Source organism: Spirosoma jeollabukense, assembly GCF_054777855.1.
This window is the reverse complement of the sequence record NZ_BAAHAD010000011.1, coordinates 1-57,671: the sequence shown is the minus strand read 5'-3', so window position 1 is coordinate 57,671 and position 57,671 is coordinate 1. Positions and strand designations below refer to the sequence as shown.

The 57,671-nt window shown below is 46.6% G+C and carries 56 protein-coding genes (1 of these 56 running past the window's edge); 19 read left to right on the top strand and 37 right to left on the bottom strand.

What is annotated here, in order from left to right; genetic code table 11:
- The 3 genes from atpC to atpD form a co-directional block, all read right to left on the bottom strand.
- On the bottom strand, positions 1 to 8 hold the start of the coding sequence (atpC, locus tag ACYVEA_RS27805) for an ATP synthase F1 subunit epsilon (protein ID WP_093825441.1). Its footprint begins 238 nt before the window's first position; the window shows 8 of its 246 coding nt (coding positions 1-8); it begins with the start codon at positions 6 to 8; its stop codon lies off the left edge, out of view.
- An 80-nt stretch (positions 9 to 88) separates the two neighbouring features.
- Entirely contained in the window at positions 89 to 775 is a 687-nt protein-coding gene (locus ACYVEA_RS27800; RefSeq protein ID WP_461116690.1) for a hypothetical protein, read from the bottom strand.
- Positions 776 to 897: 122 nt separating this feature from the next.
- Positions 898 to 2,424 (bottom strand): F0F1 ATP synthase subunit beta, encoded by a 1,527-nt coding sequence (gene atpD, locus ACYVEA_RS27795; protein ID WP_461116689.1) that lies wholly within the window; start codon positions 2,422 to 2,424, stop codon positions 898 to 900.
- Between the two features lie 307 nt (positions 2,425 to 2,731).
- Between atpD and malQ the strand changes: the two genes are divergently transcribed.
- Entirely contained in the window at positions 2,732 to 4,315 is a 1,584-nt protein-coding gene (gene malQ, locus ACYVEA_RS27790) for a 4-alpha-glucanotransferase (RefSeq protein ID WP_461116688.1), read from the top strand.
- 71 nt (positions 4,316 to 4,386) lie between these two features.
- On the opposite strand, the gene ACYVEA_RS27785 is transcribed toward malQ, so the two are convergent.
- Positions 4,387 to 5,379, bottom strand: coding sequence for an aldo/keto reductase (locus ACYVEA_RS27785; RefSeq protein ID WP_461116687.1), 993 nt, complete (start codon positions 5,377 to 5,379; stop codon positions 4,387 to 4,389).
- Positions 5,380 to 5,529: 150 nt separating this feature from the next.
- Between ACYVEA_RS27785 and ACYVEA_RS27780 the strand changes: the two genes are divergently transcribed.
- The 3 genes from ACYVEA_RS27780 to ACYVEA_RS27770 all read left to right on the top strand — a co-directional run bounded on the left by ACYVEA_RS27780 (position 5,530) and on the right by ACYVEA_RS27770 (position 9,877).
- Complete coding sequence (locus tag ACYVEA_RS27780) at positions 5,530 to 8,550, top strand: tetratricopeptide repeat protein (RefSeq protein ID WP_461116686.1); 3,021 nt, start codon at positions 5,530 to 5,532, stop codon at positions 8,548 to 8,550.
- 55 nt (positions 8,551 to 8,605) lie between these two features.
- Positions 8,606 to 9,331, top strand: coding sequence for an ABC transporter ATP-binding protein (locus tag ACYVEA_RS27775; RefSeq protein WP_093825452.1), 726 nt, complete (start codon positions 8,606 to 8,608; stop codon positions 9,329 to 9,331).
- A gap of 63 nt (positions 9,332 to 9,394) precedes the next feature.
- A complete protein-coding gene (locus ACYVEA_RS27770) occupies positions 9,395 to 9,877 on the top strand; it encodes a heme-binding domain-containing protein (RefSeq protein ID WP_461116685.1) in 483 nt (160 codons plus the stop codon).
- An 88-nt stretch (positions 9,878 to 9,965) separates the two neighbouring features.
- On the opposite strand, the gene ACYVEA_RS27765 is transcribed toward ACYVEA_RS27770, so the two are convergent.
- The 31 genes from ACYVEA_RS27765 to ACYVEA_RS27615 form a co-directional block, all read right to left on the bottom strand.
- Positions 9,966 to 10,991, bottom strand: a complete 1,026-nt coding sequence (locus ACYVEA_RS27765) for a hemin-degrading factor (protein ID WP_461116684.1) — start codon at positions 10,989 to 10,991, stop codon at positions 9,966 to 9,968.
- 12 nt (positions 10,992 to 11,003) lie between these two features.
- Positions 11,004 to 11,807, bottom strand: coding sequence for a heme ABC transporter ATP-binding protein (locus ACYVEA_RS27760; protein WP_461116683.1), 804 nt, complete (start codon positions 11,805 to 11,807; stop codon positions 11,004 to 11,006).
- 12 nt (positions 11,808 to 11,819) lie between these two features.
- Positions 11,820 to 12,926, bottom strand: a complete 1,107-nt coding sequence (locus tag ACYVEA_RS27755; protein WP_461116682.1) for a FecCD family ABC transporter permease — start codon at positions 12,924 to 12,926, stop codon at positions 11,820 to 11,822.
- A 5-nt stretch (positions 12,927 to 12,931) separates the two neighbouring features.
- Positions 12,932 to 13,807, bottom strand: coding sequence for a heme/hemin ABC transporter substrate-binding protein (locus tag ACYVEA_RS27750; RefSeq protein ID WP_461116681.1), 876 nt, complete (start codon positions 13,805 to 13,807; stop codon positions 12,932 to 12,934).
- Between the two features lie 113 nt (positions 13,808 to 13,920).
- Positions 13,921 to 15,312 carry an HmuY family protein gene (locus tag ACYVEA_RS27745; protein WP_461116680.1) on the bottom strand — a complete coding sequence of 464 codons (1,392 nt, stop codon included), beginning with the start codon at positions 15,310 to 15,312 and terminating at the stop codon, positions 13,921 to 13,923.
- A 49-nt stretch (positions 15,313 to 15,361) separates the two neighbouring features.
- Positions 15,362 to 17,659: a TonB-dependent receptor gene (locus ACYVEA_RS27740; RefSeq protein ID WP_461116679.1), complete on the bottom strand. Its 2,298-nt coding sequence runs from the start codon at positions 17,657 to 17,659 to the stop codon at positions 15,362 to 15,364.
- A 361-nt stretch (positions 17,660 to 18,020) separates the two neighbouring features.
- On the bottom strand, positions 18,021 to 19,199 hold the full coding sequence (locus ACYVEA_RS27735; protein ID WP_461116678.1) for a Gfo/Idh/MocA family protein: 1,179 nt from the start codon (positions 19,197 to 19,199) through the stop codon (positions 18,021 to 18,023).
- A gap of 133 nt (positions 19,200 to 19,332) precedes the next feature.
- A complete protein-coding gene (locus tag ACYVEA_RS27730; protein WP_461116677.1) occupies positions 19,333 to 19,818 on the bottom strand; it encodes a GyrI-like domain-containing protein in 486 nt (161 codons plus the stop codon).
- A gap of 158 nt (positions 19,819 to 19,976) precedes the next feature.
- A complete protein-coding gene (locus ACYVEA_RS27725; protein ID WP_461116676.1) occupies positions 19,977 to 21,776 on the bottom strand; it encodes an acyl-CoA dehydrogenase family protein in 1,800 nt (599 codons plus the stop codon).
- Positions 21,777 to 21,973: 197 nt separating this feature from the next.
- Complete coding sequence (locus ACYVEA_RS27720; RefSeq protein WP_461116675.1) at positions 21,974 to 23,152, bottom strand: acetyl-CoA C-acyltransferase; 1,179 nt, start codon at positions 23,150 to 23,152, stop codon at positions 21,974 to 21,976.
- Between the two features lie 231 nt (positions 23,153 to 23,383).
- Positions 23,384 to 23,941 (bottom strand): NADH-quinone oxidoreductase subunit J family protein, encoded by a 558-nt coding sequence (locus ACYVEA_RS27715; RefSeq protein ID WP_093825470.1) that lies wholly within the window; start codon positions 23,939 to 23,941, stop codon positions 23,384 to 23,386.
- 100 nt (positions 23,942 to 24,041) lie between these two features.
- A complete protein-coding gene (locus tag ACYVEA_RS27710; RefSeq protein WP_461116674.1) occupies positions 24,042 to 24,608 on the bottom strand; it encodes a NuoI/complex I 23 kDa subunit family protein in 567 nt (188 codons plus the stop codon).
- An 85-nt stretch (positions 24,609 to 24,693) separates the two neighbouring features.
- A complete protein-coding gene (gene nuoH, locus ACYVEA_RS27705; protein WP_461116673.1) occupies positions 24,694 to 25,863 on the bottom strand; it encodes an NADH-quinone oxidoreductase subunit NuoH in 1,170 nt (389 codons plus the stop codon).
- Between the two features lie 77 nt (positions 25,864 to 25,940).
- Complete coding sequence (locus ACYVEA_RS27700) at positions 25,941 to 27,026, bottom strand: NADH-quinone oxidoreductase subunit G (RefSeq protein ID WP_461116672.1); 1,086 nt, start codon at positions 27,024 to 27,026, stop codon at positions 25,941 to 25,943.
- A 69-nt stretch (positions 27,027 to 27,095) separates the two neighbouring features.
- Positions 27,096 to 28,436: an NADH-quinone oxidoreductase subunit NuoF gene (gene nuoF / locus ACYVEA_RS27695; RefSeq protein ID WP_461116671.1), complete on the bottom strand. Its 1,341-nt coding sequence runs from the start codon at positions 28,434 to 28,436 to the stop codon at positions 27,096 to 27,098.
- A gap of 4 nt (positions 28,437 to 28,440) precedes the next feature.
- The gene (locus ACYVEA_RS27690; protein WP_461116670.1) at positions 28,441 to 28,941 is read right to left on the bottom strand and encodes an NADH-quinone oxidoreductase subunit NuoE family protein; all 501 of its coding nucleotides are present in this window, start codon (positions 28,939 to 28,941) and stop codon (positions 28,441 to 28,443) included.
- Positions 28,942 to 28,956: 15 nt separating this feature from the next.
- Positions 28,957 to 30,189, bottom strand: coding sequence for an NADH dehydrogenase (quinone) subunit D (gene nuoD, locus ACYVEA_RS27685; RefSeq protein ID WP_461116669.1), 1,233 nt, complete (start codon positions 30,187 to 30,189; stop codon positions 28,957 to 28,959).
- Positions 30,190 to 30,263: 74 nt separating this feature from the next.
- Positions 30,264 to 30,764: an NADH-quinone oxidoreductase subunit C gene (locus ACYVEA_RS27680; protein ID WP_461116668.1), complete on the bottom strand. Its 501-nt coding sequence runs from the start codon at positions 30,762 to 30,764 to the stop codon at positions 30,264 to 30,266.
- A 53-nt stretch (positions 30,765 to 30,817) separates the two neighbouring features.
- Complete coding sequence (locus ACYVEA_RS27675; RefSeq protein WP_093825485.1) at positions 30,818 to 31,363, bottom strand: NADH-quinone oxidoreductase subunit B; 546 nt, start codon at positions 31,361 to 31,363, stop codon at positions 30,818 to 30,820.
- Between the two features lie 63 nt (positions 31,364 to 31,426).
- On the bottom strand, positions 31,427 to 31,798 hold the full coding sequence (locus tag ACYVEA_RS27670; RefSeq protein WP_405516118.1) for an NADH-quinone oxidoreductase subunit A: 372 nt from the start codon (positions 31,796 to 31,798) through the stop codon (positions 31,427 to 31,429).
- A gap of 207 nt (positions 31,799 to 32,005) precedes the next feature.
- A complete protein-coding gene (locus ACYVEA_RS27665) occupies positions 32,006 to 34,186 on the bottom strand; it encodes a T9SS type A sorting domain-containing protein (RefSeq protein WP_461116667.1) in 2,181 nt (726 codons plus the stop codon).
- Between the two features lie 187 nt (positions 34,187 to 34,373).
- Positions 34,374 to 37,346, bottom strand: a complete 2,973-nt coding sequence (locus ACYVEA_RS27660) for a T9SS type A sorting domain-containing protein (protein ID WP_461116666.1) — start codon at positions 37,344 to 37,346, stop codon at positions 34,374 to 34,376.
- Between the two features lie 57 nt (positions 37,347 to 37,403).
- Positions 37,404 to 38,408 (bottom strand): GTPase ObgE, encoded by a 1,005-nt coding sequence (obgE, locus tag ACYVEA_RS27655; RefSeq protein ID WP_461116665.1) that lies wholly within the window; start codon positions 38,406 to 38,408, stop codon positions 37,404 to 37,406.
- Positions 38,409 to 38,412: 4 nt separating this feature from the next.
- Positions 38,413 to 39,015, bottom strand: a complete 603-nt coding sequence (locus tag ACYVEA_RS27650) for an adenylate kinase (protein WP_461116664.1) — start codon at positions 39,013 to 39,015, stop codon at positions 38,413 to 38,415.
- A gap of 172 nt (positions 39,016 to 39,187) precedes the next feature.
- On the bottom strand, positions 39,188 to 40,960 hold the full coding sequence (locus tag ACYVEA_RS27645; RefSeq protein ID WP_461116663.1) for a tetratricopeptide repeat protein: 1,773 nt from the start codon (positions 40,958 to 40,960) through the stop codon (positions 39,188 to 39,190).
- Positions 40,961 to 41,049: 89 nt separating this feature from the next.
- Positions 41,050 to 41,982 carry a PstS family phosphate ABC transporter substrate-binding protein gene (locus ACYVEA_RS27640; protein ID WP_461116662.1) on the bottom strand — a complete coding sequence of 311 codons (933 nt, stop codon included), beginning with the start codon at positions 41,980 to 41,982 and terminating at the stop codon, positions 41,050 to 41,052.
- On the bottom strand, positions 41,975 to 42,196 hold the full coding sequence (locus ACYVEA_RS27635) for a hypothetical protein (protein ID WP_461116661.1): 222 nt from the start codon (positions 42,194 to 42,196) through the stop codon (positions 41,975 to 41,977). Before ACYVEA_RS27635 ends, ACYVEA_RS27640 begins: the two co-directional genes overlap by 8 nt.
- 5 nt (positions 42,197 to 42,201) lie before the next feature.
- Positions 42,202 to 43,026: an energy transducer TonB gene (locus ACYVEA_RS27630; RefSeq protein WP_461116660.1), complete on the bottom strand. Its 825-nt coding sequence runs from the start codon at positions 43,024 to 43,026 to the stop codon at positions 42,202 to 42,204.
- Between the two features lie 4 nt (positions 43,027 to 43,030).
- Entirely contained in the window at positions 43,031 to 43,567 is a 537-nt protein-coding gene (locus ACYVEA_RS27625) for an ExbD/TolR family protein (RefSeq protein WP_461116659.1), read from the bottom strand.
- A gap of 56 nt (positions 43,568 to 43,623) precedes the next feature.
- A complete protein-coding gene (locus tag ACYVEA_RS27620) occupies positions 43,624 to 44,250 on the bottom strand; it encodes an ExbD/TolR family protein (RefSeq protein WP_093825503.1) in 627 nt (208 codons plus the stop codon).
- Between the two features lie 15 nt (positions 44,251 to 44,265).
- Positions 44,266 to 45,102, bottom strand: coding sequence for a MotA/TolQ/ExbB proton channel family protein (locus ACYVEA_RS27615; RefSeq protein ID WP_093825505.1), 837 nt, complete (start codon positions 45,100 to 45,102; stop codon positions 44,266 to 44,268).
- Positions 45,103 to 46,228: 1,126 nt separating this feature from the next.
- Between ACYVEA_RS27615 and ACYVEA_RS27610 the strand changes: the two genes are divergently transcribed.
- The 14 genes from ACYVEA_RS27610 (at position 46,229) to ACYVEA_RS27545 (ending at position 51,927) form a co-directional block, all read left to right on the top strand.
- Positions 46,229 to 46,579 carry an Arm DNA-binding domain-containing protein gene (locus ACYVEA_RS27610; RefSeq protein ID WP_461116810.1) on the top strand — a complete coding sequence of 117 codons (351 nt, stop codon included), beginning with the start codon at positions 46,229 to 46,231 and terminating at the stop codon, positions 46,577 to 46,579.
- Between the two features lie 12 nt (positions 46,580 to 46,591).
- The gene (locus tag ACYVEA_RS27605; protein ID WP_461116658.1) at positions 46,592 to 46,933 is read left to right on the top strand and encodes a phage integrase SAM-like domain-containing protein; all 342 of its coding nucleotides are present in this window, start codon (positions 46,592 to 46,594) and stop codon (positions 46,931 to 46,933) included.
- A 123-nt stretch (positions 46,934 to 47,056) separates the two neighbouring features.
- On the top strand, positions 47,057 to 47,269 hold the full coding sequence (locus ACYVEA_RS27600; RefSeq protein WP_461116657.1) for a hypothetical protein: 213 nt from the start codon (positions 47,057 to 47,059) through the stop codon (positions 47,267 to 47,269).
- Complete coding sequence (locus ACYVEA_RS27595; RefSeq protein WP_461116656.1) at positions 47,253 to 47,678, top strand: PG0870-related protein; 426 nt, start codon at positions 47,253 to 47,255, stop codon at positions 47,676 to 47,678. The genes ACYVEA_RS27600 and ACYVEA_RS27595 overlap by 17 nt, the downstream gene beginning before the upstream one ends.
- A gap of 15 nt (positions 47,679 to 47,693) precedes the next feature.
- A complete protein-coding gene (locus ACYVEA_RS27590; protein ID WP_461116809.1) occupies positions 47,694 to 47,978 on the top strand; it encodes a DUF6371 domain-containing protein in 285 nt (94 codons plus the stop codon).
- On the top strand, positions 47,978 to 48,649 hold the full coding sequence (locus tag ACYVEA_RS27585) for a DUF6371 domain-containing protein (RefSeq protein ID WP_461116808.1): 672 nt from the start codon (positions 47,978 to 47,980) through the stop codon (positions 48,647 to 48,649). The genes ACYVEA_RS27590 and ACYVEA_RS27585 overlap by 1 nt, the downstream gene beginning before the upstream one ends.
- Positions 48,646 to 49,092 (top strand): hypothetical protein, encoded by a 447-nt coding sequence (locus ACYVEA_RS27580; RefSeq protein ID WP_461116655.1) that lies wholly within the window; start codon positions 48,646 to 48,648, stop codon positions 49,090 to 49,092. Before ACYVEA_RS27585 ends, ACYVEA_RS27580 begins: the two co-directional genes overlap by 4 nt.
- Before the next feature lie 47 nt (positions 49,093 to 49,139).
- Positions 49,140 to 49,433 (top strand): hypothetical protein, encoded by a 294-nt coding sequence (locus tag ACYVEA_RS27575; RefSeq protein ID WP_461116654.1) that lies wholly within the window; start codon positions 49,140 to 49,142, stop codon positions 49,431 to 49,433.
- Complete coding sequence (locus ACYVEA_RS27570; RefSeq protein WP_461116653.1) at positions 49,430 to 49,765, top strand: hypothetical protein; 336 nt, start codon at positions 49,430 to 49,432, stop codon at positions 49,763 to 49,765. The genes ACYVEA_RS27575 and ACYVEA_RS27570 overlap by 4 nt, the downstream gene beginning before the upstream one ends.
- Before the next feature lie 97 nt (positions 49,766 to 49,862).
- Complete coding sequence (locus ACYVEA_RS27565; protein WP_461116652.1) at positions 49,863 to 50,108, top strand: hypothetical protein; 246 nt, start codon at positions 49,863 to 49,865, stop codon at positions 50,106 to 50,108.
- A gap of 19 nt (positions 50,109 to 50,127) precedes the next feature.
- The gene (locus ACYVEA_RS27560; protein WP_461116651.1) at positions 50,128 to 50,433 is read left to right on the top strand and encodes a hypothetical protein; all 306 of its coding nucleotides are present in this window, start codon (positions 50,128 to 50,130) and stop codon (positions 50,431 to 50,433) included.
- A gap of 93 nt (positions 50,434 to 50,526) precedes the next feature.
- Positions 50,527 to 50,742 (top strand): hypothetical protein, encoded by a 216-nt coding sequence (locus ACYVEA_RS27555; RefSeq protein WP_461116650.1) that lies wholly within the window; start codon positions 50,527 to 50,529, stop codon positions 50,740 to 50,742.
- Positions 50,743 to 50,766: 24 nt separating this feature from the next.
- Positions 50,767 to 51,162, top strand: a complete 396-nt coding sequence (locus ACYVEA_RS27550; protein ID WP_461116649.1) for a hypothetical protein — start codon at positions 50,767 to 50,769, stop codon at positions 51,160 to 51,162.
- Positions 51,163 to 51,252: 90 nt separating this feature from the next.
- Positions 51,253 to 51,927: a hypothetical protein gene (locus tag ACYVEA_RS27545; RefSeq protein WP_461116648.1), complete on the top strand. Its 675-nt coding sequence runs from the start codon at positions 51,253 to 51,255 to the stop codon at positions 51,925 to 51,927.
- Positions 51,928 to 51,996: 69 nt separating this feature from the next.
- Here ACYVEA_RS27545 and ACYVEA_RS27540 read toward each other — a convergent pair whose 3' ends face one another.
- Both ACYVEA_RS27540 and ACYVEA_RS27535 read right to left on the bottom strand, forming a co-directional pair.
- Positions 51,997 to 52,539, bottom strand: coding sequence for a T9SS type A sorting domain-containing protein (locus ACYVEA_RS27540; RefSeq protein WP_461116647.1), 543 nt, complete (start codon positions 52,537 to 52,539; stop codon positions 51,997 to 51,999).
- A 1-nt stretch (position 52,540) separates the two neighbouring features.
- On the bottom strand, positions 52,541 to 53,971 hold the full coding sequence (locus tag ACYVEA_RS27535) for a bZIP transcription factor (RefSeq protein ID WP_461116646.1): 1,431 nt from the start codon (positions 53,969 to 53,971) through the stop codon (positions 52,541 to 52,543).
- A 924-nt stretch (positions 53,972 to 54,895) separates the two neighbouring features.
- Here ACYVEA_RS27535 and ACYVEA_RS27530 point away from each other — a divergent pair.
- Positions 54,896 to 57,496: an esterase/lipase family protein gene (locus tag ACYVEA_RS27530; RefSeq protein WP_461116645.1), complete on the top strand. Its 2,601-nt coding sequence runs from the start codon at positions 54,896 to 54,898 to the stop codon at positions 57,494 to 57,496.
- Positions 57,497 to 57,671 lie beyond the last annotated feature (175 nt).

Sequence of the window (57,671 nt, the reverse complement as noted above, 5' to 3'; positions counted from 1 at the left end):
ACGGTCATGTTATCTAATGATGAATGATGAGTGATAAATTATGAATGCCTGCTGTAAAAATCATTCATAATTTATCACTCATCATTTTTTACAAGGCTCCTTTAACTAAATTAAGTAGGCTACTAATTTCAGTTTTTGCTACTGGTTCAGCGGCTTTAGCTACTAACCCACCCTGATCTAATTTACTTACGCTTGCCAGCGCCTTCGAAATCAAAGATTTGCCCGTTGATTGCGTGCCGCCACCAAGGCTGGACAAAGCACTGCCAATCCCTGACAAACCGCTAGTTAGCTGACTGCCTTTACCCAACAATGAGCCTGCTGTTAGGAGGCCTTCAAGCTGATTGCCACCCGAAGCGAGTTTTGCCAGGCTAACGGCTTTCCCTAAAACACCACTCCCTAAAGCCCCCGTTGGAATGAGGGGAAGCAGCGCCTTAAGTTTGCTAGCCTGCGCCAGCAATTTGTCTTTAAACGACGTAGGTTTCTGCTGGGCAGCAGCTTCCAGCCCAGCAATACCTGTTTGTAATTCTTGCGTTGTAGTGGCCTTGTCTCCTTTGTTGAGCGCAGCCACCGCATTGTCTAAGTGAGCATCCGGCGAATCCGCGGCTTGCGTCGTTGCCGATACGCCCGGTGTGATAGCAGAGTCCTTAATCGCACCAATCACCGTTGGCTTGGCTACCGAAGTAGTTGCCGTTTGTGATGACGCATCTGTTGCCGTTGCCATCAAAAAACTAATTGACAAACAGGCCATTCCTACACTAAATCGGATCATTTTCATAAAAACGTAGTGTTATGTTCATGATGTAGCAGACTTGGGCGAGGAAGGTCCGTTTGTACCATAAACTATGGTTCACGGTATTTGTAGCGTTAACAGATAACCGTGAACCATAGCTAAAAATCTTATTGACCGGACTCTTTCAGCAACCGTTCGCCTTTGGCAACCGCATCTTCAATCGTACCGACAAGGTTGAATGCCGCTTCGGGTAGGTGATCGTACTTACCATCAATGATTTGGTTGAATCCTTTGATCGTATCTTCGATGGGAACCAGAACGCCTTTCAACCCGGTGAACTGTTCGGCCACAAAGAACGGCTGCGACAGGAAGCGTTGTACCCGACGGGCACGGCTTACGATCAGTTTGTCTTCTTCTGATAATTCTTCCAGGCCCAGGATGGCAATAATATCCTGCAATTCTTTGTAGCGCTGAAGAATTTCCTTCACGCGTTGAGCCGTGTTGTAGTGCTCGTCGCCCAGTACTTCGGCCGTTAGAATCCGCGAGGTAGAATCGAGTGGGTCAACCGCAGGGTAGATACCAAGCTCAGAGATTTTGCGGCTCAATACGGTCGTGGCATCTAAGTGAGCGAAAGTCGTAGCCGGAGCTGGGTCGGTCAAGTCATCGGCAGGTACATAAACGGCCTGTACCGACGTAATGGAACCCCGTTTGGTCGATGTAATACGTTCCTGCATGACACCCATTTCAGTAGCCAGCGTAGGCTGGTAACCTACCGCTGATGGCATACGGCCTAAAAGCGCCGATACCTCAGAACCTGCCTGCGTGAAACGGAAAATGTTGTCAACGAAGAACAGAATATCACGACCAGCCCCTTCGCCATCGCCATCGCGGAAATGTTCAGCAATGGTCAGACCCGACAGAGCTACCCGAGCGCGGGCTCCCGGTGGCTCGTTCATCTGACCGAATACGAACGTTGCCTGGCTTTGGGTCATTTCCGCCATATCTACTTTGGTTAGATCCCAGCCGCCTTCTTCCATTGAATGCTTGAACGCATCGCCATAACGGATAATACCCGCTTCGATCATTTCACGTAGCAGGTCATTTCCTTCACGGGTACGTTCCCCTACGCCAGCAAATACGGACAGACCCGCATAGGCTTTCGCAATGTTGTTGATTAATTCCTGAATCAATACGGTTTTACCTACACCAGCACCACCGAAGAGACCGATTTTACCGCCTTTCGCATAAGGCTCCAGCAGGTCAATAACTTTAATACCGGTAAACAGTACTTCCGTCGACGTAGCGAGATCTTCAAATTTAGGCGCAGCGCGGTGAATTGGTAAGCCAACACCCGTAGTCTTAGGCTGAGGGATACCGTCGATAGCGTCGCCGACGACGTTGAAAAGCCGGCCCCGGATGCCTTCGCCGGTGGGCATCGTGATCTGGTGGCCCAGGTCAACAACGTCTATACCCCGGTACAGTCCATCGGTAGAATCCATTGCGATAGTCCGAACGCGGTCTTCGCCAAGGTGTTGCTGAACTTCCAGAATCACCTGTTGCCCATTGGCTTTGGTTACTTTGAGAGCGTCCAGAATAGCGGGAATCCGCATATTTTCACCCTCGAAACTCACGTCCACAACTGGCCCGATTATTTGAGTAATCTTACCGGTATTGACTGCCTTTGCCGTAATCATTTGTATGTGGTGTTGCTTTATTGAAATGTTGCCCATTGTTTGGGACTGCAAAAGTAGGAGAAAAACAGCGTAAGGTCAAGGAACAGCTCAGTCATTTTGCGCCTGATTAGTAATGGAATGCGTTTGGCAATAAGCTTTTTACGATAAAAGGTAAACAAAAGAGGGTCCGGGCGGATTTGTACAAAACGTAGTCGGTCGGTTAACAGGACCTTTAATAGACCGGTGGGTAAAAACAACAAAATTAGTAGCAAGCTTTCTCACCAAATAGGTATTAACTTATCGACTCATTCACGTAACGATAGAATAAATGCTACAACAACGTTCAAGTGGTATATTACTTCACATCACATCCCTCCCTTCTGCGCATGGTGTTGGCGATTTAGGTCCCGAAGCGTATCGATTTGCTGATTTCCTGGAAGCCGCCAAACAAACGTACTGGCAAATTCTTCCCCTTACCCCCGTCGACCCCGGTGCCGGTTTTTCACCTTACAGTAGCCCATCCGCTTTTGCCGGCAACATACTGATGATCAGCCTGGAAAAACTGGTGGATGATAATTTTTTAAGCCCTGATTTTCTGGATGTTTTCAATGAACAGCCCGTTCAGGACGTAACTATAAGCGAAGCGCCGACCGTATCGGGGGATACTGTAAGCCCCATATTGGCGGGGCCGCTGGTGTTGGCTCCCTCTACGCTGCATGCCGCCTGGATAAAAAAGCGCCCTTTATTGCAATTAGCCGCTGAAAACTTCCTGGCCAACGCGACAATAGCCCAACGTAGTGATTATGAACGGTTTTGTACCTGGCAGGCCGATTGGCTCGACGATTACGCCCTATTCACTACGTTGCAGGAAGAAACGGGTGAACCCTTCTGGCTACGCTGGCCTGCCGAGATCGTTCGGCGCGATCCAATCGCCCTGGCTGAGCAGACAGAAAAGCTAAGGCACCATATTGAGATCGTAAAGGTGACTCAGTATTTCTTTATGAAGCAGTGGAATGAATTGACCGCCTACTGCTACGAACGGAAGATTCACCTCATGGGCGATATTCCGATTTACGTCCAGTTCAATAGCGCCGATGTTTGGGCCAATCCAACCCTGTTTAAACTTGACGAAAACTTTCAACCCTTGTTTGTTGCCGGAGCTCCCCCCGATTATTTCAGCGAGTATGGTCAGCGGTGGGGAAATCCAATTTACGATTGGGATGAGCACGAACGAACCGGCTTTGCCTGGTGGATGCGTCGGTTACGGCACCAGATGTCGTTGTACAGCCTGACTCGGTTAGACCACTTCCTGGGATTCGCTGTCTTTTGGGAAATCCCCGCCAGCGAGCCCACCGCAAAAGTTGGTGAGTGGGTAAAAGCGCCGATTGAAGCGTTCATGCATGCCATGCACCGCCAGTTTGTCCAATTGCCTATTATTGCGGAAGATCTGGGAGCAAAAGCAGCTGATATTCAGCCTTTTCTACGGCATTATGGTATACCCGGAATGCGGGTAATACAATTTGGCTTTGGAAAAGACCTGCCCACATCGACCTACGCTCCGCATAACCACGCCGAAAATTTCGTGGTTTATTCCGGAACGCATGATAACAACACGACTCTGGGCTGGTTCCGCGAGTCGGATGAAGAGCATCGCCAGCGAATGAGCGACTACCTCGGCATCGAGATTACGGAAGAGAACGTAGTGGATCAGATTTGCCGGTTGACCATGCAATCTGTAGCCAGATTGTCTATTTTGCCCATGCAGGACGTACTGAATCTCGACGAAACAGGCCGCATGAATACACCGGGTTTAGGTGGCCGGAGCTGGCAGTGGCGCTTACAGCCCGATCAACTGACGGAAGAAGTGTCCCAAAAACTATTGAAATTGACCCGAATGACGGGACGAGGATAAACATAACGTAGTCTGGTTATTGGTTCAGCAATCGCTTATTATTATTACTAAGCCAATAACCAGATTGTTCCTTAGACCAGCTCCAGAACCTGCAGGTTCTGATTAATAAATGCTACTTCATCTCCGGCAAGGGTAATGTTAATTGCCTTCGCATTTTGAATGGCTTGTTCTGCATTGCGGGCACCCACCAAAGCTGCCGTGATGCCAGACTGTTCAATCGTCCAGCGAATTACCAGTTGACTAAGGCTGGCTTTTTTCTCATCGGCCAACGGCTTCAGTTTTTCCAGAAAATCGTCGGTCTGTACGATATTTTGCTCTTTAAAGAAACGATACCCAGCCCGATGATCGCCTTCGGCAAACTGATGACCGGGTTTTATTTTGCCAGTAAGCAGGCCCCTTTCCATTGGGCTGTAGGCCAGAATACCCTTTTTATGAGCGAGGCAGTAGGGCACCAACGTTTCATTAATGCTTTGATTGAGCATACTAAATGGAACCTGATTGGCGGCCAGTGACAAGACCGTTTCGGCTTGTTGCATCTGTTCTACTGTGTAATTACTAACCCCCGCCTGCCGTACTTTCCCCTGTTCAATCAGCCGGAGTACAGCCTCCATACTTTCTTCAATAGGGGTAGTTTTATCAGGCCAGTGCATCTGGTACAGATCGATGTAGTCGGTGCCGAGCCGTTTCAGGCTGTTTTCGCATTCTTTAATAATGCTTTCTTTGCCGGAGTATTTGTAAACATCAATCGGATGACCGGCGTTGTCCTGACTCTTGAAGCCAAAATCGCCTTTCGCTACGTCCCAGCGCATCCCGTATTTCGTCAAAATCTGTACTTTATCGCGGGGAATATCTTTGATCGCTTCGCCGACAATTTCTTCACTGGTGCCCTGGCCGTAAATAGGAGCCGTGTCGATAGACGTTACGCCCAAATTGTAGGAAGCCTTGATGGCATTGACAGCGTCTTTCCGCTCGGTGCCGCCCCACATCCACCCCCCGGCCGCCCACGCACCAAATGTGATGACAGAAATATGTAAATCAGAATCGCCTACTTGCCTATAGTCCATGTGTTTCCGGTTAAAAGATGAAATCCATTATAAAAAGTGGAACGAACGTTTTTTGTTCGTTGAAACGTACCACCGGTATCTTCTTCAGTGGTTCATAAACGACGGTTACTGTAGAAGGCACTAACCGGCTATTCGCTACGTTTCTTTTTCATGTCATCTTTGTTTTTCTGGTCAACATGGAGTCGACCGTATCGGCTTACCTATTTAGTTAGCGTTAGTGCCCTCATCATCAGCCTGATCCTCTTCATTGTTGCCTGGGCTAAGGGGCTGGATAACGTGGTCCATTGGGACATATTAAGTGAATTGAACGAACTGCCCGTTACATTCCATACCTTCTCCGACGGCCTGCTCGATTATGCCGTGAATGGCAAGGCATACGCCGTTTCTGAACAATTCGTCGCTGGCGCGATGCAGGTGAAACCTGGCCTGGCGACTGCCTTTTTGCTTGGTATCGGCATTGCATTTGTGTTGCTGATGAGTGCCATTACGCGCGCGAGTCGGCTTCGTTATTTAATCAGCATGGGCTTTCTGATTCTGGGGATGGCTTTTTTTCGGTGGGAAATGCTCGAAATTTCCGGCTTTGGCGGTAACTATCTTTTCCTGGTGCTCGCGTTCGTATTCGGTTCCGTCAGTTATTATTTCCACGCCTTTCGATCCGACTATCCAATTGCGGTCCGACTAGGCGTCTTTTCTCTGCTGACAATTGCCGTTTCTGCCGTTCTCGGAGCCTTGTCACCCGTGACGTTTCCGGCCCTTACGCTTGTGGGTTATGGAATGCCCGTTCTGATCGTCATTAGTATTGGCTTTATTTTCTTTATCGCTACCGAAATTATAGCGAGCCTGGTTTGGCTTACATCGGTTGGAAGAGGAGAAGAGAATAACACCCAGGTAAGTCAACGGCGTACATTAGGGATTAATAATTTTCTGTTCGTCAGCTTTCTGTATTTGATTAACCTGGCCCTCATCTGGCTTAAAAACACCAAATATATTGACTGGGATGTGCTGGCAATCAGTCCGTTTATTCTGTACCTGACATCGGTTCTTTTGGGTATTTGGGGCTTCCGACGATTGATTCAGCAACAGGACGTTTTTTCGTTCCGCGACTCGGGTGCCTATTTATATGCAGGGCTGGCGCTACTTACGACGCTCACAATCGCCTATGCGTTTGCTACGGCCAATGACCCGCTGGTAGAAATGTTCGAGGATGTAATCGTATATACGCATCTGGCGATGGGCTTGGTTTTTGTAGCCTACGTAGTGATTAATTTTTACCCCATTTATCAGCAGAATTTGCCCGTTTACCGAATTCTCTATAAACCGAAGCGGCTCGAATTAAGCCTGTTCCGGATTGTAGGTGTCGTGGGTGTCGCTGTTCTGCTGGCGTCGGGAGGACTCATTACGTTCCGGCAGGGGATGGCGGGTTATTTCAACGGGCTGGGCGATTTATACACAGCCAGCAACGAACCGGCATCCGCGAATGCCTTTTACCAACTGGCGCTGGAACAGGAGTTTCAGAATCATAAATCCAATTATTCACTGGCCTCGCTGGCGCTGGCACAAAACAATCAGACGGCAGCCGCTTTTTATTTTAAGCAAGCCTTATTGAAACAGCCTAATCCGCAGGATTATGCTGGATTGAGCCAGACGTATCTACAAACGGATTTGTTTTTTGAAGCCGTCAAAGCGCTACAACGTGGCATTCGGGAGTTTCCGAAAAGTGGTGAGTTACAGAATAATCTGGGCTATCTGTATGCCCGAACAAGCGTGGCCGATTCGGCTTATTATTTTCTGAAATCTGCTACGTCCTATGCCGATCAGACTGATGTTCCCGAATCGAATTTGCTGGCGTTTTATGCACGTAATCCCAATCTGCTGGCGGCCGATTCGACGCTGGCGAAAAATGCCATTGAGTCATCGTACGAATCGTATCAGGCAAATGTCCTGGCACTGCGTTTGGTTGCTCAATCGGACACAAGTCAACCAAATCGACCTGTCTGGCTGACAGGTGAATCGGCAAATGAGGGCTTAAGCGTCGGTCGATTTGCGAGTCTGTACAATTATACATTAGCCAATCAACGGGCTGATACTACGTTGTCTGGAACACTAAAACGACTTTCCGAAAAGCCCGTTAATCAGGACTTTACGGATGATTTGCTGCTGGCCCGTGCCGTTGCAGAATACAATCGGCACCGTCTTTCTGATGCTTTCGGGCTAATGAGTCAGCTCGCCGAGGGCGATCAGCAAAACGGCTCGACTTATCGATCTATTACTGGTTTGTGGTTACTGGAACAGGGTCTGTATCGCCGGGCAGCCGAAACGTTTAGCTATAATTCAGACACTACCTCGATCTATTACCGAGCAGTAGCCTTGACAAAAGCCAATGATCCGGTGGTGGCGCAATCACTTTGGGAGACCGCGTCCAAAAATGATCCGGCGGTGACGGCTTTGAAACAGGTGTATTACCAGGAACGCCAACCGCAGACGGATCTTGAAAAGGCATTTTATGCTACGTATCGTGTAGATGACCCTAACCGGGGAGCTTACTGGGAAACCATCCAGGACCCTAGTTTGAAAACAGTTTCGGGGGCTGCGCTGGCCAATGATTACCTCGATCAATTGCAGTGGCGAAACGCGCAGTTAATTCTGTCGGGACTGCCTGATTCCAACCAACTAAGTCCGGTAGCGACGTCAGCAAGGAACGTAGCAGCCATTCGTTTGTCGGCCTTCCGGCGGAGTGTTGGCTCGGCGGAAACAATGGCTAAAACGTCTATTTTGCCACAGTATCAGGCTGAGCGGGATTACTGGTTGGGACAGGCTTACGAACGAACGCGCTGGATAGGTCAGGCTCAACAAGCCTACAGGCGCGCCCTGCAACGGGCTCCCTTAAATGCCAGGATCGCATCGGCAGCGGCCCAGCTTGAGCGGCAGCGGAAACAAACGAAAACAGCCTATGATCTGGTGTTAACAGCTTTGCCTTTCAATGAAGACAACGCCGAATTGCTCAAAACCTACGTCATGCTGTGTTTGGACTTAAGCCTGCCCGATTACGCCGAAAATGGGTTAGCTAAGTTACAGGCAGCTACGACACCTGCCGATTATCAGGCATTTAGGCTTGCTTATCAGGAAAAATTGGCGTCAATCGAAAACAGCCGACAAAAATTCCTGCAATAAAGTATTTTTGTTCGTAAGCCCGATTTCGCCTTACAGCCACCTAATTTCATCCAGCATGAATATTATTGAAACCCGCAATATTGCCAAGCGCTACGTAATGGGCACCGAAGTCGTTGAAGCGCTCAAGTCCATTACGATCAGTATTCAAAAGGGCGAATACGTTGCGTTTATGGGGCCGTCGGGCTCGGGAAAATCTACGCTGATGAATATTGTCGGTTGTCTAGATTCGCCAACGTCGGGGCAGTATATTCTCAATAGCCAGGACGTGAGCGGAATGGGTGAAAACGCGTTGGCTGAAGTGCGCAACAAGGAAATTGGGTTTGTCTTTCAGACATTTAACCTATTGCCCCGCCAAACCTCTCTGGAAAACGTAGCACTACCACTCATTTATGCCGGTTACAACAAAGCCGACCGTACCGAAAAAGCGATGATGGCCCTCAAAAATGTTGGGCTGGAGAATCGAGCCGGTCACCGGCCCAACGAGCTGTCGGGCGGTCAGCGTCAACGGGTCGCTGTAGCGCGGGCTTTGGTCAACGACCCCAGCATCCTGCTGGCTGATGAACCAACAGGGAACCTTGACACCAAGACGTCCTATGAAATCATGGACCTCTTCGACCAGATTCATAGCAAAGGCAACACCGTGATTATGGTAACGCACGAAGAAGATATTGCCGAATATGCGCACCGCATTGTCCGTCTGCGCGATGGGCTGGTTGAAACCGACCGTGTTAATGAACATATTCGTAAGGCAAACGTACTAATGCAGTCGTTGGGCGCATAGTTTTTTTACATTGGTGTAGGTTTGCTCCAGGTTAAATAAAACTTCTTAAACTTATCCTAGCCTATGCTCCGTAAACTTCTTTTAGCCCTTCTGGTATTATTGGTGATTATCCAGTTTTTTCATTCCGAAAAAAACCAGTCGACAAACGTGTCAGCCAATGATATAACGACGAAATACGCGGTGCCCGACGGTGTTCACAACGTATTAAAACGGTCATGTTTCGATTGTCATTCCAACAACACAACGTACCCGTGGTACGACAATATCCAGCCTGTTTCGTGGTGGCTTAATAACCACATCAAAGAGGGTAAAGACGAGCTCAACTTCTCGGAATTCACTACGTATTCACCCAAAAAAGCGAGGCATAAACTCGAGGAAGTAGGGGAGGCCGTTACTGATGGCTGGATGCCTCTGGGGTCATATCTCTGGATTCACCACGATGCCAAACTCAAGCCTGAGGAAGCAAAACTGGTTGCCAATTGGGCAACACAACTTCGGAATCAAATTCCAGCGCCCGCCGACGAAAAAGAAGAGCATCATCATTAACCATTAGTGCCCTGATACCCAAAAAGGCGTCCGTCTAAACAGAGGACGCCTTTTTGATAAAGGTTAATTGGGAATAGTCGAGGTGGGTTTAAGCAGCGGTTACTTCATTGACGACCTCCTGCCATGCTTTCAGTTCTGGAACGCCCGGCTTACGTTTTCCGAAGATCAGCGCAATGCTATTGCCTTCTTTATCAAATAGATCGAGCCCTGTTACCACGCCGTCTTTGGTGGGTTTGCGCGTTACCCAAATCGTATTGATCTGGTCTTCGCGCAAATGCATATTGAACTCAGGGTCCAGTACGTTATACCACGGTCCCATTTCAACTAGCTTTTTTACGGGGCCGGAATGAATTTGAATGCAGCCCGCATTCGAGGCAAAAACCATGATAGGGATTTCCCGCTCGGCCGCCGTGGCGAATATTTTTTTGAATTGCTCAACTGAAATGAGTTGCGCATGTCCTTCGGGAGCAAAACGCAGGCCTTGTTCACGGCCCAATTTATATTTGCGGAGAAGACCAAAAAACTCATGCGTGTCCTCCATCGCTAGCCAGGCATCTTTAAAGCCCTGCGCATCGATTTCCTCGTCGGGCGTATCGGGCGTTTTCTCAGGATAAGGCACCGTTATAAGCGTAGTAATCTGATCAACAGCCTGGTATTTTTCAACCATTGCTTCGTAGGCGCGTTCGTCAGATTTGTCGGTCAAGTAAATCTTGTGTACTGCCGATCCATCCAAATCAAAAAACTGGAGGCTTTTGCGACCGTTTTCATCGGCAGCAAAGCCAAAATGCCAGCGCGACATGAACAAACGCAGGTCAATATCAGGTCCAACGACAAGGCCTACATGCCCGTTGAACGATACGTTCTCATAAACCCCTTTCCGTTCATGAACAATGTTGTCGTTCCGGGTTAAGGCCATAACGTAGCCCAGTGTCGGTACGTCTTTAAGAATCTCCTGAAAATCGCCTTCCAGCTTTACGACTGTTTCGCCAATTTGGGTAGCCAGCAAGTCGGCTTCGCTCACGCCCAGTTGCTTAGCTGCATCCCGGATTCTTGCTTTTGGGTTTTCTTCTTTGAACGCAGCCCAACGTTCTCTGAGGCTATCGGTTGTGATCATGGGATTGATGTTTTAGTTAATTTCCTGATTAGTAGTGATTTGACCATATTGAGGTATGACCAACGGACAGTCCATTTCGGGATGCTCAATGAGCCAGACGTTTAAATTAAAGACGCGAAGAATAGTGTCTGCCGTGATGACGTCCCGAGGTTTGCCCATTGCTTCGATCCTTCCCGAACGTAGCATAACGATTTGATCGGCGTACTGAGCGGCCAGGTTCAGGTCATGCAGAATGACGACAACGCAAAAGCCCCTGTTCGTAAACTCGCGGGCCAATTCGAGCATCTGGTGTTGATGCAAAAGGTCGAGACCTGTGGTTGGTTCGTCTAAAAAGAGGATGCCTTGCGGTATATCCCAGATTTGCGCCAATACGCGGGCGAGTTGCACCCGCTGTTGCTCACCCCCGGATAGAGTAGTGAAAACTCGGGCGGCAAAATCCCACATGCCTACTTTTCTGAGCGCCATTTCGGCCACAAAGTAGTCGTGTTCAGACGCTTGAAAGTCAAAATGAGGATATCGGCCCATCAAGACCAGCTCACTGACTAAGAAAGGAAAAACGACTGAGTTCTGCTGAGGTAATACCGCTCGAAATAGTGATAACTGCTGATTGGAGTACGTATCAATACGTTGATTACGAAGCAGAATCTGTCCTTCCGACGAGGTTATTTCACGGGTACATAACTTGAGTAAGGTTGACTTCCCCGCCCCGTTGGCCCCGACAATAGCCAATAGTTCACCCGGTTTTGCCTGAAACGAAACGTTGTCGAGTAATTGGCGATTGCGAATTCTATACGATAGATTCTTGACTTCCAGCATTGTAGTTCATTTTTAACTGATCGACTGACGTCGCTGTTTGAACAAAATCCACAGAAAAACGGGTGTGCCTAACAAAGCAGTCAGGATGCCAATAGGTAGTTCAGCCGGAGAAACCAGCGTTCGTGCCAGTGAATCGGCCAGCGTAAGCACGATGGCGCCACCCAGGGCTGAACCAACCAATACGCGTCGGTGGTCGGAACCCACTCCCATACGTATCAGATGCGGAATGACCAGCCCGACAAAACCAATGATTCCGGCAACCGCAACCGACGTACCAACAGCCATCGTTGAAAAGATAATGACTTGCCGTTTAATGCTTTTTAAATTGATACCCAGCATGGTTGCCTGGCTTTCGCCGAGTGCAAGCAGGTTCAATGATTTAGCTAAGCGGGGAATGCCAAACAAGGCGATAACTGTGAAGGGTAGAATGCCCAAAACTGATGTCCAACTGGCTCCGCCTAAACTACCAAGGCTCCAGAACGTAATGCTGCGAAGTTGCTCATCCGTAGCGAGATACGTCATAATACCGGTAAGCGCACCCGATAACGCATTGATGGCAATGCCAGTCAGAAGCATGGTCGTAACGAGTGACTTGCCAGCCATCCGCGAAATCCGATAGACCAGAAAAGCCGTGAGACTGGCACCAACGAACGAAACGACCGATAGCGCATACATACCCAGAATGCCCGTAAGCGTTGTGAAGAAACTGACCTCCAGCACGATCATCGTTACAGCCGCCAGCGAAGCGCCCGCCGAAATGCCAATCAGGCCCGGATCAGCGAGTGGATTTCGAAAAAGTCCCTGAATAGCCGCTCCCGAAATCGCTAAGCCTGATCCAACCAACACCGCCAGGCAAACTCTTGGCAACCGAATCGCCAGAAGAATCGCCATCTTTGAGTCGTCAATGGTTGCGGAGTAGCCCATTGATTTGCAGATAATTAACCAGATTTCGTAGGGTGTGATACGTACCGCGCCAATCCCAACCGACAGAACAACCGTTGCCAAAAGCCCAATGACCAATGAAGGCATCAGCCACGGATTAATGGTAGTTCTGAGGACTGACTCTTTCGTCGATGACTTTTGCGTAAGCAGGCTGATTGTTGCGGTGGTCGAATCCATACATACTACGCTTTAGGTTTCTGACTGATTTTTTGAGATAACTCATGTAACGCTTTTCCCAGACGAGGGGAGAAGCCACTTAACAGATGTCCATCCATCACAATAACCCGGTTATTTTTACCGGCATTGGTTTGCGCAACGCCCTGCACGGCCAATAGACCAGCCGTGCCGCCCAGACTTTCGAGTCCGCTGTCGAACAGTAGAATGACGTCGGGATTGGCCGTCACGAGAGCTTCGGCAGTGATGGGTTTGTAGTTTTCGAAATCAGGCGTAGCATTGACGCCACCAGCCAGTTCGATCATTTTTTCGATGGGCGTTCCCCGGCCCGATACCATCATGGTGCCTGTTCCGCGCGCATAAATGAACAGCACTTTAGGGCTGTTGGTCGCTCTCTTCACCTGCGCTAAATCAGACTCCAGCTTTTTGATAATCGGCTTGGCTCGTGAGCCAACCTGGCAGGTTGTGGCGATATCCTGAATGAGTTTTTTCGTCCCGGCCACGCTAAAATCCTGCTGAAACGTAATGACTTTAATCCCTGCCGACTTGATCTGTTCGATAACTTCCGACTTCGTTCCTGCATTGGTTGAGGTCAGAACCAGCGTTGGCTTCAGCGAAATAACACCTTCGGCCGAGATGCTGCGATTGTGTCCAACTTTCGGGAGTTTTTTCAGAGCTTCAGGATACGTACTGGTCACGTCGACGCCGACAATGAGTGGCTGTAATCCTAAATCGCAAAGAATCTCGCTGACGGTTCCGTCTAGGGAAACTATACGTACAGGCTCGTCCTGGCCAGGTCTGTTAGCCAATGAATAGCTATTCCCCAGGAACAATAGGGCCAGGAGGCTAGCGAGCCATTTGACTGGAAGTGGATACTTGGTCATACTGATTTTAGTTTTATTTTATGACGCTGGTCGTTTTTGTAGGAAAAGTGTCTTGCCATAAAGCGCTGCTCAAGGCAAGACACTCTTGTCGTTAAGAGGAAGGGTGAAAATGACTAGATGGCCGCCTTTTTAACCAGCTTGAATTCGATCTTCGGTTTGCCGCGTTCTCCACCATCCTGCGTCGTGAAGCTGACGAACTTGAGCTTATAGACGTTTCCGGCAGCATCTTTCACGACGTAGAAGCGGTCGGTTTTCACGCCGATGGTGCCCGTCGTTGCCCGCCAGTTAGAGCCAATAACCATCCTGTCACTTTTAAAGGTGGTGGTGGCGATGTTGCTTTCGGTATAAGCGTCATACGTAACGGCGCTCGTGAGTATTTCGGCCGCTGTTACGCCACCCAGCGTATTGATAAATACTTGATCGGCAAAGTAATACGGAATGTCGTTGGTGCCGTCGCTGGTTTTATTCATGCCGCCTGTCCACTCAATATCCCAGCGCGCTTTGGCTGGTTCTACCTCAACCGTAGCACCCGTATCGAACGAGACAAATTTGAAATTGTAGGCAGCGTCTTTGGCGATTGAAACGGTTTTGAATGTCGTTTCTTTGATATCGGCGTATTGGAGTGTGTAGCCCGTCGTTCCATTACGTAACACCCTGACTTTCATCCACGCCCGTGGGGCAACACCGCCACCGGTACCCCGGTTAATAATGAACACTTTATTGTCAGCATCCGTAGCAGAAATACCTGGAATGACCGTTTTCGTAAGATCACCTGAGACGTCGTCCATCAATTTTAAACCGGCAGGATCAGTATTGCTTACGCTAAGGACGAGACCGACTGTATCGGCCGCGGTTACCTGTGTTAAGTCGTTCTTGGCCAGCGCAATGGCGGCTGCTCCGGTCGTATTGTTTAAAATCACACGGAAGTCGGCGCCCGAATAAAAACCCAGGTCCCAGGAAGCCCGCTTTATGGCTGTAGCCTCATTGTTACTTAAGTCAGCAAAAACAGAGTTTACCGCACTGGAACCACCCGTACCGCCATCGAGCGTCAGCGCCGTTCCATCCGAGACAATGGACGTGAACTTAACTGTAATCTGCTTGGTCGTCCCAACCAATACCGGACTCGCAGCCGACGTAATGGTGAAGCCAATGGTTTCGGTGCCGTTTAGGAATAGATTGTCAGCTTTAGTCAGTTTGAACGAGACTTCGCTGCTTGCTGCCGGGATCGTCAAGTTTAGAAGATTGCCCGTGGCTGCGGGCGTGGTCGTGAATTGAGTTCCGTAGGTAATGCCGGTTGGCGTTATCTGAACTACTATGGGTACGGCTACATCGGTGGCCCGCGTCAACTTTAGCTTGATCGTAACTTCTTTTGTAGCCGCATCAGCACCTTGTTCGGCACTTTCAAACTGTACTAAATTGTCAGGTAGCGGAGGATCGCTTTCCTTACAGGCACTAAACACGCTAACGAACGCCAGAACGAAGAATAATGAGAAAATACGTTTCATGATTTGTGGAGTTTTATAGACTTAAGTGATGGTAGTTGAGTAAGTATTGTCAGTTTTTGTACCACTGGAAACTAAGCCCCAGAAAATAGGAACGACCATAGCTAACAGGTGCTGGACCGCTCGAACTATGCGCCCCACCCGTATCTGTCGACGTATTGGACAGGCGAGTAATGTTGAATACATTTTTAATACCAGTGGTAAGTGTCAGATACTTAGCAATCGGTTTGGTGAGTGTTAAGTCGGCCCAATGAAAGGCAGCTATTTCGGTCAGCGTAGCCGATACTTTGCCGTCGGCGGTTGCCGTCGCCAGATAGCTTGGGCGTTTGCCAGAATATTTGTAGAAAAAACTGACCTTGGTATCAATCTTTTTCAGCGCGTAAGTCAGGTTTGTGTTTACCTCTGGCGACCACATGAAGGAAGGGGGCGTACCAACTACGTAGCGGGTAGTGTCGGTTTGAGTCAGCAGATTGTTGTAGCGGCCGATGTATGAAAAGCCTACTGTAGCTTGTAAATCATTCCAGGAAAAGACGTTTTCCAACGTAATACCCGTTGTTTTGAATTTGTCGATGTTGATATTCATCGACACTCTGGGGTCGCTGGGGTCAATGCCGTAGCTGATCAGGTTATTGAAAACGTTGTAGAAGGCCCCGAGCGTCGATTTGACTTTAGAACTTGCCTGCCACGCCAGCGACCCATTAAAACTATTGGAGTTTTCGGCTTTCAGGTTAGGATTGCCGCGAATGGAATGGCTGGCGTCGAAAAAGTTGAAATACAGTTCACGTAGGGCGGGCGACCGAAAACCGCGAGCGTAGGCTAAGCGCAAGTCCAGATTATTGGCGAGCGCGAACTTGGTGTTAAGAGAGGGGATAACCGGTGGTGCGTCATAGACCGAATTCTTGATGAAGCGCAAACCCGGACGAATGCTGATGCGGGAAGTTGGATTCAGGGTCGATGAAACGAAAAAGGCGTAATCGTTGATCGTAGGCGAACCCAGAATGCGCGCACCGGAGGAGGCATCCAGATTAATATCGACACCCGGTTGTAAAGAAACGGCCGGTGATATTTTATAAGAGACCGTTGCCCGGTACGTCTGGCTGGTGAATTTTGATATATCCTGCTCGCCCAGTCCCAGCGAAAGGGTACGTAAGCCAGTGGTTAAATCCAGAATTGTCGTTTGTGTCCGACGCTGATAATCGGTCAATGACGCTTGCGCATTGAGTTGAAGACGATCACTCAGTTTCCAATCCCCCTGCAGTTGATGCACGTACCGATACGTAATGTATTTTTGATCGCTGGCTTGGTGCGTATTAACATTTTCGGCTCCCTGACTCAATAGGGCTTCTTTTAGTGCGTCCAGCCGGTAATAAACAGTTGCGTTTTCTGTCCGGTAACTAACTTTGCCATGCCCAAATAGCTGATCTTTCGGTAGCCAGTCTTTCGCACGACCTTCAGATAATCCCTGCCAGCCACCGAACGTATTGTTGGTTGCGCCTGCCGATACGCTCCAGCCTTTCTTTTGCCACGTAACCCCCACATTCTGAAGATGTACGCCTTGATTGGTCAGCAGGTTATAGTCTTTTTTTGCGGTTTCTTCCTGAATCCGGGCGGTGATGCCGAGACGCTCGTTGCCAGGTCTCCAGGTAATGATATTGATAACGCCCGCCAGTGCATCCGAACCATATGAAACCGACATAGGGCCTTCCACAATCTCGATACGTTCAATGCTGTTAACGTCTATCTGGTTCAGGCTTTCCCGCGTATCCCCCCGATCAACCATTGGTAACCCGTCCAGCAGAATTTTCACGTTGCGCCCTGACATACCCATGAGTTGAACATCGGTCGTGCCAAGTGTATTGTCATTTGAGAAACGGAATCCTAGTTCATTATTCAATACACCTACTACGTTGACGGCCGCGCGTAGACGTATACGTTCACTGTCGATAACGCGCACATTGTACACCGATTTCTTAAGTGATTGCGGCTCGTACTGACCTGTCACCACTACTTCATTTAATTGGTTTTTAGATGCGTTTAATCGGGTTGTAAAAGTGGTTTCTTTATCGTTTTCGATCAGAATGGGTTGATTAATAGGTTCATAGCCAAGCATTGAGATCTGTAATGCGTGCCTTCCCAACGCCAGATTATTGATCTGAAAGCTCCCAGCCTCATTGGTTGTCGTTCCTACTTTCGTTCCCTTTATCCGTACTGTTGCAAATTGTGCGGGCGAACCATCGGTTAAAAGAATCGTCCCCTGAACACTACCGGTTAGTTGCTGTGCCAATAGATTGCGTATGGGTAGGAATAAGAATAAGCTAAGCAGCAGTAAGTGAGTAATTCTATGTTTCATAGGGATCAACGTCACTGATTTTTGATTTTCTCAGAGAAGAATATTCTCCTTCAGTAATTAGCCTTTATTATTATTAAGACTAATTTTAAATAGTGCACAAAAGTAAAGCAGGTTTTGGCAAAGTCAAGCCTTGCTTAGATTATTTCTAAATAAAAATGATTGGATATGTAAAGAGAAGTGACGTATTACATAAAATAACTATAATTCTTGGCCCAGTAACGCCCTACGAAAGCCAACTTCTACGTATCAGGTCATTAAGCTTTTTATTATTTTATGAAGTAGTATTGAGTATATACCATAAAAAATTGGCAGCCGATCAGAAATGTTTCTGATCGGCTGCCAATTTTGTTTAAGCTAACTTCTAGGCTTTCAAATTAATTTTCTTTCCCGTTTCTGCAGCTTGATAAATGGCCTGTAATAGCCGTGTGTCACGCAAACCTTCTGCGCCTGTTATGTGGTCAGGCAAATTTTTACCGTCAAGTAGGTCTTTGCATACGCCATCCATATGGGCTGCCTGGTGGTTCACGACCGGCATATCGATGGGCCCTTTACTGGTACGACCTTTCAGTGGGCCATACCCAAAGGCGGGAGATAGTTCAAACCAGCCTTTTTCGCAGGAAGCATAGAGTCGTTCCACACCCGATATATAACTAGTCGTCGAATTGGAAACCGCACCGCTCGGGAATTCAAACTGCCAGAACATCGTCTCTTCAACATCCTTAAATTTTACGGGATCCGTTTTAGGGCCGAACTGTGCAGTCACTGAGATGGGCTCCTCGCCCGTTACGTAGCGAGCGCCCTGCACAGCGTATATGCCTACGTCCATGAGCGGGCCACCACCGGCCATACTTTTCTTCAAACGCCATTGATTTGGATCACCGCTCCGAAAACCATCACTACTTTCGACAAACTTAACTGCACCGAACACTTTTTCCCGGCCCAGTCGCATCACTTCCTGTGTGAATGGCTCATAATGAAGTCGATAGCCGATAGCCAATTGCTTGTTTGCCTTTTTGCAGGCGTCAATCATGTTCTGACAAGCTTTAGGAGTAATCGCCATTGGTTTCTCGCAAATGACGTGTTTCCCTGCCTTAGCCGCCCGAACAACGTATTCCTCATGCATCGAATTAGGCAACACAACATATACTACGTCAATGTCTTTATTATCGGCAATGCGGTCGAAGGTTTTATAATCATAAACGTTTTCCTTCGGGATGTTGTATTTCTTCATCCATTCGTCTGCCTTCGATGGTGTACCTGTCACAATTCCGGCCAATCGGCAATTTTGCGTTTGTTGCAGAGCAGGGGCGAGGAGATTCGTGCTGTAATACCCCAATCCTACCAACGCAATTCCTAATTTTTTACCAGGTTGGAACAAATTTGAGCCATCAGGCTTGGTAAATAAAGACTGAATACGTTCGTACTCGCTCTGGTACGAAAGATTTTCGGCATGACCGAGAAGCGGCAGAGACAAGGCTGATGCGCCCATGCCAAGGCTTCGCAAAAAAGTACGTCGGGAATTGAAATCGTGGTTTTTCATGAATAGCCGGTTGTTGACACTCGGTATAGCTCGCCTGAATTGCGACACGCACCGTAGCCCATAAAAAAGTACCGAAGCGGGTTTTTCTACCACTCTTCGGTACTGTCTATTATTGACTATTCAGGAGATAAGCTTAAACAAGAGCTATCTGAATTTCGGTTACACAATTCGCCGGATTGTCAAAATCAACTTTACTATAAACCTCACGAACGCGGCCATCATTCTGATAACCTTCCCGATAAAGTTGAGAAAAAAGCACCTTGTATAGTTCGCCCATACCGCTACAAGTTCCTGTATACCAATAAGATGCGCATCGAAACGTCGGAAATGCCTGATACGTAAATTGGTCAGATGGGTTACCCGGTTGGCTAATAGGCAGGACAATCTCCAATTGAAATTCATTTGTTTCGTCGCCATTGACACCTGTATAAACCCACTGTATAGGTCCCGTTACGTCCAGATTTAGCCGGGATGCTTCATGATGAAGATTCTCCGCTACGCCACCAATATGCTGTGAGAGTGTCAGTAACGTAGCACGCGTAGTGAAGGTGAGCGCCGTAAAGGCTGGTATCTCTAGTAGTTGTAAAGCATTCTCAGGAATTGACAGGTGCGTTGTCATGGCTTGTATTGGGTTTTGTGAATGACCATAACAAAGTTCGTTTGGCGTGGTGACAGCGGTATGTCAGTAGGGATTAATGAAAACTAAAAAGCCGATTCCTATTAAAGGAATCGGCTTTTTGTAAGCTTTGACAAAGTTCAAAACTTTGTCAAAGTCAATTAGAAAATATACTTGTTCTCGGCAATCATAGCGTCTGCAATCTGACGGCGGGCATCTTTGAGGTTCATAGGCTCAATTTTGGTAAACCGTTTCATTCCCATCAGCATACCTCGCAGTTCATCGCCTTCGGCGAAGGACATAACCGCTGCCCGGCCCGCACTATTGACTTTCTCAACGGCTTCGTGTAAGTAAACCAGCGCCATTTGCTTTTGCAGCGCAACGGCTTCTTCACCTTTTAGCCCAATCAGTTTTTCAACACGTAGCAACACCGATTCTGCTACGTAAATTTCAATAGCCATATCAGCTACGTTCATCAGAATTTCCTGCTCATTCGAGAGCGTCAGCATGAATTTCTGAACGGCGGCACCTGCCACCATAAGCGCGGCTTTCTTTAGATTCCGAAGTACTTTTTTCTCAGCAACGAATGTTCCTTCTTCCTCCTCCGAATTGAAGTCGGGAATCGACATAATTTCTTTGGCAACGGCCATCGCTGGTCCCATCAGATCAAGTTCGCCTTTCATGGCCCGCTTCAGCAGCATATCCACGACCAGCATTCGATTGATTTCGTTGGTCCCCTCAAAAATCCGGTTGATTCGGGCATCACGATAAGCACGGTCCATAGGTGCATCGGCTGAGTAGCCCATACCGCCATAGATCTGAACACCTTCATCAACTACATAATCCAACGCTTCAGAACCATGAACCTTCATGATGGCGCACTCAATTGAAAACTGCTCAAGCGCCTTTAATTTGGCTTTTGCATCGTCCATTCCCTGGCTTTTGAGGTCTTCAATCAGGTCGTCAATATTCTGGCCAGCGCGATAAGAAGCTGTTTCAGATGCATAAACTTTCAGCGCCATTTCGGCAAGTTTATGCTTGATGACACCAAACTGAGATATCGCTGTTTTGAATTGCTTCCGTTCGTTCGCGTAACGTATCGCGTTGTTAATGACTTCTTTGGAGCCACCAACTGCAGCAATACCCAGTTTGATACGTCCAATATTCAGAATATTAACGGCGATCTTAAAACCATTTTCGCGCTCAGACAGCAGATTCTCAACGGGGACCTTTGTGTCATTGAAGAAAATCTGGCGGGTATCGGAGCCTTTAATACCCATCTTATGCTCAGGCTCATTCATGGTTATACCTTCATAACCACGCTCAACAATGAATGCCGACAGGTTTTTGTCGCTATCAATTTTGGCAAATACAATATAGACATCCGCGAATCCACCGTTGGTGATCCACATTTTTTGTCCATTCAGAACGTAGTGTTTACCATCTTCGGTCAGCGTAGCTTTAGTCTTACCCGAATTAGCATCCGAACCTGAATCGGGCTCTGTGAGACAATAAGCAGCTTTCCACTCGCCAGAAGCCAGTTTTGGCAGGTACTTCGATTTCTGATCCTCATTCCCATAATAGACAATTGGCAAGGTGCCAATGCCCGTGTGTGCTGATAACGCCACCGAAAATGAGTGGCCCGCGCCCGTTACTTCAGCAACCAGCATGGACGTATTAAAATTGGTGCCAAAACCGCCATATTCTTCTGGAACAGAGGTGCCGAGAATCCCCAATTCACCGGCTTTGTCCATTAAGGATGAAATCAGTTCTGGAGACTTGGCGTTATCAATCTCGTTTAGACGTGGCCATATTTCGCGCTCCAGAAACTCTCGACACGTGGCCGCGATCATTTGCTGCTCTTCCGTGAATTCTTCGGGAATAAAGACCTGCGATGCTTCAGTTTCTTTAATTAGAAATTCGCCACCTTTAATGGAAGCTTTTGGTTCTGCCGCGATCATATTCAAAGGGGTTTTATTATGCTTGCATACTAATTCGTTAACAAATAAAATCAATTCAAAATTAGTATGCAAGCATACTAATGAGATTTTTAAGGACGGGCCTAAATGGCACCAAACAAAATTTCCCGAAAGCTCTGAGCTTTCGGGAAATTGGGCTACGACACGACTAAAGTGCTGTTTGGTTGAGATAGACCGCTCTAATTCAAGCGTTCAAAAATTCCGGCAACGCCCTGGCCACCACCTACACAGGCTGAAACCATACCATATTTCTGATCACGGCGACGCATTTCGTTCAACAATTGAACCGACAAACGTGCGCCCGTTGACCCAAGCGCATGACCGAGGGCAATGGCTCCACCGTTCGGATTTATTTTGCTACGATCAAGATCTAGTTCCTGAATAACGGCCAGCGATTGAGCAGCAAAGGCCTCATTCAATTCGATTAAATCGATGTCATCCTGTTTCAGGCCCGCTTTTTTAAGCGCGATGGGGATAGCGGCTACAGGTCCGATACCCATAATACGGGGTTCAACACCTGCTGTAGCGTAAGATACCATTCGGGCAATTGGTTGTAAGTGTAGCTCATTTACTAACCGTTCCGACATGACGACTACAAAAGCTGCTCCGTCTGAAGTCTGTGAAGAGTTGCCAGCTGTTACTGAGCCACCCGCTGCAAAAACCGGTTTGAGCTTGGCTAAGCCCTCAGCGCTCGTATCTTTTCGTGGACCTTCGTCCTGAGCAACAGTCCACTCGCGCGTTTTTTTCTTATTGCTCTCCGTATCGAAATACGTTTCACTCACTTTAATCGGGACGATTTCGTCGGTGAATTTACCCTCTTTTTGCGCTGCCAGTGCTTTTTGGTGCGATTCAAAGGCAAACTCGTCCTGGGCATCACGGCTGATATTGAACTGTTGGGCAACCTGCTCGGCGGTTAATCCCATGCCGATGTAATAATCTGGATGGGTTTTTGCGATTTCATAATTTAAGGCTGTCTTCCAACCCATTACTGGCACCATCGACATAGATTCGGTACCGCCCGCAATAATACAGTCGGCCAGACCAGCATGAATTTTGGCTGAGGCAATTGCAATAGCTTCCAGACCCGAGCCACAATACCGATTGATGGTCATTCCTGGGACGCTGTTTGGCAGCGAAAGAAGGGCAATATACCGGGCAATCTGCATACCTTGTTCAGCTTCGGGTACAGCGTTGCCCACAATAAGATCTTCAACGCGGGCTGGATCAAGGCTAGGGACCTGACTTAATAAATGCTTGATAACTTCAGCCGCCATGTCATCAGGGCGGGTAAAACGGAGTCCGCCACGTGGGGCTTTTCCCACAGCAGTACGGTATCCGGCTACAATGTATGCGTCCATAAAAGCGGTGCTGATTAATTGGCTAAGCAGAAAATTTATTTATTAACTAATTCTTATGGGGAATAATTACAAACTTACTGAAAATTGTTATGCAAGCATACTACCTCAATCAGGAATTATTTGATACTAATAGTATCTATGATTCCAACAGTTTCAATGAAAAAAGCCGCTCAATAAGCGGCTATAAAATCATTACAATCAGTAAAGTCAAACAAATGCCTTAGGGCCCGGTTAGAAATGACGATCACCCGTTTCACGCTTGCCCAACATCACAGCGCCAACCATGGCTATCAAAAAGAGGACTGAAGCTAGCTCAAACGGTAAAATGTAATCGCTGTAAAGTAGGTTTCCTAGCGTCTCAACTAAACCGGTTTTACTATTAAAGGGCGTCGTAGAACTCACTGTTGGCACCTGGGCACTTTTTGCCCGGAAAATAGTAATAAGCATCACCATCAGCAAGCCGCCAACAATTACTGATGCCATCTTAGTAAGATTTGTTTTTGACTCTTCATCATCTTTCCGCAAGTTCAGGAACATGATTGTGAAGAGAAACAGCACCATAATGGCCCCTGCATACACGATTATGTTTACCGCAGCCAAAAACTGAGCATTCAGCAGAATATAATGCCCTGATAGACAGAAGAACGTAGCAATCAAGGCTAATACGCTGTAAATCGGGTTCCGGGCTGTTACAACGCCAATAGCACTAAATAAAGTAAGCGCTGTTAGAATTAGAAATAAATAGCCGGTGCCCGTTAAGCCTTTGAAGAAAGTAATTATCTCAGTCATGGTTGATGCTCAAATAAGATCAAGAATGGTCAGGAATTGTCAAATGCCGTCGGAAAGTATCTACAATTTCTGACGGCATTTGATTATAGTCAACAGTTTGTTAAGTCGCGGCCCGCGTTAGGCTAGGTTCGGTTGGTGTTGCATTTACTTCGGGATTGGCAACACGAATGTAGCGATCATTCATATTTTCAACCAGGCGATCCTTGCCGTAAATTACCTCATCGCGTTCCATGAAAACCGGTACCATACGATCGTGTCGTAGATAAACGGCTTGTTTGGGACAAGCCTCTTCGCATAGACCACAGAAAATACAACGTAGCATGTTGATTTCATAAACAGCTGCGTATTTCTCTTCCCGGTACAAATTCTCTTCGCCCTTTTTACGCTCGGCAGCTACCATGGAAATAGCTTCGGCCGGACACGCAACTGCACATAAGCCGCAGGCCGTACAACGTTCACGGCCTTGTTCATCGCGTTTTAGAATATGATGACCCCGATAAATTGGTCCCAAATATCTTTTTACCTCGGGATATTGAATCGTCGGCTTTTTGCGAAAGAAGTGGCTGATTGTGATGACAAGCCCACTAATAACAGCAGGCAAATACATCTTCTCGGCCAGCGTCATTTCCTTATTGCTGACCTGTTTGGAGCGAGTTGTTAGTTGCATTCTTTTCAGTTTTTCGTTTTTTGTTGACTGTCACACGGTTCCTTCGGTGTCAGCCAACAAAAAACGAAAGCTTAAACCAGTTAAGTTAAACTGTTCGTTGCGGAATAGCCTCTCGTTTCGGAGCACGGGCTGTCGACATAACGGCCAGAACAATCATGACAATAGCAATCAGCCAGGTGGCGTATTTGAAATTATATAGCAGACCCGCGCCCGTGATCACTACGTTAAGTATGGCTAATGGAATAAACGTCTTCCAGCCCAGATTCATTAGTTGATCATATCGGAAACGTGGTAGCGTCCAGCGAACCCACATGAAAAAGAAAATGAAAAAGAAAATCTTACCGAAGAATACGGCGATCCCAATAACTGTCGCTATGTTATGTCCAGCTATGGCCCCCATTGACTTTTCAAGAGCTGCGTTGATTTCGTTAATGAATGGGTAATGGAAGCCGCCAAAATACAGCGCCGAAACAAACGCCGACGACACAAACATGTTGATGTATTCGGAAAACAGATAAAGGCCCAGTTTCATCGAGCTATATTCTGTATGATAGCCGCCAACAAGCTCTGTTTCGCACTCTGGCAAGTCGAATGGAGTTCGGTTACATTCCGCAAACGAGCAGGTCAGAAAGATGACAAAACCCAGTGGTTGGGTGAAAATATTCCACTCAAAAAAACTGGCTTGTTCATCAATAATGGCACGTAATGATAACGAGCCCGACATCATCAGAATGGCGATGAGCGATAGGCCAAGGGCGATTTCATAACTGATATTCTGTGAAGCGGCCCGTATGGCACCTAACAACGAGAATTTATTGTTCGATGCCCAACCACCAACCATAACGCCATACACACCAAGGGACACAACCCCAAAGATGTAAAGCACGCCAATGTTGATTTCGATACCCTGAACATTGACTTCATAATTCACCTTGTCCCAGACAAAGCGAATGCTGTCGCCGAAGGGAATAACGGCGCTCGACATTAGAGCCGTTAGCATAGCTAAGCAAGGGCCAAGGATAAAAAGCGATTTGCTGGCCTGCGACGGAATGAAATCTTCTTTAAAAAAGAGTTTACCTGCATCAGCGATGGGTTGCAACAAGCCCCAGGGTCCCGCTCTATTTGGGCCAAGACGGTCCTGAAGAAATGCAGCGACCTTACGTTCAGCGTAGGTTGAATAAGTCGCAATCAAGAGCGATATCCCAAAAACGGCCAGGATAATACCTCCTTTAACTAATAATACGGTTAAGTCCATTTTGAGTAAATTTCAGTTTTCGGTTTTCAGTTGGTCAATACAACGCTGAAACCGAAGTCAGTTATGCACTAAACATCTCAAGGTTCGGGGTCCAGTGCGGATGGCAGCACTTTAGCGAAGCGTTCCGGTGCCAATTGCTGAATTCCTAACTGCGACGTATCCCGCTCGTCGTGAATAGCTTTGTATTCAGCGGCCGCTAAACGCTGTCCAAAGGCTGGTTTGACCGTATCGGCCCGGTATTTGTTTGCCGAAATCACCGAACTGCGCGAAATTTTCGTTGGGCCTTCGATCGTCCAGTCACTAGTTTTCTTTTTCTCGAACCGGCAGGTGTTGCAGATGAATTCTGTTACTTCATTCCACTCGTTTTTGCGAGCCGTTACGCGGATTACGTCGTCCCCTCTATACCAGAGCGTTACGTTACCTGAGCAGGTTGGGCAGTCGCGGTGTGCATCGACAGGTTTGGAAAACCAAACCCGACTTTTGAAACGATATGTTTTATCAGTTAACGCTCCCACGGGGCATACATCGATCACGTTTCCAGAGAAGTCGTTATCAATTGCTTTTTCAATATAGGTCCCGATCTCAGAAGCATCACCCCGGCCCAATACGCCGTGAACCCGTTTGTTTGTTATCTGATCGGCGGTAAAGACACACCGATAGCACAAAATACAACGGGTCATGTGCAACTGGATATACGGGCCAATATCGTGTTTCTCGAATGTACGCCGATCTTCTTCGTAACGCGTCGTTACCTTTCCATGGTCAAACGCGAAGTTCTGAAGATCACATTCGCCCGCCTGATCGCAGACTGGGCAATCGAGCGGGTGGTTTAGTAACAGAAACTCAACAATGCCATTACGTGCATCTATTACCTGTGGATTCGTCGTATTTTCAACAACCATTCCATCTTGAACCGCCGTTAAGCACGAGGCTACTAATTTAGGCATCGGACGAGGATCTTTGGCGGATCCTGCGGCCACACGTACCAAGCAAGCCCGACACTTACCACCACTTGCTTTCAGAGGCTGGTAATAACACATTGCCGGAGGAGCCACCTCTGGGCCGATTTTGCGGGCGGCTTGTAAAATGGTCGTTCCCGGTTCTACTTCGACCTCAATTCCGTCGATAGTGACTTTTAACAACTGTGGCTTTACGTCTTCCATAAATATCGTAGTGCGGCTTTTCAGCCGCAGATCAATCATTACTAAGCGGCTTTCCAGCCGTACCACTTTTTATACTAACGCCATTTCTCCCTTATAAACAGCTCCAGGTTTAGTGGCTTCGGACGGGTAATCAATATGCCACTGGAACTCATCCCGGAAATGCCGGATGGCACTAGCCACCGGCCAGGCAGCCGCATCGCCAAGCGGACAAATGGTATTTCCTTCGATTTTTTTCGCTACGTCGACCAGCAAATCAATGTCCTGCTGATGCCCATGACCATATTCGATCCGATGGAGCACTTTTTCCATCCATCCCGTTCCTTCGCGGCATGGACTGCACTGACCACAGGATTCGTGATGGTAGAAGCGTGAGAAATTCCATGTATTACGTACAATACAGGATGTTTCGTCGAAGACAATAAAGCCGCCAGAACCAAGCATAGTCCCGGTAGCAAAACCACCGTCCGACAGTGATTCATAGGTCATTAGCCGTTTCTCTCCATTAGCTAAGGTCAGCGCTAAATTGGCGGGCAGGATGGGAACTGATGACCCCCCAGCGACAAGCGCTTTGAACTTATGGCCGGGCCGAATACCTCCGCACCATTCATCGGCATAGAGAAAATCTTCGACTGGAACGCCTAATTCGATTTCATAAACGCCTGGTTTTCTGATATGGCCTGATGCTGAAATCAATTTCGTGCCACTACTACGTCCAATACCAATGGCAGCATAGGCGTCGCCCCCGTTATTGACAATCCAGGCCGCTGTAGCAATGGATTCAACGTTATTAACAACGGTTGGGCACTGATACAGGCCCTTCACCGCAGGGAACGGTGGTTTATTACGGGGATTACCCCGTTTCCCTTCCAACGATTCGAGTAGCGCCGTTTCTTCCCCACAGATGTAAGCACCTCCACCAGGCTGCACGACCAATTCGAGATCATAGCCGCTGCCAAGAATATTTTTGCCTAAAAAACCTTTGGCTTTCGCTTCCGCAATGGCTTTTTCAAGGATATTAATAACGTACATTAATTCACCCCGGACGTAGATGAACGATTTATTGGCACCCAGCGCAAACGATGAAACAATCATCCCCTCAATCAGTAAGTGCGGAAGATTTTTCATCAGGTAATGGTCCTTAAATGTACCCGGCTCCGATTCGTCGGCATTGCAGACCAGGTAGCGGGGAACACCTTCCGGTTTAGCCAGAAAGCTCCATTTCATCCCCATCGGAAAACCGGCTCCGCCCCGGCCCCGAACGCCGGCTTTTTTCACTTCTTCAACAATGGCTTCGGGAGTCATTGTTTTTAGTGCCTTTTCAACGGCGGTATAGCCACCCTGCTTCCGGTAGACATCAAAAGTTTCGATGCCCGGCACGTTAATATGTTCGGTTAGTATTTTGGTAGCCATGAGGTTATTTCGACAATTCGTCAATGATCTCGTCCACGCGTTCGTTGGTCAGATGCATGTAATATTTTTCCCGAACCTGAAACACAGGTCCCATACCGCAAGCTGCCAGACACTCCACTTCTTTAAGTGTAAACTGACCATCTACTGTTGTTTGGCCCGTATCGATACCAAGTCGCTGCTTTAGGTGGTCGTAAACTTCTTCACCACCCATCAGGCAACAAGGCCCTGTTCGGCAGTACTCTATGACGTGTTTTCCGACCGGATTGATATGGTACATGGTGTAGAATGTTGCTACCTCATATACTTCAATCGGTTGAATATCAAGCATCCGTGCTACGTAATCCATGCCTTCGGGGCTTGTCCAGCCTTCCTGTTCCTGCAGCAGGTGTAGTAAAGGCAATAACGCTGATTTTTGCTTACCCGCTGGATAACGGGCTATAATTTCCTGCGCCTTTGTCAATCGCTCGGGCGTAAATTCTACGGCAGGGTTGGTTTCAGTTGTCATAGGTTACGGCGGATTTTATGCGTCTAGTTCGCCCGCAATGACGTTCATGCTACTCATAATCACAATGGCATCAGAAAGCGTCAGTCCTTTACACATTTCTGGGTAAGCTTGGTAATAAATGAAACATGGGCGTCGGAAGTGCAACCGGTATGGAGCCCGACCACCATCACTAATGAGGTAGAAGCCAAGTTCGCCATTACCGCCCTCAACGGCATGATACACTTCGCCAACTGGTGCGTCGATCTCACCCATCACAATTTTGAAATGATAGATGAGCGCTTCCATATTTTTATAAACTTCCTGTTTGGGAGGTAGATAATATTGTGGGGCGTCAGCGTAGTAGGCACCCTCAGGCAGGTTGTTCATGGCCTGACGAATAATGCGCATACTTTGCCACATCTCTTCGTTTCTGACCATAAAGCGGTCATACGTATCACCACTTTGCCCAACTGGAATATCGAACTCGAAATCCTGGTAAGATGAGTAAGGATTCATCACCCGAACGTCATAATCAACACCTGCCGCCCGAAGGTTTGGCCCTGTGAATCCGTAACTCAATGCCCGTTCCGCCGAAATACCACCGACATTCACAACGCGATCCATGAAAATGCGGTTGCGGTTGAAGAGGTTTTCAAATTCAGTCAGCACTTTTGGAAAACGATCCAGCAATTCGTTGATCTTTCGGATAGCCGTAGGGGAGAGGTCACGTTCCATACCGCCAATACGTCCCATATTGGTGGTTAGTCGGGCACCGCAAATTTCTTCGTAAATTTCATAGATGTTTTCGCGTTCCTGATAGATGTACAGGAAACCCGTAAATGCACCCGTATCTACACCCAAAATTCCATTACAAATCAGGTGGTCGGCCATACGCGCCAATTCCATCAGGATAACCCGGATGTATTGCGCTCGCTTCGGTACTTCGATACCCAACAGTTTCTCGACCGTCATATGCCAACCCATATTATTAATGGGCGACGAGCAATAGTTCATACGGTCGGTGAGCGTCGTAATCTGGTAAAATGGCCGACGTTCCGCAATTTTTTCAAATGCCCGATGGATATAGCCAATCGTCTGCTCGCCCGATACGATTTTTTCCCCATCCATCTGCAGAATGTTTTGGAAAATCCCGTGCGTGGCAGGGTGAGTTGGCCCCAGGTTAAGCGTCGTTAGTTCATTAACGTACTGAACAGGTCCTTGTTCGGCAGGCAGATTCTTATTGGCTATATCGAGTTCTTCAGAAACCATTTCTCAATGAGTAAAAGAGCGAAAGAGTAATAATGAATCAACAAGTTTGCCGATCATTTACTCTTTTGCATTGTTTATCGTCCAAACAGAGAATCAATTTTGTCTTCCCGGGTACCATCTTCCAGGGGATATTCTTTACGCATAGGATGGTAGTCCATCTCCTCCATATTCAAAATTCGGCGTAAGTCCGGGTGGCCGTCAAAAATTACACCAAACAGATCGAATGTTTCGCGCTCCATCCAGTTCGCGCTGGCGAAAAGAGGAATGGCGGTTGGAATATGAATATCATTTACCGACAGATAGACCTTGATTCGAAGCCGGAAGTTATTGGTGAGGCTGTGTAAATGATAGACTACACAGAACTCTTTACCAACAGAGTCGGGATAATGGATTGCCGTGATGTCAGTCAAAAAGCCGACTTGTAATGTTGGATGAGCTTTCAGAAAAGTTATCAGAGGAATGATCTGGTCCCGGCTAGTTGAAAACGTTAGCAGGTCATATGGATCATCAAAGTCACTAACGGCTTCGCCAAACTGATTTATAATTATCTGCGCAACTTCTTCGTTGGTCAGCATTTTTAAGTCGTGAATGAGTAAATGAGTGAATAGCACAGACGCTAACTCGCTCACTATTGAATATTATAAGAATTCAGTAATTTCTGATACTCATCGGTATTACGACGACGTAGCAACTCATTTTTGGCCAGTTCCTGAACCTGCATCACACCATCCAGAATTTGCTCAGGGCGGGGTGGGCAGCCGGGTACATATACGTCAACAGGAATAATACGATCGATTCCCTGCAAAACGCTATACGTGTCAAAAATACCCCCACTTGAGGCACAGGCACCAATCGCTATGACCCAACGTGGTTCAGCCATTTGCAGATAAACCTGTTTCACGATTGGGCCCATTTTCTTCGCTATTGTTCCTGCAACGAGTAACATATCGGCCTGACGAGGTGAAAAGCTCGGACGTTCTGAGCCAAAACGAGCCAGATCGTAGGTTGAGGCCATTGTTGACATAAACTCAATACCGCAGCAGGAGGTCGCAAACGGCAACGGCCAGAGCGAATTTGCCCGGGCCAACCCAATTATTTTATCGAATGAAGTAGCTGAAAATCCCGGTCCATCATAGCTTGCGGGGGCCTCAGCCAGTTTTATATCAGTTGCCATAAAACGTTGTAGTTGCTTAGTATAACAACGATTAAATATGTCCTAAAATTCATTTATTAAGACCTATTCCCACTTTAATACACCTTTTCGAATGATGTAATAGAAACCAGCCAGCAGAAGGCCCATGAAGAGAACCATTTCTATAAAACCGGTCATTCCTAACCCTTTAAAGTTAACCGCCCATGGATATAAAAAGATTACTTCCACATCGAATAAAACGAATAGGATCGCAATCAGAAAATACTTGATAGAAATTGGAGTACGGGCGTCGCCTTGAACAGGAATACCGCATTCGAAAGGATCGTCTTTTTTCTGGCTATGGCGCTTTGGACCGATGGCGTGGGTTACAAGCATGGTTGTAACAATAAAACCCAGCGCTAAACCAAGTTGAATGAGGACCGGTAAATAATCAGCCGGAACATAGGTTGCGTTCATATAAATAGTTGTGAAGACAGATACAAATGTAGCGATAAAACCAATAGACTCACGATAATGGGCCTGTCGTACTAGTGATCAACTATATCTCAAAGATACAAAAACAGGCTTGCTTTATCAACCCTATTAGAACGACTTGGATGCGCTAAAACGACTGAAGCCTTTCCGTCCGGAAAGGCTTCAGTCGTTTTAGCGAAATGTATCAGTTTATTTGTTGACGATGAAGCGTCGTGAAATGTCAAATCCAGCCGATCGTACTCGAACCAAATACATCCCTTGTGCTAAACCCGAAAGATCAAGCGCTTTACGTTCGTTAAACAGGGGAACCTGTGTTGAAAAGAGCAGTTGGCCCGTCATAGAGACTACGTCAACTTGGGCATCTTTAAGGTCTTCAAACGTTTCGAGCGTAACCATACCGGTAGTTGAGGGATTTGGATAAACACTCATTCCACCATTCGACTGGTCGAACGTAAAGCCTTTAGGTGTACTATAATTCGAATAACAGGTCAAGTTAGAGCCGTTACCCAAGGTAAATGTTGTTCTGGCACGGGCGGAGTAGTTGGCCGAAACGATTACTTTCACTACAGCACTACTTTGCGGAATCAGTTCGCCACCTCGCTGCCAGTCAAATAAATCGGGCTGGCCACCGGTTGGTGTTGGCAAAACGGCTTGTAAAGTATAGGCTCCAATTTGCTCCACACTTGGCGTGGGTACTTTAGGGCGTACGGTTAGGTTTATACTAGTCGGAGCTGATTTGCAGCCGTAAACATTTACCGCCTGCAACGAGTAAGTACCTTCTTTGTTCAGCATAATGGTTCGACCGATAACTGCACTCGTACTAACACCACTGGTACTCGTCGTTCCACTGCTCCAAAGGCCTGTACTGTTTGTCGACGTATTTGCAATCAACGCCAAAGCAGAGTCAGCGCAAATTTGCTGTTGACCAGCGATAGTAGCGCTAAGATTACTAACCCGCGATATCGTTGGCGTTACCGGCTGAATAGGGCTTTGTACGTCAATGGCAGGCGATAAAGAAGTATTACCCACATTATCTTTCAGTATAGCCCGGTAAGTACCTGGTTGAGTAACCGTAATCGTTTGGGTTGTTTGACCTGAGTTCCAGATGTACGATTTATAAGCACTTGGCAAACTAAGTGTCAATGTGTTATTGGCAGTTCCGCAGTTAACCGTAATCGCTGGAGGGGCTATTGGCGCTAATGGCCGCGAACTGGCAAAGAATACCGCATTCAGGCTTTCATACCAGGCCTGCCCTAATTGAACCAGGCCAGGGCCACCAAAGTGAACGTCACCTTCATAACGCGGAATTTGAATGTTATCCGTAAAGGGCCCCGCAAAAACGTTATTATTATACGTATTAATGACATCATTCTGCGCCTGAATAATGTTCTGGCTTACCTTTCCTACGTTATACGATGACCTTGCTAATACCCAAGCCGGATACCGATCTGTATCTGCACGAGTTTTATTAACAATATACTGCATAAGGTCCCCATAATCTTTCCGCGTAGAATTCAAGGGAACGTTATCGTTTTCGCCTTGTTGCCACAACACAGCCCGCAACCCCTGAAGAGAGCAATAATAACGTAGCGCAATCAGCAGATTAGCATAAGGCATTCCAGCCGGGAAGTTCTCGTTAGGCGTACCGATGGCAAATATGTTTTTAGTGATTTGCCCATTGGCGCTTTCAGACCAGTTTTTAATAACTGTTCCGGACCAGGCTGTATTAATAAATAACACAGGAACACCGAAGTTTTTTACAATCAGGTCGCCTAATGTTCCCCAGCACCACGCACTCTGACCGCGAGGGCCAATTAATGCCGTTGCATTAAGCTGCTGAAATGTTGGCGCTGGTGGATCATTCAGCGAATTTGCCGTCGTGTTGTCATAGGTCACACAGTTGACCCTATCGTCGGCGGCTCCTACTGCTCCATAGCCCTGAAAGCCCTGTGCATTGGACTGACCGGTGATTATAAATACTTCGCCAACCCCAATCTTACGTACCACATCACTGCCTACCACCTTACCATCCGCGAAAGCTTGTACTTCTACGCGATACCAACCGCCTTTGGCCCGTATGGAACCTTGAAAAAGTCCTCCCTGTGGTTTTCTCTGGATGGTGACCCAGTCCGTGTTTATCCCTTGTCCAGTCTCTTCTGCCTGCACGCGGGCCTGTACACTGTCGATTGGCTGATATAATCCACCCGACAAATAAATAGGAGTAGTATTATCAGTTTCTCGCTGAAAGATGGCTCGGCTTCCAGGATATGTAATTTTAATTGCCTGACTGGTGGTTTGAGCTGAAACCCGTAACCCCATGGTAATCAAACCAAATGCCAACAGGCGTAGTAAAAAATAATGGTTGTTCATTTCGTATCTATCAATGCCTGCTTTTATCAATCAAATTGCCAGTTCCCAGGATCTAAAAACAATTTAAACTAAAGCCAGACTGCTCTCAATCACCGTGTTTAGTAGATAATACGCTAAATGCGTTTTCCCGGTAAAATGCAAATTTAAAGCTAATTTTTAAGATTGAACGGTCAATTGGAGATTAATATTACAATCCGAGTAGAATCCGTTTAGAAACATCGAAATCGTTTGACTTTACACGTAATATATAATGGCCTGACGGCAAGCCCGTTAAGATAAGCTTTTGACGGTCGTTTAGTAAAGGAACGGTCGTTGTAACAACTTGCTGACCCGTTAACGTATAGACCGTAATGACTGCATTTACCAGATCTGCCTGCGTTTCTACCAATACAATTTTATCCGGGTTAGGATTTGGATAAATACTTAGCCCTCTGTTGCTCGGGTCAATCGTGAATGCAATTGGGGCCGATGGCATTGAGTAACAAACCAATGTTTGTGAATACACAATGGATGATCGAGCGGTGTAAAGACCAGATTGATTTGCTTTGATAACGGCTGATTGTGCCGCCAGTGAATCACTGCCCCGCTTCCACCGATATAATATACCATTGGTAGAACTAACAGCCTCCAGCGTATAAGTACCAATAATATTTATTGTTGGAGGAGGGGGAAGTGGTCGTAATTCAACGGTTGTTGCTCCGGCCTGAGCCGATATACAACCGTTTACATCCCGAACTTTGGCTGAATATATACCCGCCAGGCCCGTAGTGATACGTTGGGTCGAGTCGCCGGTACTCCAGAATACAGTATAAGGACCGTCAACACGCAATGTTACCTTATCGCCTTCGCAAATTACTGGCGAAGGGTTGGCGAGAATAGTGGGTGTTGCGGGTAATGGATTAACTTTTACGGCAATAACGGTTGAATATGGCGATAAACAGCCAATCTGATCACGCGCTTGGGCTGCGTAATTACCCGACGATGTGACCGTAATAACCTTATCGCTCTGACCACTTGACCAGATTATGTCAAGCGGACTACTGGCTGTTAAAGCGACCTTATTCCCATCGCAAAACGTCGTTGATCCACCGGCGGAAACTGAAGGCGATTGTGGTAAAGGATTCACTTTAATCGTAACTATATCTGACTGTTCGGAGCTACAGTTAAATTGATTCCGTGTGCGTACGGCAAAGTTGCCCGATTCATTGATGGTAATGCTCTGAGTTGTTTGACCGCTGGTCCATTGATAGGCTAGTTCCTGGGGCGACGTTAGGGTAATATTTCGGTCAGCGCAGAATGTGGTTGGGCCGCTGGTTGCAATAACAGGCTTGACGGGTACTGGATTTGCTGTTACGTTAATTGTATTCGACCGGGCTGAAGTACAACCGAACTGGTCGGTCACGGTTAGAAAATAAGCGCCTGAATTACCAACGGTGACCGATTTATTCTGTTGACCATCACTCCAGTTGTAGCGGGCAATATCGGTAGTAGTACGTAAGACGGTGTTATCACCCTGGCAAAACGTCGTTGGTTTATCATTGACAATTGAGGGCGTATCGGGTAAAGGTTTGATGGAAACACTAAGCGTATTTGACGTAAAATCACAACCGCTCACGTCACGGTAGCGAACAAAATAAGCACCTTCAGCCGTAGTAGAGAAGTTGCGTGACGTAGCGACCGTCGCGTTATTCTGCTGATTTATCCACGTTACGTTATCGTAGTTGGTTGTTAGGTTTAAGCTGCTTCCAATACACACGTAGGGCGGGCCATTATTAATGACGGCAGCCACTGGCGCGTCGGAAACGCGTACTTGCCCGGTGAATAGCGTATTGCCAAGACCATCTTTAATTTTAGCCCGATACGTACCCGCTCCTCTGGTAATTGTATTACCTGACTCTCCCGATTCCCATTGTACACTCGAATAGTTACCATTGACAGTAATTGTCAGATTATTGTTACTGGCGCAGGCAACTGAAATTGAGGGAGCTGGGGCCGGACCAATAGGTGTGGAATTCTGAAAAAAAGAATCATTCAAACTATTATTCCAGGCATTGGCTACTTCGATAAGACCATCGTAATCAAAATGCAATCCATCAACGTCAAAGAGAGGAGCCCTTTTGCGCGGTACCTGAATACCATCTGTACTGGGCCCCGCAAATACATTTCCAGTCGAACCAATCACTACGTCCTGTGCGCCAGTAATAACCGGGTCAATGCCTCCAATAAAATCACCATAACTGGCCCTTGCTACTACCCAGGCCATGTTCTTGTTATAGTCACGGCGCGTTTGATTAATTACAAATTGCAAGTCGCTAACGTACTGACCAGTGCCCGTATTAATTAAATTGTCTGCCTCGCCCTGATGCCAAAGGACAGCTCGAAGTCCAAGTGTATTAGCATAGAATTGAAGAGCCAGTTTAAGGTTGATATAAGGCTGTCGTCCGGGATATGGCTGTCCATTATAGACGCTATAGGCCGTACCACCATCAGGCGCACTCTGCCGCCAGTTTTGAACGGCCGTACCTGCGAAAGCTGCATTAAAAAACATAACGGGGACATTCAGCCGTCTGACTAAAAGATCTCCTAACTGTCCCCAGCACCAACTGCCAACGCCACGTGGTGCGATTGAGAAACCACCTGAATTATCAAGTTGCGTGAAAACAGGGGTTGGCGGATCATTCGGAAATCCATCGGGAGGATATTGATAATTTACACAATTCACCCGATCATTAAGTGGATTAGGCGCACTTTGGTGGATCCCCTGCGCATTGGATTGTCCGGCAACAATAAATACTTCACCAATGCCAACACGCTCAATAGTTGTTGAATTACCAACCTGCTGATCGCCATTCATACCCCGGACTTCGAGATTATACCAGCCACCTGAGCCTGTCAAATCTCCGGCATACACACCACCCGCCGGGTTGCCCTGAATCGTACGCCAATCTGTTGATGAACCTTGCCCATCCCGAGCCTGTAACCGGGCTTCAATTCGGGTAACCGAGGCCGTATAATAGCCGGTTATCCGAATTGTGGCTTGGTTAGCGTTATCCCGTTGAAGAACGGCTCGACTAGTAGGAAAAGATACTTGGATCTGAGCAATAGTAAAAAGAGGAAGCAAAAAAAAAGCCGTACAAAGAGCTTTAGAAAAATAGTTCATAATAGTTAAAACATGACTAGGTGAGGAGCCTAGATCAGTCTTATAGAATATGTCCTATCAGACTGATTCAGTAGTTGTCAGATTTTGCCAGATAATATCCTTAAGTTCATCCAGCCCCCTCTGACTCACAGAGGAAATATAGGCAACAGGTACTTTTTTAGGTAAATCATCTTTGATCCGCATCAACGTTTCATCGTCAATAAGGTCAATTTTTGTTATCGCTAATAGTCGAGTCTTATCCATTAGTTCTGGATTAAACTCACGTAATTCATTTAACAACGTATTGTATTCTTGCCGAATATTTTCTGAAGTAGCTGGAATTAGAAATAACAGTATAGAGTTTCGTTCGATGTGCCGTAAAAACCGTAGTCCTAGCCCTTTTCCTTGCGAGGCCCCTTCAATAATACCGGGAATATCAGCCATTACAAATGATTTATAATCTCTGTAGGCTACGACCCCTAAGTTAGGGACAAGGGTTGTAAAAGGGTAGTCAGCAATTTCAGGCCTTGCTGCCGATAAAACTGATAATAAGGTAGATTTGCCCGCATTTGGAAAACCGACCAGACCAACATCTGCCAGGAGTTTTAATTCAAGCACCACCCATTCTTCCACACCCGGTTCTCCTGGCTGGGCATAATAGGGGGCTTGCTGAGTGGCCGATTTAAAATGGTCATTCCCTAATCCTCCTCGCCCGCCTGGGAACAGAATGACTTCCTGACCTTCTTCCGTTATCTCTGTTAATGTTTCGTTCGACTCCGGATTACGCGCAATCGTACCAAGTGGCACCTCCAGAATAACATCTTCACCCTGAGCACCGCTTCGTCGACCGCCTTCGCCTGCTACACCATTGCCAGCCTTAACATGCTTGCGGTATTTCAAATGCAAAAGGGTCCAGAGTTGCGAATTACCCCGAAGAATAATATGGCCACCCCGGCCGCCATCACCGCCATCAGGACCACCTTTGGGCGTGTGTTTCTCACGTCGGAAATGGACCGATCCAGCACCACCGGCGCCAGAACGACAATTTATTTTTACGTAATCAATAAAGTTTGATGAAGCCATATATTTACTGCGCTACTGACTCGTCGATTTTCTGGCATATTGCCTGAAAAATATCGTCAATTTTGCCGATACCGTCAATAGCTGCGAATTTTCCCTGTTGGTTATAATAATCAGCGACAGGGGCTGTTTTGTCATTATATTCTTTAACGCGTCGTCTAATCAGCTCTTCGTTCTGATCATCAGGACGTCCGGACGTTTGACCACGTAGCAGCAAGCGTCGCGTCAACTCCTCACTGTCAACAATAAGAGCTACCATCACATTTATTTTTGTTTGGTGCTCATTTAAAAGATTGTCAAGAGCCACTGCCTGCGGTACCGTACGAGGAAACCCATCGAATATAAAACCTCCAGTTGATTTTCCCCCAGAGATAGTCGATTGATTTTCTTGTAATTTACTCTCAATCATACCAATAACAACTTCATCTGGTACCAGTAAACCCTGGTCCATTAGCTGTTTGGCTCGCAAACCCAATTCTGTTCCAGCGGCAATTTGGGATCTCAATAGATCACCAGTCGATAGATGAACTAAGTTATACTTCTGAATTAAATATTCGCTTTGGGTACCTTTTCCAGCACCCGGCGGGCCAAACAGTACAAGGTTAAGCATACGGCTTATTAGGGTAATCTTGTTTTAGTCAAAAAATTTGCGCCCGCAAAGTTACAATACCCGTGGAAAATAAAAGCTCTATTCACTGATAGTCATGAGTTTTATTACATCCGTAAAATAAAAAGGCGCAGGTTGTACAACCTGCGCCTTTTTATGACTATGAAGAAGAGCCTTATTTACTGGCCACTTTCTTCTTGGCTGGTGCCTTTGGAGTAGGCCTTGTTTGCGTTGGTGTGGGCGCTGGCTTAGGCCCTTCAAGCGCCTTTTTGACACTCTCGTCATTTGGATCGAGCGCTAACACTTTATCGAAATACTCTTTCGCTTTAGTATCATCTTTCTTTAAGAGGCTAAATCCTGCTAAGGCCTTGTATGACGTTATTAAGTATCTTTTATAATCCGTCTTGTCCGATGAATCCGGTGCCATAGCCTGCTCAATGAATTTTTCATAAAGTGGACCAGCTAATGCAGCAGCCTTTTCCTTATCGTTAGGATAAGCATAATAGTTAGCTCCTGCGCGATAATAGTAAGCCAGTGGATATTTCTTGCCGTCGGCTTCTATTTTTTGCGCCATCAATGCGAAAGCTGAATCGGCTCGTAAATAATATTGTTGCTTTACCTGCGGAATTTGCGCCGTATCTATTGGAGCTGCTGTACTATCTCGCCCAACGCGGGGAGCGTACTGATAATTAGAAAGACCTAACCACAGGAAGTCATTATTTTGGGGCTTCTTGTCATTGGCAATTGTCTTTGCATAATAGGTGGCTGCTTTGTCGTACTTTTTTGTTTTGTAGTACTTCTCGCCGATTTCACGATACAAATTTTCCGTTGTATCCATAGGAGCTGCCTTCTCCAGGTTAGCTACACTAAGTGAATCTCCTTCGGGTGTCCCTAACTGGCCATACGCACGGCCTAAGTATTTATAATCGTCAACCATCACTTTTTGTGGCGCGGTCGAGATAAAGCGGTTCAGCGATTCGACAGATTCATTATTCTTGCCCAGGGCCGAATAAGCCCAACCGTACATTCGATCAATAATCGGGTTATTTATCTTTCCTTTCAATTGATCCAGATACGTAATAGCTCCCTGATAATCTTGTGCCAAAAACTTATAGCGAGCTATATCCAGCAGTTGTTCAGGATCTGTCGTGCCGCTTTTTTGCACATATAGTTCATAGTTTTGAGCTGCGGCTTTGTAAGCACGCGAATTGGCTAACGCATCAGCATAGGCACGGTACGTAGGAGCAAATTCTGGATCGCCCTGAATAGCGAGTTTGAAAAATTCCTGCGCTTTCGCATAGTTTTTACCTCGTAAATACAAACGGCCAATTTTGTAATTGGCTTCGGCCAGCGTAGGACTAATAGCTAATGCATTTTCGTACTTGGTAATGGCGTTACCACCATCATTCTTCAAGAAGTACGCGTCGCCCATTAGCATTTCGATCTCAGCATTTTCATTCTTCTTATCCTTCTCATCAGCGATCGTCAAAAGGCTAAGGGCAGCGGCTGGATCGTTTTGCTTGGGCTGTTCTGACAACGTATACATCTCAGCCCCACGAATTAGAACATCTTGATTCTTGCTCTTCGTTTGTGCAACGGCGTTATCAATTAATGTCTTGGCCGTAGCTCCATCACTTTTAGCCAGCGCTACTCCAGCTAAGCCAATATTATTTAATTGGTTTTTAGGATCAGCAGCAGCTCCTTTTTCAAAGGTTGCTTTTGCTTTATCAATTTGTCCGCTTTTGAGGTAATAATAACCGAGATAAAACTGATTATCAGCCGTCGGCGAACTAGTAGCTAACTGGGTTAGAGTTTGCCCCGCCTTAGTATATCGCTCAGCCTCTATGTCCTTAAGGGCCGTTTGGACATCCTGCGCCAACAAAGGAGTCGCCATGGTTGCCCCAACGAACAGGATTGTCAACAGCGATTGCTTCTGGTTGTTTATCATGTAATTAAAGTTGGAAATTAGGGGAAAAGTTAGTGCTTATTTAACAATTGACAAAGCTAAAAAATTATGCTCAAACCAAAAAAACTTACTCATTTCGTCAAATTTATCACTCGATCATAAGGTATTCTGGGCCAAAGGCCCAATTTGCCAATAATTAACGAACCGGCATCCCGGGCTATGTAGTTTATCAATCCTCCGCCAAGACCCGGATGTGTTTCGCGGCTTAATATATACACGGGGCGTCGTAATGGATAACGTTGCATACCTAAATCCTCCTGAAATGGTTGAAAGTAATCATCCCGTTTTATTGGATTTGGCTTTGCCGATACCCCCATCACGCGCAAATCTTTTGCTAACTCGAGTGATAGTGGTTCATCACTATCGCTAATCCAGTTTACGCCGATAAAACCTAACGCTGATGGATTTTTACGAACAAAATCAATAACCTCGCGATTAGAGTGTGTAGTGAAAATACGCAGATTATTGACGTTTTTCACATTAAAAGTTTTTAATATAAACTCCAGATTACTGGAATTGTTATTATCGAATACCAGAGTTATTGGGCCCGTTTGATTTCCCTCTTTTAATTGACCCCAAAGCTTTATTTGACCGTCGAAAACGCTTTGCAACTCATTCATAGTGATAAGGCTGTCTGTATTCGCCTTATTAATAATGAGCGCCACGCCGTCAGTGGCAATTTTTTCGGTTGCTCCTTTTATGTTTCGTTGATCCAGTACACCTTTTTCATTAGGCTTCAGTGTGCGCGTGGCAAACACTAATCTGGCGCTATCATGGAGCATCATGTTAATGGCTTGCTGCTCCGGCTTAAAAACGACCTTGAAGTGGGCATTTGGATAAATGCCTGAATAAGCCGCTGTTAATTGAGTTACTAAGGGCTGAAACGATTCGTCGGCCGCAATAACAATGGAACCTTGTGACGGATTATCTAACGGTGGCTTATCAGTTCCACACCCTAGAAGGCCGACTACTAATCCAGCAAGAATCAAAAAACGACTAATCATTTTCCTGAAAACGTTGATAGGCCCGGTACGCTCGAAAAGCGCCATAAATGATCAAAAGTGTGCCCATGCTATACCGGAGTAGGCCCGGTTCAGGCAATATCCCAAAAGACTGAGAGGAGGCAATCAGTGCGATGCCTCCTCCCAAGTACGCCAGCGAAGCCAGCACTGAAATATACAGCGTCAGCTGCGCTGGACCTCGATCTTGTCCGCGCATAGTAATTATTCCAGCGTGAAGTTGATCGGTAGGTTGTATTTAACCCGAACCGGACGGCCCGACTGCTTACCTGGGCGCCATTTTGGCATTCCTTTCACTACACGCTGCGCTTCTTCATCTGTGCCGAAGCCCAGTCCTTTCAACACCTGTACATCCTGAATACTTCCATCTGTATTTACAACGAAGCTTACGAATACGCGACCCGATACGTTAGCTCGTTGAGCTGCTGCTGGATAGCGAAGATTCTTCTGCAAATACTGACCTAGTGCAGCCATACCTCCCGTAAACTCGGGCTGTTGTTCTACCACCGTGAAGATTTCCTCTTCTTTGGGAGCAGCTTCAACAGCTACTTCTACCTTCGTTGGAGCGGCTGATGCTTCAGGAGCCGCAATGACTTCCTCTGCATTTGGATCACCTTCCTGCGTTTTCTCGGCAGCAACGGCTTCCTTCAGTTCTTCAACAGCCGGTGGTGGCGTTTCTTCGGGTACTTCCTCATCCGGTTTTACTTCTGGCGGCAGGAATTTCACCGTATTCACTTTCGGCATTTCGACCGGTGGTGGTGGCGGTGGTGGCGGTTCATTCGGATCAATAGGTGGCGGTGGAAGTTTCATCAAATCCACCTCAACCATTGCCTGCTCTTCTTTTTCCGGAGTCAAAGCGGTTATAATGTTCGGTGTAAGTACACCTAGTGTGAACAGAATGCCACCAATAATCAAGGCACGGGTCACAGTTCTAGGATACGTTTTCCGAAGATCGTAAGCACCATATGCTTTGTTCCGGTCGGCAAACACGATATCATCGAGCGTTGCCTTGGAGTCTAATTCTGCCATGGTATTATACGTCTAGTTTTGCTTTGTCTTTGAGCAATTTCTTCTCGTCTGGGGTCAACTGGTCTACCAGAGCATAACGCTTGAGTTTGGTAATTGCCATTTCGTCCAATACATCAACCATGTTTTTGTAGGTTGATAGTTTGGTTGGTTTAATAACAACCACAAACTTCTCACCACCTACTTTTTTAACATTTTCCTGAAGTGCCTGACGAAATTCATACCCGTAACCTACAGTCTTTACTTCGGGATCTTCGTTAGCCGCTTTACCGAAAATGTAATAGGCCTTGTTGTCTTTTCCCAAAAAGACCGTCATTACGTTGGATGCCTTAATGGGCTCCGTTTCTTCCTGTTTTGTTTTATCTGGCACGTTGAGCGTCATCGAAGATGGTTTGCTCAGGGTGGTAGCCAGAATGAAGAACGTAATAAGGAGAAATCCCAGGTCTACCATTGGCGTCATGTCCACACGGGTTGACGCTTTTTTAGACCGAACCTTACCACCATCATGCTTACCACCACCACCGCCAGTATTAATTTCTGCCATGTTTTCTTAACAGATTTGCGAGGTGAAAATCAAATCGAATTGCAATCGCTGTGCGCTTAATCAGCTTTCCAACCGGCTGGGGGAGCTTCCGTCCCCGTAATCAAGTTGAATTTATTGATATTCTGCGCCTGCAGCGTAGCTAATACGTTCTTGAATTCGGGGAATTTGGCAAGGTTATCGCCTTTCAACGCAATTCGTAGATTGTTATTAGCCTTCCGTGAGTTGTATACCCACTCTTTCAGTTCGTTCGTAGGGGCCGCACCGGTCGAATCAGTCGGTATGCCGGGCTGTACTACTTTCGCTTGCTGCTCTTTTGGTAAGTTCAGAAACGACTTCAACTGATTAATGGGTATTCCAAAGTTCGACATCAGCGAAAATTCCTTCTTCTCGTTGTTTGTGAACGTAATTCCCTTTGCTGCTGCAATGTTATCCAGCATGGCAATGCGCATTTGCGCATTGTCGATCCCGAAATAGACTTTGCCATCGCGACCAAGACCAATGGTCATGATATCGCTATCAGGGACTTTAATGCCTGATATGGACGAGGGGGTTTCGATCGCTGCCGCATCCTGCGACCGGAACTGGGCCGTCAGGATAAAGAACGTCAGCAATAGAAATGCCACATCGCACATCGCGGTCATATCCACCGAGGAACTAGCGCGTTTTACTTTAACTGCTGGCATGAGTTGTTGTTAAGATTAATAATGAGCTGCGAAATTCTGCTGAATGCTCAGGCCGATTTCATCGATATTGTAGGTCAATACGTCAATACGGCTGGTGAAATAGCTATACATGATCGTCGCAATAGCGGCCGTACCGATACCAAGAGCCGTATTTACAAGGGCTTCTGAGATACCAGTTGAAAGCGCACCTGTGTCAGGCTGACCCGTAGCACCCATGGCTGCGAAAGCCCGAATCATCCCAAGCACCGTACCAAGCAGGGCAATAAGGGTTGAAACCGATGCCAGCGTCGCAATGATGGTTAAGTTCTTTTCCAGCATTGGTAACTCAAGCGTGGTAGCTTCTTCCACTTCTTTCTGTAAGGCTACCAGTTTCTGCTCTTTGTCTAACTGAGTATCGGTAGCTAGTTGCTGATACTTCACTAAAGCAGTTTTTACTACGTTACCGATCGAACCTTTCTGGCGATCGCACTCCTGGATAGCTGCTGCTACTTCATTGCGGTCAAGCTGAGCTTTTACTTTCCGAACGAAATCGTCAATTGAACCTGAGCCATTAGCGCGACCAATTGTGATAAACCGCTCGATGGAGAATACCAATACCGTTAAGAAACAGGTGAACAGAATTGGTACGATAAAGCCTCCCTTGTATACGGTACCGAAGTAGTCGCCAGGAAGGGGTTCTTTTGTGTTATCGCCTTCCTGGAAGTGGCTGCCATCACCAAAGACGAACATGTACGTCAGTATGCCGATTAACAGCAGAACCGGAATTACGAAAGCCGGGTTTAGACCACTCGACGACGACTTTTTTGGTGCCGGTGCTTTGGCGGGTGCTGGAGAGGGAGTTTGTGTTTTCATTGGAACTGGACTGTAGGGTTAAAATTTAAAAGTTGGTTTACCCGGTAAAAAAAGTGAAAAATTTAGACTCTTTCGGTTTGTCCAGCTAAAAAATTAATAGAAATGCCTTCAAACCTTCACAAAAATATGGGTTTTCAAGTGAAAACCATACAATCCTTTATGTCAAATCTTTCACTTTCATTGTAATCCAACAATAAATACTTGGATATATCTGACTTCATCAACTTATTTTTTACAAAGTGAGGAGTAAGATAAAGCCTTGTTTCTCAAGTGTCACACAAAGATTATCCCCTGCTAAGATAGGATGTTACGATGCCTAAGGCGGAGCGTTGATCATAAAATAATTGTTAAGGTTGATGAAAATAACTTTCATGAAGCCTAATCTTGAACTGCTTTTTTGAGATAGATGCAGGAAGGAACGAAATTCCACAAGTAGCTTAAAAATAAAAACAATACGAACGCCACTGCTTTATAGCTCTATGATGATACGTTATTCTGATCTTAAACACGGGTTCGTAAAGTATGTTAATGAAATCGTATATTGACACCAGTCGATCCTTAATAAGCCCCATGCCTGGCAGAAACCCCATCTATTATTAAGTTTGGTAATGACCAGTCTGGATTAAATAAATTCAGGGCATTTGTGTTGTAGAGCCGATTTACTCTTTAAGGTGTATGGGCGGTACGAAGTCCTATTAGCTCTTTAAAACCACTATTAATCTCCCTTTTGCGTAACCTGACTCTTTTCCTTATTGACTTTACGCTCACATGATGAAGTAGACCATAGATATAGCTAATTCTAGAGCTACCGTGTGCAAACTTTGGCTATTGAGAAATCAGTTAAGAAAAAAAGCCACTTACAAAATTTGTAAGTGGCTGATAATTAGTGTCGGGAAGGCGGGATTCGAACCCACGACCTCTTGCACCCCATGCAAGATTTTGTACTTACTTATCAACTATTTTTATTAACTAAGCGTCTGTAATTCAGTATAGTTCGATGGTTTAGTCTTGTTAGCGTTTGTTGCGGGTACAACATAGTTTATTATGTTTGTTGTACCTAACATGATACCTTAATCCAGGGTACAACAATGGCAGGACAACTGAGCATAAAGAAGGGAGTGCCACCATACGCATTGTTTACAGAACGAGCAAAACACTCAAAGAAGGCACACACCCCTTCTGGATACGCATTACTAAGGATCGAAAAACCACATTCATTGCCACAGGTCATAGTCTGCACCCGAAGTACTGGAACGAGAACCCCACCGGTTTTAAAGAAGCCATCCGTAAAAGTTATCCTGAACCCCACCGGGAGGATTTGATAAGCCGATTGATGGCCAAAGAAAACCAGTATACCACGGCCGCCAAATCCCTCACAATGGCTGATGAGGTTCATGATGTAAGAGCGTTAGCGTCAAAAGCCATCGAAGGTCGCAGGCAGGCGCGAAAATATACATTGTTGGAATACCTTGCTTAGCAGATTGACATTATGGCTAAAACGGGCAAGGTTGGCAACAGCCTTATCTACAAAGACCTAAAGAATCAGCTTGCCGAATTCATATCTCAACAGTTTCCGGGCAAAACGGATGTTCGCTTCGATGCCGTAACGGTCAAGTTCTGTAATGCATTTGAAAGCTTCTTTCGGGAGCGGGGTAATATGGATACCTCTCTGTCGGTTCGATTCAGAACCCTTCGCACGCTCTATAACCGGTCGATCTCGGAAGGGGTTGCCAAGCTTGAAAACTACCCCTTTGCCCGTAATGCCATCGTAACGGAGCGCAAAACAGCAGGCTACGTAGCCTTTACCCGCAAGACTGATTCACTCTACTAAAAAAAAGATGTTTTAGGGCCTACATTTTCTACATATCCTACATAGTGAGCCACTATTAACTTCTTCAAACCATGTAGGAAATGTAGGCTGTGCAGGCAAAAACAAACAATTATTTTTTTGCTCATGGTCAATACGCATCTCACCTTCTATCAGCCCTGCGGCAAGTGTGAAGTTCCGCATCAACTGGACATTGTCTTGGCTGGTACGCCGGATTTGTCTCCTTATATCGAGGTAAACGGCCACAACTTTACCCTCACGGCTAGTTATACCCATTCGGATGGAGTTGTTGAAAACGTCTACAAACCCCTTTTCTCGACTCATGACAGCCACTCCTAAAATGCTCCGGTATCAACTGCCTAGAAAAGCGGTCAAAGGTGACTGCCCACAATGCGGACCCCGCCACCGCCGAACGCTCAGCCGCTACGTTGACACTCAGACGAGCGACCCCTTACCGGAACTATACGGCCGCTGTGATCGGGAAAGCAACTGCGGTTATCATTTGTCCCCTTACCACAAAGGTGCTTCTGGTCTTTCGTATCATGACGAGCTAAAAGCCATGGAAAGTGTTGGCCCTATACCCAAGACCTGGTTTCGGATGGCGGGTAAGATGAAGCCATACATAACCCGCTCAGGGGTGGTGGAGCAGTTAGTGCAGATGGAGGGAGCTACGCCCGAACAGGCCGAAAAGGTAGCCGCCTTTATCTTTGATAAGCCAACCCCACAACCAGCCAGTACTAAACCATAGCAATCCGTTTACTGCATACCCGAGGAGGTCTTTCAGCAATCACTTGGATTTTACGAACGCAATCAACTGGCCATCTTACTTAAGACCCATCTGAGCGAAGATACCGCCACAGCGCTTCTACAACGGTTTCAGATTGGAACTTCCAGCCGCTGGCCCGGGGCCTGTGTATTCTGGTACATTGACGAGCACAACCGCAAGCGGGGCGGGCAGATCAAGCTGTTTGGCGGTGATTTCCACACGGTCAAATATAAAGACGCTCAAGGCGACGTAGCAAGACCAGTTGGGTTCATTCGGCGCTAATCCGTCGCTATGCGGAGAAACAGGAGCCGGTTCCCGATTGGCTGAGGGAGTACGAGGAAAAAGCCGAACGCTCCCCTTGTCTGTTTAGCTTGCCCCAGATTCAGCATGCGCCCATCGATCAACCGGTGGCCATTGTCGAAGCGCCCAAAACGGCTATTCTGTGCAGTCATTACTTTCCTGGCTTTGTCTGGATGGCGGCCGGTGGTAAGTCGTATCTGAACGCTGAGCGACTAGCCCCGCTGAAAGGCCGTAAGATCGTCTTGTTTCCCGACCTGAACGCCTATCAGGATCTAGTCAACGAGAAAGGCCAAGTCAACAAGGGATGGCTTACCAAAAGCCAAGAGCTACGAGCGGAGGGCTTTGATATTACCGTAAACGACTACCTGGAAAAACTAGCCACCGAGGAAGACCGGGCGAAAGGGTTGGATCTAGCCGACCACCTGCTTGGCTCAACACCCGACAACAGGCCACGGCTGACCTATGCCGATGGGGAAACTATCTATGGCGAAGTACTGGCCGTAGAGCCCGTTGATTCGTACCCTACCGAATGGGACGAACCCAGTCCACCTAGCGCCGTACCGACCCTCAGAGCGCAGGACTACTTTGAGTGGCAGCGCCAGTATCCACCCTTTAACCAGCTTGGCTTAGCCTCACTCCCAACACAGCCATGAACGAACTACCTGCTATCGCTCAATTCTTTGAGCCCAATACCATCGTCAACCTGACCGCGCTGGACGCTTATTTAAACACGTTGCCTACCTACCCTCTGGCGGGCAAGAAACAACACGCGGGTAAGTATGCGCTACTACTGCTCTCCCATGTGGACTCCTTTGAGTTTGCGTTTAAAAGCTACCTGGCGGGTCAGGAGAAGACCCTGCACTGGGTGTGTCAGGAAATTCGGCAGTTCCAGCGAATCGATGTGTACACGGCCAACCAGATGGTCACCTGCTCGATGGAAAACGTTCGGGGCGTCCTGCTGGGCAATGAATGGTACGAATTGCTCCCTCGCTACCAGCAGGCCACCCGGCGAATACAGCACCGCTTCAAGCTAGACAAGGACACCCTAATAGCGGAGGCTAAGCGGGAGATTAATCGCTTTAATATGACCAGATAATCCACAGCTAATTATCTCTATTCTCTCTCTACTTTAGAGTAACGACCATGAAATTCGAAAAAGGAAAACCTAAGACCGGGGGCCGACTGCCCGGAACTCCTAACAAAACCACGGCCGATATTAAAAGCCGGATTGCCTCGCTCATTGATGACCAGTTTGACACTATCCAGGGCGATATGGAAGGCCTCGACCCCAAAGAGCGGGTCACCGCCTACCTAAAGTTTTTAGAATACGTCCTGCCCAAACAGCGGGAACGGAAGATTGATTTGGCTTCCCGCCTAGAGGGCCTCTCGGACGAACAGCTCAATGAACTCATCGACCAAATTTTAAACAAGCCATGATTACTAAAACCATTCTAACTCTTGACCCCACCGATCTGCGGCACCGAAGGCTCATCGCGGCCGCTATTAAAGCGAAGGACGCCGCGGCACTTGCCCAGCTAAAGGGTAATACCCAAAAACCGATCTGGTTTATTAATAGCTGGTTCTTGTATAGCCTGATGGCCAGCTCCTGGGAGAAAGAAACTGAGCGTAGCCATGTGCCCATCTATAGCCCCCAGGCCCAGCTGGATTTTGCCCGTTTTGCCCGAAGGCGCCAGGGCGAAGAAGACAACGCCTCACCGGTCATTGATGAACTGGGCATCCCCTTAGACACGTATGCCTTTCTAGCATGAATCCAGAGACTACCAGTTTGTTAACCCAACAAACTCCATGAGCAAAATACCAACTGACTATATCGACATTGAACCGGCCGACCCACCCCACTGAAAATTGATTGCCGCAGCGCTTAAGAGTCAGGACACCGTAGCCCTGTCCGCCTTGAAGAACAACACGGGCCAACCCATCCGATTTGTTTGTCACGCGTTTATGTATCTGCTGATGGCCAGCAGCCAGGAGATAGACTACGACGAGGGGTATGTGGTGATTTACAGCCTCGAAGCCCGCAAGACCTTACTGAAGCTCGCCAGCCTAGACCTGGAGAGGAGGATCAGCCAGCAGCTGAACCCATCCCCTTAGACACCTATGACTTTCTGTTATGAAGACTCAACCCTTTGTACCCATGGAGTTGGACCAGAACTTAACCTACAAGTTGTTACAGGCCATTCAGGCCGGTCAGATCAATATGGCCCTGTTTGCTCCCCTGTACCACTTACCCGATAAGATGTCTACCCAGGAGCTGGCCAGACTAATGAATGTCGAAGTGGTCTGGCTCTATGAACTGAGTGAAAAAGGGAAATACTTACCCGCTTTTGTGCCCTTGACCCGCCCCGCAAAGCTGCGCCTGCTAGCCGCTAGTCGAACGGGCAGACTTAGTCTGAACGACTTTCCCGAACTGCTCTAGGCCTGCCCCCGGCTTACGCTCGACCTGTCGGTGTTTACGCAGGCGGAAAACGACTTTTTAGTGGCCCTATCCCGAAAAATGGACTAACCGATCATGAGAACGCTAACAGCCCCCACCCTTGTCCCCCTTACCCGGGACCTGAAGCTCCGCCTGCTGCGCTCGCTTCAGGCAGGTCAGCTTGACATCCTAGATTATTCCGAACTGCGTCAGGCGGGCAGTAAAGCCATTGAGCTGGATCTGGAGCAGTTAACCCCTGAAGAGCTATCGATTGCCATGGAAGCCGTCCGGATTTTAGACCGGTTTCAATAATAGTCAGTTAACCCCCTGTCAGACATGAAGAACACCCCTGTGATAACATCAATACCTACCAATGTGCTGCGAAGCCTGCTCAAGGCGATCCGCAGCAATCAGTTGGATTTAGCACCGTTTATTCCCCTGTATCAACCGCATGAAAGAGAATCCCCCCGCGATTTAAGCCGCTTGAGTGAAGCCGAAAGAAGCCGCCTGGGTGATCTGGTCGCTAAAATAGGCCACAAATCGGGCATGATGTGCCTTACTAGTAGAAGCCTTAAAGTCCGCCTGCTGCAAGCCATCTGTCAGAACCAGTGGCGGCCCGACGACTTCCCCGAGATCCGCGACGCCTGCCAGCGGCTCACACCGGATCTGTCGGTATTCAGTGAAGAAGAACGGAATTTTCTATTTGAGCTAGCGTTAAAATCCGGCATGTAATCCCTAATCCGTTGGGGGTCATTACGCCTGTATATAAGTATTTAAATACGTATAGTATATTGTTTATCATCCACTAAATGACCCTTGATAATGCTTTGGCTAGAATCACTTAAACGACACTTGGGAATTCAGCCTCGGCCGTACCGGTTTCATATCCCGGACAAACACAAAGAGTATGTGATTCGGGTGAATAATCCGGATGGCCGTTCTCCTTATCTATCAAAATTCCCCTTCCACTACCCCACCACCTGCTACGTAGAGATGCCCGGCTACAAGCCTGGTCTTTCCTTGAGGAATCATACCCGAAAAGATGACGGGATGGGTTTGTTTGGCTTATGGCGGGGCATGGGTCAGCCACTATCAATGTTGCAGTATGCCGAAGCCAATAGCGTGTACTGTTTAATTGAGGTTAGACGGGATGAGATGGAAATCATTAACAAAGGGCGGGAGGTAAAGTTTTCGCGCGGCAATGTTCTCTATTCGGGTGGATTCCCCGAGATCGTGGAGCACTTGCGCCGACTGGCCACCCGTAAGGAGCACATCACCGCTTTGGAAACTTTACAGTTCTACTATGACATATTTATTGAATGTGGCTGTGATCGAAACGTATTTTTTCCGGAGCTGAAACGGCGGGGTCTAAACTATAATCACGTGCGGATGGGCATTCACATTGCGGACTATGGTCAGCGCTGGGTTCGGGATGAGAACGGTTGTCTGTACCTGGACATATTTCACGGGTTTAGCGATGGGTTTGTTTTGAGTTGAACCAAGCGTGAACCGCACACTATCAGCCTCGGCACTTTGTCGGGGTTGTTTTTTTAACTGGGTAGGTTGCTACTTCTTGATCAATCGCAGGGTACGGGTTTGGCCTCCTACCTGTAGCTGATACAAATACACCCCTACCGGCAAATCATGCCCCTCTAGCTGAGTTTGATAAGATCCGGCCGTCTGCTCCATTGGCTCGCTCACTTGCGGAACGGGCTGCCCTTTGGCATTCAGTAACGTGTGCTGCACCTGCCCCTTTATCGGCACAGTATATTTAATTGTGGTCTGGTCTACAAAAGGATTGGGGTAGGCCTCAATAGACAAACCTATCGCATCGCTTTCCGATGGGAAGGAGATTTTAGGATTCACTGTTGCCGTAAAGACCGAGCCCGCCTTGGCCTCAAAACCTGGTTGCAGCACAACGGCCTGCCCCGCTTTGTACTCAATCGAGGTGTTGGTGAGCACTTCATTTGTAGCGGTCAGAATAGCCCCCGCTTGTTCAAGTGGTTGGGGGCGATAGCCGCTGGCCAACAAGCGGCTTTGCTCAATTCCCTGTGCCATAGCGAATAAGCTACTAAGGAAGAGCCAGATGGATAAGGAAAGCTTTGCCATATTACTTAGATCTCGTTTTAGCCATCTTTACCAGCCCTTGTTTCAGCGATTGATTTTCCTTGGTGAGAGCATTGATCCGCTTTTCCATGTTGATCATGTGCAAGGTTAGTTCCTCAATTTTCTCCAGCAACTTGGCATCCATCTTGGCCACGTCCACCCCTTGTTCAACTACTTCGGAAGCCGAAGGAACACCGGGTAAATGACCCGCCTTAGTAATGTACTGTTCAACTTCCCCTAGACTTTTGAGCTTATAGCCAGACTCAAATACTTTATCACTCCAATCATTGGTACTCTTCACGGCCACCTTCACTTTTTCGGTTAGGATGCCATCAGCTACGTACAGCCGATAACCAGCGGGCGTTTTACTCACACCTGGCCCAATGACTACGCCACCCGGATTAGTATTTTGGAGATTATCCCCACTGGCTTGCCAGGCGCCGTCCGTGTCAGCCCCCACCCGGCCCGATCCGTTGATGCTGGCCAGGATGACATCCCCATTAGTATCGACAGTCAGAAATTTGGTCTGATTCAGCACTGTCGTCGTGTAGGCCGAAGTCAGATTGGTAAAGCGTAGACCGCTTTTGCCCGGAGTGCCCTGCGTAATTTCCAGTTTGTTGGCCGGGGCCGTGGCCCCAATGCCAATGTTCATCGCATTGTTACCCAGTACCAGCGCATTCGAAGCGGACACGACAGCGCCTGCCCCAATGGCCCCCGCGTTGGTGATATTGCCTGCACTGGGAGCCGCATTGGCCTGCCAGCCGACGAAGGTGTTATTACTGCCCCCCGTGATGCTTGTTCCGGCTTCCTGACCAATAAATACATTGTTATTCCCACTTTGACTGTTTAAACCCGCGCTGGTCCCCACAAAGGTATTTTGATTGCCCTGGTTTTTGTAGCCTGCTCCGCTGCCGATGGCCATGTTATAACTACCCGACACGTTTAAAGCACCTGAGGAACTGCCGAAGAACATGTTAAAGCTCCCACCGGCATTGTTAGCGCCCGCCTGGGGACCGATAAAGACATTGTTCCCACCGTTGATGTTCGAGTAACCCGCTAAGGTGCCTGCAAAGACGTTACTGGCGCCAGTGGTATTGAGGAAACCCGCCTGTTGGCCGATGAAAAGATTATTATTGCCCGTGGTAGTTTTGTTACCAGTCTGATAGCCCAGAAACGTATTTGAGGAGGCTGTATTGGCAAAACCAGCCTGATAGCCCAGAAAGGTGTTTTGGGCGCCCGTTGTATTTGCCTGTCCCGCCCCCCTTCCTACAAAGGTGTTGAACGTGGTACTTTGACTAATTAATAAATTATTTGATCCACTAAGGGCTTGAAAATAAAGTGGCTGCTCATCGGGCGTAACGATCTGGGCTTGGGCTAACGCTTGTAAGCTTACAGCGCAAAGCAGGAGGGTCTGATAAATAAAAATGGGTTTCATACTTAATATGGGTTTTCGTTAATCGCTGTTTTAAATACAAGTAATCTAAATCTTAAACTTATTAATCAATATGTACGAAATTTTAACCTAAAGTAACAAATTCGATCAAGTAAAAATTTATTAACGGTCAATTTACAAAACTGTTTCTATGCAGCCAGTGAAATACATCTAGCTTAGCCAGGAAGTTTGATTTATAGCGCCTTGTTCAAAAAGAATCGCACTGTAAGTACCGAGTTTTCTATTATCCTCCTATCAGAAAACGGGTTATCATATTTTTTAAATTTAAGTCCTGTCTCTTCTTATACACAGCCACCTTTGGCCTTACCTAGATTAGGAGCCGTTAACCGGCCGCCGTAGGTCGTAAACACCCAATCACCAATATAATCGAAGTATTGCGCTGCCGCAACTGAGTCCAGATTGGCCAGGGTACGCACGACCGTTCAATCAATGCTATGACCTGAAAGCACAGACGGCTAGTTCTGGCCGTGAGTTGCACAAATGGGTTGATGAGTTGAACGGATTAATACAACAACTATGGGAAGTAAGCCGGAAAGGAAACAAGTCCAGCAACTGCCGGACGGCAGGTATCGAATTACCGACGAACGGGGCAATGTTTCGATTATCAGATACACGTAGGAATCGGTGGGCTGCAAGGCGGCCCTTCAGCGATGGGGAGCCGCTTTTAAGTATAGATAAACCAGCTTAATATTTAGTAGACTACCTTGTCTTTGAATAAAGAGGTTAAAATAATAAGTTTTCTATCTTTATATGATATAGATTTATGAGTAGTAATTTATTGAACTGTATTCAACACAATCAAAAGATTATAGATACCCTGTTAATACAATACTAAATACCTCTAAATTATTTTAAAAGTTATAACTAATGAGAAAAATTCTATTCTCGATTCTACTTGTACTATTGATGACTTATACGCATGGTCAAACAGTTAGTACAGTTGACATGACTTATTGCGTTTTTGGTGGTGCCCCAAAGACAATATGTGAAGGCGAAACATTTACAGTCTATCTCCAAATTGTTAACCCTAATATATGTTCAGGGATTAACCCTTCTAAGGATTATTTTTTCAAAATGTTTGACTATGATGAAGTTCGACAACAATGTAGCTTTAATATTGACTACTCAAAAGAGAATAATAGTTTGAAATGGGAGGGTCCAAGCATTACAGATCGTAGCGATACACCTGGTTATAATCTATATGGAACCTATTATTCGAGAATCAATGTGACTCCCACTAGTAGCACTACCTACACTGTTTCTTGGGAGGATAACTATTCTTATCCCACTTCCCCGTGCAAGCCTGCCTATTCATTGAAAAATAAATATTCTGCTAACTTAATAGTAAATGTTATACCCAAAAATGATAAACCTACTATAACAGCCAAAACAGTTAGCTTATCATTAGCCCCAGCGAATACACTTGTTACTGGAACAGAAACGGTTGAGTTAACGGCCCAAGGTTGTAAGCCGACACAGGAAATAGTTTGGTCATCAGAAAGCTCACTAACATTTAATTCAAGAAAAGACAAAGCTTATTTAAGAAATCCATATGACTACATAGAGTATCAAGCGTACTGTCGTAACTCAAGTTGTCCAACTCCAAACTGGAGTGATCCAATTAAAGCATCCAATTTTTTCAGTCCTACTCCTCCACCAAACACTCCACCTAGTGATCCACCCACATTTCCAACGGGACCTGGCCCTGCACCTGACAATGACTATTTGACTATTAAGCATTACCACAAAATAGCTTCCAATCCTGTGTTTGCCATCGAAAGCAAACTAAGCGATGGCGAAACCTTTGAGGTTTGTACAGATGGAGCGACAGCGTCTTTTTTTCGAATCAAGGCAAGGGGATATGATTTGTCGCAATATCAATTAAGTTTAAGTGAGCCATTATCGTCGACTACGGGTGAATTAACATGCTCTCTGGTGAATAATGAAGAGATGGTCTGTTCATATAAACATCCTGATTATAAAACTCAGACGAGTTTACTTAAGCTCCTTCTTGCTCCTAAAAATAATCCGCAGAACATTGTGGCTACCCGCATCATACACCTTAATCCAGCGCCGGTATTAATGGTACATGGCCTTTGGTCTGAAGCTTCTGCATTTAAGGAAACTAAAAAAGGCTTGATTGACTCAGGGTTATACAGTGATAATTTTATTCATGTCGCAGAGTATCACAGCTCAAGTCATAGGAGCTTTTCGATTAACGCTCCACGTATTCCGAAAGAGATAGATTTATTGATAAAAGACCTCCGTTTTAACGGTATTGCAGCAGGTAAAATCGATTATATAGGACACAGCATGGGCGGTATTCTAGGCAGGCTGTATTTGCAGAGTACTGGCTATCATGGAGATATTCACAAACTAATTACAGTAAATACTCCTCATTTCGGTTCACAATTAGCTAACATGCTACGTTCATCACAATTTCCTAAGTCTAACAGTACTGTATCGTCTTTGATAGATATAAAACTTGGACCTTTTACAGGTGGTCCATTAGATGGAGGAGCAGTTAATGATTTACAAGTAAATAGTCCGGCAATTCGTGAGGACTTAAATGGTAGCAATAACATAAATAATAATATGGTGCCGTCACACACTATAGCTACTTATCTAAGTATAGTGTTTGATAATGGCTTTCGTAAATATGAATCCCCTTTTTATATTTCACCTTATTTATCTTGGTGTAATACAGATGCCTCAATAGTATTTAACAAAGATTTCAATGATGGTATTGTATCAGTTACAAGTCAATTAGGGGGTTTAAAAGATGACTGTAAAACAATCATAACAGGACTAAGCCATGATGGTTCTGTAGCGAATCCTGTAGTTATCCAAAGGATAATTTATCTATTGAAATCTCCAACTAATATTTCATTTTGTAGTAATGGATTTAGCAATGAATCTTTAAGCCCACCAGTAATAACTAATAGTTTTTCAAGTCCAGAGTCGGTAACTATTAGCGTGTCCAATGGACAGAGCATTAATTCTTCTGGGTCGATTCAAATTACATCGCCTAAACACGGTCAGATATTTAACGACAATCAACTCGTCGATGTCAAAATTGCAGGTACTAATGTTACAGAAATTAAAACTTCAGTGGATTACAGTGCTGACACAGTATATGCTAGTCAGGTAAATACACCTGTTGCTAATTATACACTAGTGGCTAATGGTAACTTACCAGGTTTGAAAAATATTTTTGTAGTAGGAAAAACGTCAAGTGGAGAATTTATAGCCGACACTGCCTCATTTTACATTAGAAGTAGTATTAATTATGGTATTTGTCAATCGCTTCAATCAGGTAATTGGATAAGTTCGTCAACTTGGTCCTGCGGACATGAGCCAACCGCAACAGATATAGTAACAATAAATTTTGGTCATACCATAGTAGTTTCAACTTCTTCTGCTCAAGCACAGCAAGTTGTTAATAATGGTGGCAGACTTAAGTTTTTGGCAGATGGTACAACGGTTTCTATAAGTAAGAGTGATTGATTGCTATATTTTTACATTTCACAGTGCCAGGAAAAATACTTCTACCATTTACTATGAATTATGAGTTTCTAGTATTGATAAGTATAGGGACACATTTAGTTTCATTTAAACGGGCTGAATTGAATGAACAACTCGTGACCAACTGCCCCTAGTGCTAACCAGACGGCATAAAACA

What these genes read in the sequence shown, in the direction of transcription:
- ACYVEA_RS27580 (WP_461116655.1), top strand. Translation starts at nt 48,646, where the DNA reads ATGAACGAACTACCTGCTATCGCTCAATTCTTTGAGCCCAATACCATC.
- ACYVEA_RS27595 (WP_461116656.1), top strand. Translation starts at nt 47,253, where the DNA reads ATGACAGCCACTCCTAAAATGCTCCGGTATCAACTGCCTAGAAAAGCG.
- ACYVEA_RS27555 (WP_461116650.1), top strand. Translation starts at nt 50,527, where the DNA reads ATGAGAACGCTAACAGCCCCCACCCTTGTCCCCCTTACCCGGGACCTG.
- ACYVEA_RS27560 (WP_461116651.1), top strand. Translation starts at nt 50,128, where the DNA reads ATGAAGACTCAACCCTTTGTACCCATGGAGTTGGACCAGAACTTAACC.
- ACYVEA_RS27740 (WP_461116679.1), bottom strand. Translation starts at nt 17,659, where the DNA reads ATGAAACATAGAATTACTCACTTACTGCTGCTTAGCTTATTCTTATTC.
- ACYVEA_RS27765 (WP_461116684.1), bottom strand. Translation starts at nt 10,991, where the DNA reads ATGATCACAACCGATAGCCTCAGAGAACGTTGGGCTGCGTTCAAAGAA.
- ACYVEA_RS27720 (WP_461116675.1), bottom strand. Translation starts at nt 23,152, where the DNA reads ATGGACGCATACATTGTAGCCGGATACCGTACTGCTGTGGGAAAAGCC.
- ACYVEA_RS27615 (WP_093825505.1), bottom strand. Translation starts at nt 45,102, where the DNA reads ATGAAAACACAAACTCCCTCTCCAGCACCCGCCAAAGCACCGGCACCA.
- ACYVEA_RS27745 (WP_461116680.1), bottom strand. Translation starts at nt 15,312, where the DNA reads ATGAAACGTATTTTCTCATTATTCTTCGTTCTGGCGTTCGTTAGCGTG.
- atpD (WP_461116689.1), bottom strand. Translation starts at nt 2,424, where the DNA reads ATGATTACGGCAAAGGCAGTCAATACCGGTAAGATTACTCAAATAATC.
- ACYVEA_RS27715 (WP_093825470.1), bottom strand. Translation starts at nt 23,941, where the DNA reads ATGACTGAGATAATTACTTTCTTCAAAGGCTTAACGGGCACCGGCTAT.
- ACYVEA_RS27735 (WP_461116678.1), bottom strand. Translation starts at nt 19,199, where the DNA reads ATGAAAAACCACGATTTCAATTCCCGACGTACTTTTTTGCGAAGCCTT.
- ACYVEA_RS27690 (WP_461116670.1), bottom strand. Translation starts at nt 28,941, where the DNA reads ATGACAACTGAAACCAACCCTGCCGTAGAATTTACGCCCGAGCGATTG.
- ACYVEA_RS27680 (WP_461116668.1), bottom strand. Translation starts at nt 30,764, where the DNA reads ATGCTGACCAACGAAGAAGTTGCGCAGATAATTATAAATCAGTTTGGC.
- nuoD (WP_461116669.1), bottom strand. Translation starts at nt 30,189, where the DNA reads ATGGTTTCTGAAGAACTCGATATAGCCAATAAGAATCTGCCTGCCGAA.
- ACYVEA_RS27730 (WP_461116677.1), bottom strand. Translation starts at nt 19,818, where the DNA reads ATGACAACGCACCTGTCAATTCCTGAGAATGCTTTACAACTACTAGAG.
- ACYVEA_RS27620 (WP_093825503.1), bottom strand. Translation starts at nt 44,250, where the DNA reads ATGCCAGCAGTTAAAGTAAAACGCGCTAGTTCCTCGGTGGATATGACC.
- ACYVEA_RS27570 (WP_461116653.1), top strand. Translation starts at nt 49,430, where the DNA reads ATGATTACTAAAACCATTCTAACTCTTGACCCCACCGATCTGCGGCAC.
- malQ (WP_461116688.1), top strand. Translation starts at nt 2,732, where the DNA reads ATGCTACAACAACGTTCAAGTGGTATATTACTTCACATCACATCCCTC.
- ACYVEA_RS27775 (WP_093825452.1), top strand. Translation starts at nt 8,606, where the DNA reads ATGAATATTATTGAAACCCGCAATATTGCCAAGCGCTACGTAATGGGC.
- ACYVEA_RS27625 (WP_461116659.1), bottom strand. Translation starts at nt 43,567, where the DNA reads ATGGCAGAAATTAATACTGGCGGTGGTGGTGGTAAGCATGATGGTGGT.
- ACYVEA_RS27755 (WP_461116682.1), bottom strand. Translation starts at nt 12,926, where the DNA reads ATGGATTCGACCACCGCAACAATCAGCCTGCTTACGCAAAAGTCATCG.
- ACYVEA_RS27725 (WP_461116676.1), bottom strand. Translation starts at nt 21,776, where the DNA reads ATGATCGCGGCAGAACCAAAAGCTTCCATTAAAGGTGGCGAATTTCTA.
- ACYVEA_RS27675 (WP_093825485.1), bottom strand. Translation starts at nt 31,363, where the DNA reads ATGGCAACTGATATAAAACTGGCTGAGGCCCCCGCAAGCTATGATGGA.
- obgE (WP_461116665.1), bottom strand. Translation starts at nt 38,408, where the DNA reads ATGGCTTCATCAAACTTTATTGATTACGTAAAAATAAATTGTCGTTCT.
- ACYVEA_RS27800 (WP_461116690.1), bottom strand. Translation starts at nt 775, where the DNA reads ATGAAAATGATCCGATTTAGTGTAGGAATGGCCTGTTTGTCAATTAGT.
- ACYVEA_RS27780 (WP_461116686.1), top strand. Translation starts at nt 5,530, where the DNA reads ATGTCATCTTTGTTTTTCTGGTCAACATGGAGTCGACCGTATCGGCTT.
- ACYVEA_RS27630 (WP_461116660.1), bottom strand. Translation starts at nt 43,026, where the DNA reads ATGGCAGAATTAGACTCCAAGGCAACGCTCGATGATATCGTGTTTGCC.
- ACYVEA_RS27670 (WP_405516118.1), bottom strand. Translation starts at nt 31,798, where the DNA reads ATGAACGCAACCTATGTTCCGGCTGATTATTTACCGGTCCTCATTCAA.
- nuoH (WP_461116673.1), bottom strand. Translation starts at nt 25,863, where the DNA reads ATGGACTTAACCGTATTATTAGTTAAAGGAGGTATTATCCTGGCCGTT.
- ACYVEA_RS27665 (WP_461116667.1), bottom strand. Translation starts at nt 34,186, where the DNA reads ATGAACAACCATTATTTTTTACTACGCCTGTTGGCATTTGGTTTGATT.
- ACYVEA_RS27550 (WP_461116649.1), top strand. Translation starts at nt 50,767, where the DNA reads ATGAAGAACACCCCTGTGATAACATCAATACCTACCAATGTGCTGCGA.
- ACYVEA_RS27545 (WP_461116648.1), top strand. Translation starts at nt 51,253, where the DNA reads ATGCTTTGGCTAGAATCACTTAAACGACACTTGGGAATTCAGCCTCGG.
- ACYVEA_RS27750 (WP_461116681.1), bottom strand. Translation starts at nt 13,807, where the DNA reads ATGACCAAGTATCCACTTCCAGTCAAATGGCTCGCTAGCCTCCTGGCC.
- ACYVEA_RS27710 (WP_461116674.1), bottom strand. Translation starts at nt 24,608, where the DNA reads ATGCAACTAACAACTCGCTCCAAACAGGTCAGCAATAAGGAAATGACG.
- ACYVEA_RS27635 (WP_461116661.1), bottom strand. Translation starts at nt 42,196, where the DNA reads ATGCGCGGACAAGATCGAGGTCCAGCGCAGCTGACGCTGTATATTTCA.
- ACYVEA_RS27760 (WP_461116683.1), bottom strand. Translation starts at nt 11,807, where the DNA reads ATGCTGGAAGTCAAGAATCTATCGTATAGAATTCGCAATCGCCAATTA.
- ACYVEA_RS27535 (WP_461116646.1), bottom strand. Translation starts at nt 53,971, where the DNA reads ATGAAACCCATTTTTATTTATCAGACCCTCCTGCTTTGCGCTGTAAGC.
- ACYVEA_RS27650 (WP_461116664.1), bottom strand. Translation starts at nt 39,015, where the DNA reads ATGCTTAACCTTGTACTGTTTGGCCCGCCGGGTGCTGGAAAAGGTACC.
- ACYVEA_RS27575 (WP_461116654.1), top strand. Translation starts at nt 49,140, where the DNA reads ATGAAATTCGAAAAAGGAAAACCTAAGACCGGGGGCCGACTGCCCGGA.
- ACYVEA_RS27645 (WP_461116663.1), bottom strand. Translation starts at nt 40,960, where the DNA reads ATGATAAACAACCAGAAGCAATCGCTGTTGACAATCCTGTTCGTTGGG.
- ACYVEA_RS27600 (WP_461116657.1), top strand. Translation starts at nt 47,057, where the DNA reads ATGGTCAATACGCATCTCACCTTCTATCAGCCCTGCGGCAAGTGTGAA.
- ACYVEA_RS27785 (WP_461116687.1), bottom strand. Translation starts at nt 5,379, where the DNA reads ATGGACTATAGGCAAGTAGGCGATTCTGATTTACATATTTCTGTCATC.
- ACYVEA_RS27640 (WP_461116662.1), bottom strand. Translation starts at nt 41,982, where the DNA reads ATGATTAGTCGTTTTTTGATTCTTGCTGGATTAGTAGTCGGCCTTCTA.
- ACYVEA_RS27530 (WP_461116645.1), top strand. Translation starts at nt 54,896, where the DNA reads ATGACTTATACGCATGGTCAAACAGTTAGTACAGTTGACATGACTTAT.
- nuoF (WP_461116671.1), bottom strand. Translation starts at nt 28,436, where the DNA reads ATGGCTACCAAAATACTAACCGAACATATTAACGTGCCGGGCATCGAA.
- ACYVEA_RS27540 (WP_461116647.1), bottom strand. Translation starts at nt 52,539, where the DNA reads ATGGCAAAGCTTTCCTTATCCATCTGGCTCTTCCTTAGTAGCTTATTC.
- ACYVEA_RS27770 (WP_461116685.1), top strand. Translation starts at nt 9,395, where the DNA reads ATGCTCCGTAAACTTCTTTTAGCCCTTCTGGTATTATTGGTGATTATC.
- ACYVEA_RS27605 (WP_461116658.1), top strand. Translation starts at nt 46,592, where the DNA reads ATGGCTAAAACGGGCAAGGTTGGCAACAGCCTTATCTACAAAGACCTA.
- ACYVEA_RS27700 (WP_461116672.1), bottom strand. Translation starts at nt 27,026, where the DNA reads ATGGAAGACGTAAAGCCACAGTTGTTAAAAGTCACTATCGACGGAATT.
- ACYVEA_RS27660 (WP_461116666.1), bottom strand. Translation starts at nt 37,346, where the DNA reads ATGAACTATTTTTCTAAAGCTCTTTGTACGGCTTTTTTTTTGCTTCCT.